General features: G+C 41.4%; 44 protein-coding genes and 1 pseudogene (1 of these 45 running past the window's edge). 26 read left to right on the top strand and 19 right to left on the bottom strand.

The genetic code is table 11. The features are described from left to right. Nucleotides 1-258: 258 nt before the first annotated feature. Entirely contained in the window at nt 259-2,238 is a 1,980-nt protein-coding gene (locus A4S05_RS14255; RefSeq protein WP_069070492.1) for a serine/threonine-protein kinase, read from the bottom strand. 623 nt (nt 2,239-2,861) lie between these two features. Here A4S05_RS14255 and A4S05_RS14260 point away from each other — a divergent pair. The 4 genes and pseudogenes from A4S05_RS14260 to A4S05_RS14275 all read left to right on the top strand — a co-directional run bounded on the left by A4S05_RS14260 (nt 2,862) and on the right by A4S05_RS14275 (nt 8,331). Further along, nucleotides 2,862-3,293 (top strand): EamA family transporter, encoded by a 432-nt coding sequence (locus A4S05_RS14260; RefSeq protein ID WP_069070493.1) that lies wholly within the window; start codon nt 2,862-2,864, stop codon nt 3,291-3,293. 429 nt (nt 3,294-3,722) lie between these two features. Further along, nucleotides 3,723-4,994, top strand: a complete 1,272-nt coding sequence (locus A4S05_RS14265; RefSeq protein ID WP_069070494.1) for a Pvc16 family protein — start codon at nt 3,723-3,725, stop codon at nt 4,992-4,994. Continuing rightward, entirely contained in the window at nt 4,991-6,985 is a 1,995-nt protein-coding gene (locus A4S05_RS14270) for an ATP-binding protein (protein WP_069070495.1), read from the top strand. The genes A4S05_RS14265 and A4S05_RS14270 overlap by 4 nt, the downstream gene beginning before the upstream one ends. Nucleotides 6,986-7,207: 222 nt before the next feature. Next, nucleotides 7,208-8,331 (top strand): annotated as a pseudogene (locus A4S05_RS14275) (RNA-guided endonuclease InsQ/TnpB family protein). 36 nt (nt 8,332-8,367) lie between these two features. Here the strand turns inward: A4S05_RS14275 and A4S05_RS14280 are convergent. Beyond that, nucleotides 8,368-9,078: a Uma2 family endonuclease gene (locus A4S05_RS14280; RefSeq protein ID WP_069070496.1), complete on the bottom strand. Its 711-nt coding sequence runs from the start codon at nt 9,076-9,078 to the stop codon at nt 8,368-8,370. A gap of 181 nt (nt 9,079-9,259) precedes the next feature. Between A4S05_RS14280 and A4S05_RS14285 the strand changes: the two genes are divergently transcribed. The 5 genes from A4S05_RS14285 (at nt 9,260) to A4S05_RS14305 (ending at nt 17,144) form a co-directional block, all read left to right on the top strand. Continuing rightward, complete coding sequence (locus tag A4S05_RS14285) at nt 9,260-10,426, top strand: hypothetical protein (RefSeq protein ID WP_069070497.1); 1,167 nt, start codon at nt 9,260-9,262, stop codon at nt 10,424-10,426. A 311-nt stretch (nt 10,427-10,737) separates the two neighbouring features. Continuing rightward, nucleotides 10,738-12,489, top strand: coding sequence for an eCIS core domain-containing protein (locus A4S05_RS41605; RefSeq protein WP_069070498.1), 1,752 nt, complete (start codon nt 10,738-10,740; stop codon nt 12,487-12,489). A gap of 147 nt (nt 12,490-12,636) precedes the next feature. Next, nucleotides 12,637-14,565, top strand: coding sequence for an eCIS core domain-containing protein (locus A4S05_RS14295; RefSeq protein ID WP_069070499.1), 1,929 nt, complete (start codon nt 12,637-12,639; stop codon nt 14,563-14,565). A 62-nt stretch (nt 14,566-14,627) separates the two neighbouring features. After that, a complete protein-coding gene (locus A4S05_RS14300) occupies nt 14,628-15,248 on the top strand; it encodes a HEAT repeat domain-containing protein (RefSeq protein WP_069070500.1) in 621 nt (206 codons plus the stop codon). Nucleotides 15,249-15,788: 540 nt separating this feature from the next. Beyond that, on the top strand, nt 15,789-17,144 hold the full coding sequence (locus A4S05_RS14305) for an aromatic ring-hydroxylating dioxygenase subunit alpha (RefSeq protein WP_069070501.1): 1,356 nt from the start codon (nt 15,789-15,791) through the stop codon (nt 17,142-17,144). Nucleotides 17,145-17,189: 45 nt separating this feature from the next. Here A4S05_RS14305 and A4S05_RS14310 read toward each other — a convergent pair whose 3' ends face one another. Both A4S05_RS14310 and A4S05_RS14315 read right to left on the bottom strand, forming a co-directional pair. Further along, entirely contained in the window at nt 17,190-19,565 is a 2,376-nt protein-coding gene (locus A4S05_RS14310) for a helix-turn-helix domain-containing protein (RefSeq protein ID WP_069070502.1), read from the bottom strand. Between the two features lie 354 nt (nt 19,566-19,919). Then, nucleotides 19,920-20,318: a hypothetical protein gene (locus tag A4S05_RS14315; protein ID WP_069070503.1), complete on the bottom strand. Its 399-nt coding sequence runs from the start codon at nt 20,316-20,318 to the stop codon at nt 19,920-19,922. A 239-nt stretch (nt 20,319-20,557) separates the two neighbouring features. Between A4S05_RS14315 and A4S05_RS14320 the strand changes: the two genes are divergently transcribed. Further along, nucleotides 20,558-21,814, top strand: coding sequence for an alkaline phosphatase PhoX (locus A4S05_RS14320; RefSeq protein WP_069070504.1), 1,257 nt, complete (start codon nt 20,558-20,560; stop codon nt 21,812-21,814). A 133-nt stretch (nt 21,815-21,947) separates the two neighbouring features. Here A4S05_RS14320 and A4S05_RS14325 read toward each other — a convergent pair whose 3' ends face one another. Then, the gene (locus A4S05_RS14325; RefSeq protein WP_069070505.1) at nt 21,948-23,087 is read right to left on the bottom strand and encodes a glycosyltransferase; all 1,140 of its coding nucleotides are present in this window, start codon (nt 23,085-23,087) and stop codon (nt 21,948-21,950) included. 65 nt (nt 23,088-23,152) lie between these two features. Continuing rightward, the gene (locus A4S05_RS14330; protein ID WP_069070506.1) at nt 23,153-24,322 is read right to left on the bottom strand and encodes a glycosyltransferase family 4 protein; all 1,170 of its coding nucleotides are present in this window, start codon (nt 24,320-24,322) and stop codon (nt 23,153-23,155) included. Between the two features lie 528 nt (nt 24,323-24,850). Here A4S05_RS14330 and A4S05_RS14335 point away from each other — a divergent pair. Next, entirely contained in the window at nt 24,851-27,067 is a 2,217-nt protein-coding gene (locus A4S05_RS14335) for an NHL repeat-containing protein (RefSeq protein WP_069070507.1), read from the top strand. A 137-nt stretch (nt 27,068-27,204) separates the two neighbouring features. Next, entirely contained in the window at nt 27,205-28,068 is an 864-nt protein-coding gene (locus A4S05_RS14340; RefSeq protein WP_069070508.1) for an Rpn family recombination-promoting nuclease/putative transposase, read from the top strand. Here A4S05_RS14340 and A4S05_RS14345 read toward each other — a convergent pair. Continuing rightward, nucleotides 28,065-28,964: an aspartoacylase gene (locus tag A4S05_RS14345; RefSeq protein WP_069070509.1), complete on the bottom strand. Its 900-nt coding sequence runs from the start codon at nt 28,962-28,964 to the stop codon at nt 28,065-28,067. The two genes, A4S05_RS14340 and A4S05_RS14345, sit on opposite strands and share 4 nt — an antisense overlap. Nucleotides 28,965-29,179: 215 nt before the next feature. On the opposite strand from A4S05_RS14345, the gene A4S05_RS14350 reads away from it, so the two are divergent. The 3 genes from A4S05_RS14350 to A4S05_RS14360 all read left to right on the top strand — a co-directional run bounded on the left by A4S05_RS14350 (nt 29,180) and on the right by A4S05_RS14360 (nt 32,756). Further along, nucleotides 29,180-30,382 carry a n-acyl-d-glucosamine 2-epimerase gene (locus A4S05_RS14350; RefSeq protein WP_069070510.1) on the top strand — a complete coding sequence of 401 codons (1,203 nt, stop codon included), beginning with the start codon at nt 29,180-29,182 and terminating at the stop codon, nt 30,380-30,382. Nucleotides 30,383-30,558: 176 nt separating this feature from the next. Next, nucleotides 30,559-31,041: a cupin domain-containing protein gene (locus tag A4S05_RS14355; RefSeq protein WP_069070511.1), complete on the top strand. Its 483-nt coding sequence runs from the start codon at nt 30,559-30,561 to the stop codon at nt 31,039-31,041. Between the two features lie 317 nt (nt 31,042-31,358). Next, entirely contained in the window at nt 31,359-32,756 is a 1,398-nt protein-coding gene (locus A4S05_RS14360) for a serine/threonine protein kinase (protein ID WP_069070512.1), read from the top strand. Between the two features lies 1 nt (nt 32,757). Here A4S05_RS14360 and A4S05_RS14365 read toward each other — a convergent pair whose 3' ends face one another. The 3 genes from A4S05_RS14365 to A4S05_RS14375 all read right to left on the bottom strand — a co-directional run bounded on the left by A4S05_RS14365 (nt 32,758) and on the right by A4S05_RS14375 (nt 37,157). Next, a complete protein-coding gene (locus A4S05_RS14365; RefSeq protein WP_069070513.1) occupies nt 32,758-34,086 on the bottom strand; it encodes an ATP-binding protein in 1,329 nt (442 codons plus the stop codon). A 94-nt stretch (nt 34,087-34,180) separates the two neighbouring features. Then, nucleotides 34,181-35,470, bottom strand: a complete 1,290-nt coding sequence (locus A4S05_RS14370; protein WP_069070532.1) for a tellurite resistance TerB C-terminal domain-containing protein — start codon at nt 35,468-35,470, stop codon at nt 34,181-34,183. 337 nt (nt 35,471-35,807) lie between these two features. Beyond that, the gene (locus A4S05_RS14375) at nt 35,808-37,157 is read right to left on the bottom strand and encodes an ATP-binding protein (protein ID WP_069070514.1); all 1,350 of its coding nucleotides are present in this window, start codon (nt 37,155-37,157) and stop codon (nt 35,808-35,810) included. 87 nt (nt 37,158-37,244) lie between these two features. Here A4S05_RS14375 and A4S05_RS14380 point away from each other — a divergent pair, with 87 nt between their 5' ends. Continuing rightward, entirely contained in the window at nt 37,245-37,565 is a 321-nt protein-coding gene (locus A4S05_RS14380; RefSeq protein WP_069070533.1) for a TMEM14 family protein, read from the top strand. A gap of 288 nt (nt 37,566-37,853) precedes the next feature. On the opposite strand, the gene A4S05_RS14385 is transcribed toward A4S05_RS14380, so the two are convergent. Beyond that, nucleotides 37,854-38,039 (bottom strand): hypothetical protein, encoded by a 186-nt coding sequence (locus A4S05_RS14385; protein ID WP_069070515.1) that lies wholly within the window; start codon nt 38,037-38,039, stop codon nt 37,854-37,856. Nucleotides 38,040-38,084: 45 nt separating this feature from the next. Between A4S05_RS14385 and A4S05_RS41610 the strand changes: the two genes are divergently transcribed. From A4S05_RS41610 to A4S05_RS14395, 3 genes are all read left to right on the top strand, one after another. Next, complete coding sequence (locus A4S05_RS41610) at nt 38,085-38,234, top strand: hypothetical protein (RefSeq protein WP_176727009.1); 150 nt, start codon at nt 38,085-38,087, stop codon at nt 38,232-38,234. A 302-nt stretch (nt 38,235-38,536) separates the two neighbouring features. After that, a complete protein-coding gene (locus A4S05_RS14390; protein ID WP_069070516.1) occupies nt 38,537-39,778 on the top strand; it encodes a phosphotransferase family protein in 1,242 nt (413 codons plus the stop codon). 75 nt (nt 39,779-39,853) lie between these two features. Further along, nucleotides 39,854-40,942 carry a T3SS effector HopA1 family protein gene (locus tag A4S05_RS14395; protein WP_069070517.1) on the top strand — a complete coding sequence of 363 codons (1,089 nt, stop codon included), beginning with the start codon at nt 39,854-39,856 and terminating at the stop codon, nt 40,940-40,942. 131 nt (nt 40,943-41,073) lie between these two features. Here the strand turns inward: A4S05_RS14395 and xth are convergent, their stop codons facing one another. Beyond that, nucleotides 41,074-41,856, bottom strand: a complete 783-nt coding sequence (xth, locus tag A4S05_RS14405; protein WP_069070519.1) for an exodeoxyribonuclease III — start codon at nt 41,854-41,856, stop codon at nt 41,074-41,076. A 456-nt stretch (nt 41,857-42,312) separates the two neighbouring features. Here xth and A4S05_RS14410 point away from each other — a divergent pair, with 456 nt between their 5' ends. Together A4S05_RS14410 and A4S05_RS38875 are read left to right on the top strand one after the other, a co-directional pair. Next, a complete protein-coding gene (locus A4S05_RS14410) occupies nt 42,313-43,383 on the top strand; it encodes a glycosyltransferase family 4 protein (RefSeq protein WP_069070520.1) in 1,071 nt (356 codons plus the stop codon). Between the two features lie 56 nt (nt 43,384-43,439). Beyond that, the gene (locus tag A4S05_RS38875) at nt 43,440-43,625 is read left to right on the top strand and encodes a hypothetical protein (protein ID WP_084227110.1); all 186 of its coding nucleotides are present in this window, start codon (nt 43,440-43,442) and stop codon (nt 43,623-43,625) included. A 336-nt stretch (nt 43,626-43,961) separates the two neighbouring features. On the opposite strand, the gene A4S05_RS14415 is transcribed toward A4S05_RS38875, so the two are convergent. The 3 genes from A4S05_RS14415 to A4S05_RS14425 all read right to left on the bottom strand — a co-directional run bounded on the left by A4S05_RS14415 (nt 43,962) and on the right by A4S05_RS14425 (nt 45,821). After that, on the bottom strand, nt 43,962-44,513 hold the full coding sequence (locus tag A4S05_RS14415; protein ID WP_069070521.1) for a hypothetical protein: 552 nt from the start codon (nt 44,511-44,513) through the stop codon (nt 43,962-43,964). 150 nt (nt 44,514-44,663) lie between these two features. After that, the gene (locus A4S05_RS14420) at nt 44,664-45,272 is read right to left on the bottom strand and encodes a hypothetical protein (RefSeq protein WP_069070522.1); all 609 of its coding nucleotides are present in this window, start codon (nt 45,270-45,272) and stop codon (nt 44,664-44,666) included. Nucleotides 45,273-45,395: 123 nt separating this feature from the next. Next, on the bottom strand, nt 45,396-45,821 hold the full coding sequence (locus A4S05_RS14425) for a hypothetical protein (protein ID WP_069070523.1): 426 nt from the start codon (nt 45,819-45,821) through the stop codon (nt 45,396-45,398). Nucleotides 45,822-45,988: 167 nt separating this feature from the next. Between A4S05_RS14425 and A4S05_RS14430 the strand changes: the two genes are divergently transcribed. Further along, nucleotides 45,989-47,011: a zinc-dependent alcohol dehydrogenase gene (locus A4S05_RS14430; RefSeq protein ID WP_069070534.1), complete on the top strand. Its 1,023-nt coding sequence runs from the start codon at nt 45,989-45,991 to the stop codon at nt 47,009-47,011. 7 nt (nt 47,012-47,018) lie between these two features. Here the strand turns inward: A4S05_RS14430 and A4S05_RS14435 are convergent, their stop codons facing one another. Continuing rightward, a complete protein-coding gene (locus A4S05_RS14435) occupies nt 47,019-48,044 on the bottom strand; it encodes a dihydroorotate dehydrogenase-like protein (RefSeq protein ID WP_069070524.1) in 1,026 nt (341 codons plus the stop codon). Between the two features lie 99 nt (nt 48,045-48,143). Then, nucleotides 48,144-51,746 (bottom strand): pyruvate:ferredoxin (flavodoxin) oxidoreductase, encoded by a 3,603-nt coding sequence (gene nifJ / locus A4S05_RS14440; protein ID WP_069070525.1) that lies wholly within the window; start codon nt 51,744-51,746, stop codon nt 48,144-48,146. Nucleotides 51,747-52,006: 260 nt separating this feature from the next. Between nifJ and A4S05_RS14445 the strand changes: the two genes are divergently transcribed. Further along, nucleotides 52,007-52,618, top strand: a complete 612-nt coding sequence (locus tag A4S05_RS14445) for a hypothetical protein (RefSeq protein ID WP_069070535.1) — start codon at nt 52,007-52,009, stop codon at nt 52,616-52,618. 83 nt (nt 52,619-52,701) lie between these two features. On the opposite strand, the gene A4S05_RS14450 is transcribed toward A4S05_RS14445, so the two are convergent. After that, nucleotides 52,702-53,070, bottom strand: a complete 369-nt coding sequence (locus A4S05_RS14450; RefSeq protein ID WP_069070526.1) for a Dethiobiotin synthetase — start codon at nt 53,068-53,070, stop codon at nt 52,702-52,704. 209 nt (nt 53,071-53,279) lie between these two features. Between A4S05_RS14450 and A4S05_RS14455 the strand changes: the two genes are divergently transcribed. The 3 genes from A4S05_RS14455 (at nt 53,280) to glmS (ending at nt 56,673) form a co-directional block, all read left to right on the top strand. Next, nucleotides 53,280-53,516, top strand: a complete 237-nt coding sequence (locus A4S05_RS14455; protein WP_069070527.1) for a hypothetical protein — start codon at nt 53,280-53,282, stop codon at nt 53,514-53,516. A gap of 623 nt (nt 53,517-54,139) precedes the next feature. Continuing rightward, a complete protein-coding gene (gene psaC, locus A4S05_RS14460) occupies nt 54,140-54,385 on the top strand; it encodes a photosystem I iron-sulfur center protein PsaC (RefSeq protein WP_012411495.1) in 246 nt (81 codons plus the stop codon). Between the two features lie 398 nt (nt 54,386-54,783). Continuing rightward, the gene (gene glmS, locus A4S05_RS14465) at nt 54,784-56,673 is read left to right on the top strand and encodes a glutamine--fructose-6-phosphate transaminase (isomerizing) (protein WP_069070528.1); all 1,890 of its coding nucleotides are present in this window, start codon (nt 54,784-54,786) and stop codon (nt 56,671-56,673) included. Between the two features lie 253 nt (nt 56,674-56,926). Here glmS and A4S05_RS14470 read toward each other — a convergent pair whose 3' ends face one another. After that, nucleotides 56,927-57,671 carry the 3' portion of a hypothetical protein gene (locus A4S05_RS14470; protein WP_069070529.1) on the bottom strand. The gene runs 581 nt beyond the window's last position, so only the last 745 of its 1,326 coding nucleotides appear in the window; the start codon falls outside the window, past its right edge — the gene reads right to left on this strand; its stop codon occupies nt 56,927-56,929.

The raw sequence follows: 57,671 nt of genomic DNA on the forward strand, positions 1-57,671 counted from the left end.
CCCTGCCCTACCCATTAAACTGTTGTACGAATCGATATGTATTCGCTTATTGTGTTTTAAATCTCTTACCCCTCACGGGGATGGAAACTTGAGAGAAAGCGCTTTTAACAGCGTTTCACCACCAATAGTTTTAAATCTCTTACCCCTCACGGGGATGGAAATGCAGGTTTAACTGTGGCTGAAAAAGTTAGAGCCGCAGGGTTTTAAATCTCTTTTAACGAAACAGGGTAAGGAGTGTTGATATAACTGATTAGCTGATTAGTTCTGAATGCGCTGATCGCTATTAGGTAAACCTTGCTGGTTATTTGGCTCTTTACCAGATTGCGATTGAGTATATATAAAGGTTACTAATGCCAGAGTCAGCCCAATGGCAAAGACCACTCCCAGGATTCGCAAAAAATTGGGAGTGATTCTTGTAGCTAGCTGCCCACTTAGCCTTGGTTGGTAAATAGTGTCATCCGTTGGCACTGGTTGTCTACCTTGACTAGATGCTGGTCGCGGTTGATATAAAGTCACATCTCGCGGCACTTGTTGCCCACTTTGATTAGCCCCAGGTCGCGGTTGAAACAATGTCTTATCTGGTGGTACTCGTTGTCCGCTTTGATTAGCCCCAGGTCGCGGTTGAAACAATGTCTTATCTGGTGGTACTCGTTGTCCGCTTTGATTAGCCCCAGGTCGCGGTTGGAACAATGTCTTATCTGGTGGCACTTGTTGCCCGCCTTGATTAGCGCCAGGTCGTGGTTGAAATAATGTCTTATCTGGTGGCACTTGTTGCCCGCCTTGATTAGAAGCAGGTCGTGGTTGATACAGCGTCACATCCGGTTTGTTAGCGTTCGGATTATTCACAGGACTCTGTTGATTTTGCTCAACGGGGTTAAATGGTCTGGGAACGGTTTCGTGATTTGAACCTTGGTTGTATCCAGGTTGAAGGGGAGGAATGGTTTCCTCGGATTGGTTTTGCTCAATCGGGTTAAATTGTCTTGGAATGGTTTCGTGATTTGAACCCTGATTATATGCAGATGGCGGACGCAGAATAGTGTCGTCGCTCGATTGTCTTGGAACGGTTTCGTGATTTGAATCCTGATTATATGCAGATGGCGGACGCAGAATAGTGTCGTCGCTCGATTGTCTCGGAACGGTTTCGTGATTTGAACCCTGATTATATGCAGATGGCGGACGCAGAATAGTGTCGTCGCTCGATTGTCTCGGAATGGTTTCGTTATTTGAACCTTGATTATAGGAAGATTGCGATCGCCCACTAATCTGGTCGGGTACACTAGTAGTCCCTGTGGCAAATTTGGCAGCAGCTTGCAAAGCCTGATTCAGTTCTGCTACAGTTGCAAATCGGTTTGCTGGGTTTTTGTGGAGACATTTCATCACCACCGCTTCCAATTGTATGGGTAAATGCTCACACCCTGGTTGCGATCGCAGTGGTTTCGGTGGCTCATAAGCATGAGCTAATACCCAAGAAGCCTCACTGATATGACTACCCTTAATGCTGATTCCAAATGGGTCGGCTGCACTCAGCATTTCATAAAGGATAATCCCTAAACTGTAAATATCACCTCTAGCATCCAAGTTTTGATCGCTTTGGATCTGTTCAGGAGGTGCGTAACGAAATGTACCGATAAATGTACTAGTTATATTTGTAATATTGGAATTTTCTGAAGATTCACTCCGAATTTTGGCAACACCAAAATCCAAAACCTTGACCCACTCTCCCAAATCTGTAGGTACTAAAAATATATTATCTGGCTTCAGGTCGCGGTGAATTACCTGAATATGTTCAGTAGTTTTGCCACCATCCCGTTGCAGAGTCACTCCCTGATGGGCAAGCTGTAAACCCTTGCAAACTTGCGCCATAATCTTCACCGTCCGCTCAACAGATAGCCGCTTTTCGCGCAGCAATAATTGTCTGAGCGTTTGTCCCCGCAAATATTCCATCACATAAAATGGAAAACCTTCTGGGGTAACTCCACAGTCACTAATCTTAACAATGTGGTCACTTTGCAAAGCAGCACAAACTGCCACTTCACGCTCAAAACGCTTTCTCATTTCTAGTGATGCCACCAGCGTATCTTTGAGCAACTTCAACGCTACCTGTTGACCAACACGGGTATCCGTTGCTAGGAAGACTTCTCCCATGCCACCCCCGCCTAACCGTCTGTCTAAACGGTATCGCTGGTTATCACCTACAAAGCGACCATTCCAAGAATTTGAAGAAGGTGGGGATTTCATCTGGGGGAACCCATCCTAGTTACTTTAAAGTGTTAGCTTTAGTCCGAGATAATACTAGTATTACAAATATGATTGCTTGCTTCGTAATCTAGATAAATATTAGTAATATATGCTACCAGCATTTTTCTAACTATACCCAGCTTAACATAAAAGTAATGCTAGCAATTTGATAAAATGTTTAAAATTAAGACCTATGACAGTTGAAATTTGTTCCTAATGTTAAGTTAATGCAAAGTTGCCGAAGGTAATAGCTTCAGTAGTGCTGAGTCTTGAGTGCTGAGTAACCAAGAGAGGGAAACGGCAAAGCGCAAACTACGAACCTAGCAAGTCAAACTTGACAGATGATTCAGGAGGCAGGAGGTCGAAGGCAGGAGGCAGGAGGAACCCAGGTTTAAAAACGTGGGATTGAAGTAAGGACGCTTTATACCGCACTTCGTGCCGCTACGCGCTTTGGCACTGTGCGTCTCGGTATCATTCTTTTTATGAACTGGGCTTTAGAAGAGTGAAACTTTAGTTTCAATTGATACTCCTAACCTCCAGCATAGCTGCCTTTTTTGTAATTTATGCTAGCAAGATGAGCTTAAATTACACTGCTAATTTTGACCAGTGAATCAGGAGGCAAGATGGAAAGCAACACCAGCGCATGGTGGATATATGCATTATTTTCGGCTGGCTTTGCAGCATTGACAACTATCTTTGCCAAAATTGGCATAGAAAATGTGAATGCTAATTTAGCAACAGCAATCCGAACTGTTGTCATCTTAGTAGTTGCTTGGGGGATTGTACTTTTTCAGGGAAATGTAGTTAATATCTTAGCTATACCCCAAAAAACCATGATTTTCTTATTATTATCTGGACTATCTACAGGGTTATCATGGATTTTTTACTTCCAAGCCTTACAAGTAGGAAAAGCCTCCCTTGTTGCACCAATTGATAAATCAAGCTTGGTATTAGTTTTATTATTTTCAGTCATTTTTTTGGGAGAATCCTTAAGCTGGAAGATTATTTTAGGAACTGGGTTAATATTCATAGGTACTTTAGTTTTAATCATTTAAAGTCTTAACTAAGCTCGACTTTATCCAAAATTAAAAACTTGGTTCTCTCGATACGGCAAAAACTTTTTCTATAGGAATCCGCTTTGATTTCTGAACTGATTTGCGTAGGCAGGGAATAGGCAATAGGCAATAGGCAACAGGAAAGAAGGCTTCTTAGTTGTACTGAGTTTTTTCAGAAATCAAATATGAGTCCTATAGACTGCATGAAGTTTAACGAAAAATTAAGTTAGGGGATTTTGCCCCTTGCCAAGCCTTATTAATTGAGATGCTAAGTGCATTTATGCAGTGCTGTACTAATAGCTGCTAATATGCATTTCTATACCCTGCGGATAGTCTCTGCTACAGAATATTTAAAGTTTTGCAAAATATATTCTGTCAATGTGCTCTGGCGTACATGATTAATATGTACTATTGCCATGAGGAATAAGGATGAGTAATGTGCTCTCTATAGCCGCAGTGACAGCAGTACTTAAAGTCTTGCTGGAAAATGGTTTAGTCAGCGATCCGATCGCTGCTAGTGTTGGTGATGTGATTGTAACTGCCCTACCGCCCGATCGAATTTCAGTTGAAGCTGACGAGCGTGCCCAAATCAACCTCTTTCTCTATCAAGTGACGCAGAATCGCAATGTTGATTGGGTATCTCAAGAATTTCGGAGTAGGCACTCGCATATTAATGGAAACCCGCGCTCTCCAACTCCACCACTAGCTCTTGACCTCCATTATTTGCTAACAGCCTACGGAGCCAAAGATTTTCAAGCGGAGCTATTACTGGGATACGCAATGCAATTATTACATAAAACACCAGCTATCACTTCAGATATTATTGAGAATACTTTAATAAATGCATCTACAACCAATACCTCAAGTGCTTTTTCGCAAGCTGTAGCAACTGTGTCCGTATCCGATTTAGCTGAACAAATTGGGCAGATAAAATTGACTCCAGAGTTTTTTAATATGGAAGAAACTTCTAAGTTATGGTCTGCTTTACAAACGCACTATCGACCTTCAGCTACCTATCTGGCATCAATGGTATTGATTGAAAGTAGCAATGACAAGTCTGAAGGTTTCTCCATAATGCCCTTGTCTCAACCGAGTATAGAGCAAGTTATGGCTCCGGCAAAGACTGATCAAATGATTGTTGCAGGTACTACATTAGTAATTCGTGGTAAACGTTTACGTGGTGAAATCACACGAGTTCGTTTGGGTAATACGGAGACATTACTAGTACCTCAAGAAGTTAAAGAAACACAAATCAGTTTGCTAGTCCCGCCAGATTTATACGCAAGCGTACAGGGTATCCAAATTGTCCATCTGACAATGGGCAATGCAGGGCAAACAGATCATCTCGTGGAATCAAACGTTGCGGCTTTCGTTCTCCATCCAACAATTACAGCATTTGTCGCTCAAGTGGAAAATAGCGGCGACAATTTACGCACAGCAGAAATTACCGTTAAATTCCAACCTAAAGTAGGTAAGGCACAGCGGGTAGTTTTACTACTCAATGAGGTATCAGGTAATAGTCCGGTAGCTTACTCTTTTTTGGTTTCACCACGCACTGAAGATACTGATGTAGTTATGATTCCTGTTAAAAACGTGAAGCCAGGAACTTATATTGTCCGGGTGCACGTAGATGGAGCGGAAAGTCCACTGTTCAAGAGTCAGTCTGGAGCTTATGATTCGCCACAGGTGACAATTTTATGAATCCGACGACAATTAATCGCAATTGGGATGAAGCAAACTACTGCTACTTATCAGCAGCCCTAGCCGTGGTGCGTGGTATTTTAGAAAATCACACGGCAAAAGAGCAAAATCAACCAGAGGAGGAAAAGCAAGGGAATTTACAGCAAGCGTTACAGAAAGCTGCTGCTGCTATGCCTGCACCATCGACATTGGAGAGAATATGCAAAATGTTTAGCCTCTCATCCTTTGAACGTGATTTATTGCTGTTGTGTGCAGGTATGGAGTTGAATGGAGATTTTGCGAAATTGTGTGCTACAATGCACGGGGATTTGCAACGAGCTTACCCAACCTTGAGTTTAGCTCTGGCAGCTTTACCTAACGTCCACTGGGATGCGATCGCTCCAAATGCTCCCTTACGTCATTGGCGATTGATTCAGATTGGTGATGGTCATGCCCTGACCCTCAGTCCTCTAAGAATTGACGAGCGGATTTTACATTATCTCACGGGCATTCAATATCTTGACGAACGCTTGGCTGGCATCATTGAGCCATTACAAGAGATTAGTGATTTAGTACCCTCCCACCAAGATTTAGCAGAGCGAGTAGCAGCAGTTTGGTCACAAGCTTACAAGATTAAGAGCTTGCCAGTTGTTCAGTTATGTAGTAAGGAAACTACTAGCAAACGTGCGATCGCTGCTAGAATTTGTCAACTCCAAGGTTTAAACCTGTGGGCAATGCCTGCACAAGTCATTCCATTAGTACCTAGTGAGTTGGATAATCTCATCCGCCTGTGGACTCGCGAGACGATTTTAAGTAAGTCTGCCTTACTCATAGACTGCAACGAACTGGATACCAATGATACAGCGCGGCTAAATGCGATCGCTCGTTTTATCGAACGTACAAAGGGCTTTTTAATCGTTACTAGTCGGGAACGCATAGGCTTATCACAACGCCTAGTAGTTAATTTTGACGTATATCAACCAACTAGCAAAGAACAAGGTGCTGTTTGGCAAGATGCACTAAGTACCATCGCACCGCAAATGAACGGGCAAGTTAAAACCCTAGTGGATCAGTTTAACCTAAGTGCCCCAACTATCCGCGCTGCTTGTGCAGAAGCCGCAGGACAGTTAGCACAAACACCAGACAACGATAATATCAGCGATATTTTATGGGATGCTTGCCGTGTGCAAGCACGTCCGCGCTTGGATGAACTCGCCCAACGGATTGAGCCATCGGGTGATTGGGAGGACTTGGTATTACCAGAGGCACAGAAACAAATTCTTCGGGAAATTGCGGCTCATGTCCGCCAACGTAGTACTGTATATAATAATTGGGGTTTTGGTGCCAAGAGTGCTAGGGGATTGGGAATCAGCGCTCTATTTGCAGGTGCTAGCGGCACTGGTAAAACATTGGGAGCAGAAGTACTGGCCCATAAATTGCGCCTCGACCTCTATCGCATTGACCTATCATCGGTAGTCAGCAAATATATTGGTGAGACAGAGAAGAATCTGCGCCGGGTATTTGATGCAGCAGAACAAGGCGGCGTGATTTTGTTATTTGATGAAGCTGACGCTTTATTTGGTAAACGGAGTGAAGTTAAAGATGCCCGCGATCGCTATGCCAATATTGAAGTTAGCTATCTATTGCAACGCATGGAAAGCTACCCAGGTTTAGCAGTCCTAACTACCAACCTGAAGAGTTCAATTGATACAGCCTTTCTGCGGCGGATTCGCTTTGTGGTGCAATTCCCCTTCCCAGATACAACGCAACGAGCGGAAATTTGGCGACGCGTCTTTCCAGCCGAAACCCCAACCGCAGACTTAGATACTCTGCAACTAGCACGGCTAAATGTTGCTGGGGGTAATATCCGTAACATAGCCTTAAATGCAGCTTTCCTCGCTGCCGATGCCGGGGAACCAGTGCAGATGAAACACATATTGCGGGCGGCTCAAACAGAATACAGTAAGTTAGAGAAACCCTTGACTGATGCAGAAGTTGGAGGATGGATGTGATTTGGCAATTTTGACCTTATACCAATTTGAAAAATGATTGCGACAGATGGATTCACACCAAGCCAGACGCACCAAGGCGATTCCAAATCCAAAATCTAAAATCCAAACTCTAAAATAGTATTACCAAAAACATGGGTTTAAAGCCTTGCCCTTCTAGGGCGACTTTGCTTAATTTAGGAAAAATATAAGTTTTTAACTTCAGATTTTTGGTAAAATACTAATATGAAAACACTGAAGTTTAAGCTATATCAACACAAAAAAATAGACACCTAAAGCGCATAATAAATGCTGCCGGGGTAATCTATAATCATTGCATTGCTCTACACAAACGCTACTACAGAATGTGGGGCAAGCACTTGAGTTGTACAAAACTTCAGTCGCATATTGCCAAATTGAGAAAGCGAAATCCATTCTGGCAATCGGTAGGTTCTCAAGCAGTACAAGATATTTGTCAACGTATCGAGAAAGCCTATCAGTTATTCTTTAAACATAATAACAAAGGAGTTAGACCACCAGGATTTAAGAAAGTTAAAAAATACAAATCATTCACCTTGAAACAAGCTGGCTATAAGTTTTTGGGAGGCAATAAGATAAAAATTGGTCATCGAGTATATCAATTTTGGAAGTCTAGAGACATTGAGGGAATAGTCAAAACACTAACCATAAAACGTACACCATTGGGTGAATTGTTTATGGTTGTGGTGGTTGATGATGGTAACAAACCAGAAGTTGAAGTTAAGACGGGTAAAATCGCTGGGTTCGATTTCGGATTGCGGACATTCCTCACTTGCTCAGATGGTACTAAAATTGAATCACCCCAATTTTTTAAGCAGTCGCTCAAAGCCATCAAAATAGCCAGTAAACATCATTCCAAAAAACTTAAAAGCTCATCTAATCGTGAACGAGCTAGAAAGAATTTAGTACGCAAGTATGAAGATATTTCTCATCGTCGTCGTGATTGGTTTTGGAAGTTGGCGCATCATTTGACTAATAAATTTGATGTACTTTGTTTTGAAACCCTTAACCTCAAAGGAATGCAGCGTCTTTGGGGACGAAAGATATCAGACTTGGCTTTCGGTGAGTTTATACAAATATTAGAGTGGATTGCCAAAAAGAAGAAAAAGAAGGTTGTTTTCATCGACCAATGGTATCCATCCACTAAAACTTGCTCTAGTTGCGATCATGTTATAGAAGAGTTGGATTTATCTATTAGAGAATGGCGTTGCCCATCTTGCCAATCAGTAAATGGAAGGGATGAAAACGCCAGTCGTAATATTTGTGCAGTCGGGGCATCGACTGTTGGGTTAGGTAATGTAAGTCGGTTTGAAACTGCAATTGCTGTTTGAGCCTAGAATCCCCACCATTCAATGGTGGGGATTATGTCAATCTGGTAATTCACCAAATCTTTCCCGATAGCGAGCAAGCATGGACTCCATTTGGGCAAGTTGCTGTTCGGCTTGTTGACGCTGTTGCTGTTCTTTGTGTGCTACTTCTTCTGGCGTGGGTGTCAGTTGTCCATCGGGAGTGAAAAAGCGCAACTTCGATTGATAAACTCCCAAATATAACTGCAATTGCTGACTCCATAACCAACCTGCTTCATTTGCTTGGAGTTCTTGATAACGACCATCTAATAAATGAAATCCTTTAAATTCTAAACTTACCGGGTCAAACCAAAAATAATCAGGAGTCCGCCAAATATCTTGATAGATTTCCTTTTTCAACCCTCTATCAGTAGCAGCTGTTTTGTCAGAAAGAATCTCTACAATCACATTTGGGTATTTGCCATCTTCTTCCCAAACTACCCAGCTTTTGCGTATTTTTCGTTGGGTATTTAAAACTACAAAGAAGTCGGGGCCTCTAAATTGCTCAGACTTGCGTTGACGCGGACTGTAATAAATCGTCATGTTACCGCAAGCGTAAAAATCTTGACGCTCCTGCCACAACCATTCCAAACACTGAATCAACAGCAGTATTTGCCGCAAGTGAAGTTCTGTTTCCAAAGGTGGTTCATCACTGTATAAATCACCAGGAGGAAATATAACATCTTCTGGTGTGTCTTCTAAAATTATTCCTAAATCTTGAGCAGAAGACATAATAATTTCTCTTTTGACAAGATAAATCGAACTTAACCCAATTCATTCACCGCTTTCTATGATTATAAGTCTTGCTCACACAGAGCTACTGCTGGCAAAGAATAATTTCTACTTAAGTAGATAGCGATCGCAACTCAACAAACTGTATAATTTGATCCAAAAATGTGCTTGAGGATGTGAGATGAGCGATGTCAACGACGGGCTACGCCTACGCATATTTGGGCCCAAGAAAGCAGGTACATCCACTTTTTCAAATCCATCGCTTCTCTCACCAACATCTCCAACGCTGGCAAATCCAACACGCGGTTTTGGCATCACAAATAACTTCTCAATCCAAACTGCAACTGAAGTATCAAAGGACTTTCATGAAGTGCAGTCTACTGGTGAGCAATCATTGGAACCAGAAGCTATTTCAGAAAAGCCCCTTAGTCATGACATTAGTCGAATATCGCTGTTTCATCCACAGGCAAAACGTCAACTAGGAAATACTTATCAGTCGGAAACGAATTGGGTAGCTAGTCGGGGAGGAGAAATTATCCCAGAAATTTTGCAGCGCCAAAGTCTTGCTTGTGAGGACGGAAATGTTTCGGTAATCCAACGAGACGAAAGCACCAGTTTACCACCTGTTCCCAACTACCAACTGACTCCCCCTTCATTACTGCAACCTCCCGACCCTACCTCACGTTATAAACTGGGTATGGATATGCATTTGCAACTCGATCCCCAGTTGCAAGCAATGATCATGCAGCATGTTCAACAGCAGTTGAATCCGGCAACAATTCGACCTTTCCTAAATCAGATAAATTTAGGAGTCTTACCTACTCCGGGGGCTGGTAGTCCTAGCACACCCAACCCATTTGCCGCCCCAACACTACCTGCGGCTTCTCCAACCGTGCCTGCGGGTGCGGGGCCAGACACTTCCCGAACTGCAACCGCAGGGGATTTGGTACAAGCGATTATGGCTGTTCCTGCGATTGATGGTGCTTTGACTTCGTTGCAAACACAAGCAAGCGATCGCATCCAGCAAGACTGGCGACGCTTAAGCACAGGAGGGCAAATTGGTGTTATTAGCACTACAGCCTTAATTGGAGTTGGAGCGCTAGCAGGCGTTCTTTCCGATCCAACCGCTCGACGGTTTGCACTCGATCAACTCAATGGACGGACGTTACCTGTACCTGGATTGAACTGGTTGCGCTTGGAAATTAACACAGGTAGCGACAACCTCATGTTAGGAATGCATATAGATGTTGGACGATTGTTACCTCCCAGCTTAGGTTTTGGTGCGTCTTCTCCGACTGCGATCGGTGGCCCACCTCAACCGGAACCCGGTGTTCCTGGTCAGCGATGAATCAAGGATTTTTGAGAAGTTAGATTCAGGTGTGAAATAGGATGAAGGAGGCAGGAGGCAGAAGGCAGGAGGCAGAAGGAGTAAATCAGTAGGGGATTCGACCCCTACTGATTTAGAGCCACTGAACAAGAGTTCAGTGAGGGTCTTAAACCCAAGACTCGTTTGGTTGCGGGCTGTTACAGAGTGCAGTTTTCCTCCTGCCTCCTGCCCTCTGCCTCCTGCCTTCCTCGATAATTTATACTAAAGTCCATAAGGATTTGATGCAGACAAATTGTATCCTGTGTCTTAGCGGTATATGGAGGAAAGTTGAGATGAGCAATGTCCAAAGACAAGCCGCTTTGCGTCCAGGTAACCTTGGGCGTGAGAAAGCAGATACATCCACTTTTCTAAATCCATCCCTTGCCTCACCAAGTATTCCGACACTGGCGAACCCGATACGCGGCTTTGGTCTACAAAGAGTAACAGAGGCATCACCAGACCTTCAAAAGGCGCATTCTGTTGATGGGCAACTAGTAGAACCAGAAGCTATCAAACAATCGCCCCTGAGTCATGACATTAGTCGCATGTCATTGCGTCCACAAAAAGCCTTGAACAAAGGCGTAGTGAATAGATCCGAAAATGCAGTCATCCAGGGAAGTGGTATAAAAAATGCCTCATACGGAGTCGATGTTGTGTCTCCTAGTGGTGGACAAAATCTTCCAGAGCCGGTCCTGGCAAAGATGCAAACGGCATTCAGTACAGATTTATCAGATGTAAAAGTTCATACAGACGGTCAAGCCGAAAAGTTAGGATCTCAAGCTTTTGCATCTGGTAATAATTTACATTTTGCTCAGGGCAAATACGACCCGGAAAGCCAGTCTGGTCAAGCTTTAATTGGACATGAATTAACTCATGTAGTGCAACAGCGACAAGGGCGGGTCAACATACCACAACTGTCTGGAGAAGGGAATTCTATAGTTGTGCAAGACCAGGCTTTAGAAGCAGAAGCCGATATGCTAGGTAATCAGGCGGCAGCTAGCTCTGAGGTGGACAGCAAGCAGTCAATTCAAGCCCAGAAAATAGACGGAACTGTAAGCAACGCAGTCCAGCAAAAGCCAATTGTACAAAATGCTTTACCAGTGATAGGTGCAATAACTGCTTGGGGTGGTACTCTTGCAACTGAATCAGCAGCAGCAGCAGCAACCGTAACAGCAGCAACAATTCAAGGTCTTCAAGCCGCGGCACAAGTAGGAGGTGCACTTGCTCCTGGACAAAGCGGTGTCCAAAGCGTTCAACTAGATAATGGATATATGTCACCTGTAGATAGACAAAAACTACAGTTGATTACTCAGTATCGTCTGATTAACGCCTACGTGAGTCACTGGAAACGACAGCATCCTGATGTACCCTTAGCTCCACCGACTCAGGGAACTGCCCCAACGCCAGCGCCAACCCCAGCAACTCCAACACCAACCCCAGCAACTCCAGCGCCAACCCCAGCAACTCCAGCACCAGCTGCTCCCGATTCACCTAATCAATCTGGTGGCACTTTGGATTTAGCCATTTTAGAAGCTGTAAAGGCAGAAGTTCAGTTGCAGGTTGAAACACTACTCAATACAAACCAAAAAACACTAACCAACGTAGAGTATATCTGGTCAGACAGTGGAGATCACACCGCAGATTCAATCGGTACTGTTGGAGCAGTTGAGTTTAGTAATCTGAGAGGAACTTTTATTAAGGAAACTCTGCAATTAAGTAGTGATGCGGCTCAAATCCCGAACTTAGATCCACCGAGCCGGGGACAAGAGATGGATGTGAGACAATTCCGAGGTGGAAGTATGCGCCGGGGTTCTTCAATGTCAATTGGCTATGGTGATTCACTATCGATCAATTTGACAGGTAGCGGCCCGACAATTGACCATGCAGGCAACAATGGACATGGAGAACACACTTACTCTACTGACTGGAATTGGGATGGAAATACGACACAAGGAGATTTTCCTCTGTATATTCAACCCGATGGAAAACCTACATTTGCTAGTCCAAAATGGAGAGGTGAACCAGATGATAATTCCTACTTTTAGGCTTAATTTTCCCACCAGAAAATTTCCTAATACAAATAGTGAATCGTCGATCGCGATCGCAGCACTTTACACTTAAGTCGATAGCGATCGCAACTAGACAAATTCTATAATGTCTGTTAATAAGAATATTGATGGAGGGAAGGTGAGATGAGCGATGTCGGACGACAAGCCACTGGAAGTCTACACACGCTTGGGCGCCAAAAATCAGCCACATCAACTTTTACAAATCCCGCCCTTGCCTCCTCAACTATTCCGACACTAGCTTCTCCAACGCGTGGCTTTGGTTTACAAACAAATAATCCTCCAATTCAAAGACTAACTGAGGCATCAATTGACCTTCAAGAGGCGCAGTCTGTTGATGAGCAATTATTATTGGAATCACAAGCCATCAAACAACAGCCCCTTAATCACGACATTAGTCGCATATCCTTGCATCGTCCCCAGGCAAAACTTACAGTTGGTGCGCCAGACGACTATTATGAGCAGGAAGCCGATAAAGTCGCCGATCAAATCATGCGAATGGCTAAACCTCAGCCCATAGATTTGCCGGATACAGAGACTCAAGAGGAAGTGCAAACCAAGCCTTTAGCCGCTGCTATAACTCCCCTAGTGCAAAGGGAAGCAATGCCAGAAGAGGAAGAAGAATTGCAAACAAAGCGATCGCTACAACTCGCTACAAATGGTAGCTTCCAGACTGGAGACAATTTTGAGACTCGGCTAAACAGCAGTGAAAGTGGAGGAAGTCCGCTACCAGATACAGTACGCTCCTTTATGGAACCCCGCTTTGGCGCTGATTTTAGTCAAGTGCGGGTACATACAGGCAATGAAGCGGTACAAATGAATCGGGATTTGAATGCCCAGGCGTTTACGCACAAGCAAAACATTTTTTTTGGTGCAGGTAAGTCACCAGGAAATGATGCATTAACCGCCCATGAACTGACTCATGTAGTACAGCAGACAGGTGCAGCCCAGAGAAAATTAATTCAACGGGCAATTAATCCTACATACGACCTGACTCACGGTACTTTTGAAGTAAATGCCACACCAAATGGCGCAAGTCTACCTATTACTATTCGTTTCAAACCCAAAACCACTGCTCCCTACTCTAACCAGATTGGACTGATTCAGATTGTGCGTTTGACAAATGCTACAGGCACAAATGTCGAACCTCAATCTTTACCTGCGGCTCGAGGTGCTAGCCTACGCACCACCGCTGATGCCACCACCGGAGTTGAGGGCGGATATTTCACTGATGTACTGCACAATGATGCACCTGCCCACGGTGGTACAGGAACCAATGCCCCAGCCGGAAGTGCTTTACCTGCTCAGTATCCCTTTGGCAACGACCCAGCCCAACCCAATCCTGCAACCCCTGGACTTTCGCGACCTTCATCCAGTGGTGCAAGCGGAGCCACTATCGGTTACAAACGCTCCGATGACCCCAGCGATATCAAAGCAGCAGAGCTAACCGACGCCCCTGGAGGGGCTGGTGAGTTCAACTTCGACTTTCAGACGGTGGCTAAGGGAGAAGACACCATGACAACTTACGGTGCGCTTCATTGGGGCTTCCAGATTCGTGCCGGTAAAGTTGAGAATGATCAAGCGTCAGCACAGGAAGGGCAATCTGCAACTTTTGATGCGGCTCTGGAGAAGCATCGGGATTTCTACGTACATGAACCAGTAATTTTTTACTTTGATTTCGACAGCGACCAACTCAGTTCCAGCGAAACAGGCAAAATCGATACATTCTTGGATTACCTGCGGCGGTTCCCTGATGTAAATGTTACTCCTGAAGGTTTCGCCGACAGGCGCGGTGGTGCGTCGCAGCACAACCTGGATCTGTCTTTACGCAGAGCCGAAGCAGTCGGGGCAGCCCTGCGTGCTAAGGGTGTAGCTGAAGCTCAGATTAGTGCTGTAACTATCGGCTCTGGAGCAACCGAAGACTTTACCCCTGATGCCACTACTAACCAAGATACAGAAGCGAATCGTCGGGGTAATCGCCGGGTCGTTTTGAACTTTAGGCATGTGCCAGCAGCAGCACCAGCACCAGCCGGAGGAGGAGGAGCGACACCGTGATTTGGAGAACGGCAGGAATATTCATAACAGTTTTGATACTGGTCGTTGGAGGAAATTTGTATATGAATAATCAAGACGCTACCGCGACGCCTATAGAGCAGATCAAAGCACGGCTCTACTCCACAGATCAAGACACTAGCGGTTTAGCTTTGGGTGAATTGATCCGTTTAGGCAAACAAGCTACCCCCGTTTTGTTGGAAGCCTTGACTAATTCCAACCCCCGTACCCGTCGGCTTGCTGCTGAAGGACTGAGCGAAATTGCCGACCCCGCTAGTGCTGATGCTTTGTTCCAAGCCACCCATGACACTAATGGAGAAGTGCGTGCCCGTGCTGCCACTGCCCTACACCAATTAGGGGATAAACGTTCATTGGCCGCTTTGGTTGCCACCCTTGACGATTACCCTGACATCCTGCACAATCCCTACACAGCTTCGATGTATCCTTTAATGCAGGGGGGGAAAGAAGTATTGCCTTTGGTTGTTCCTTTGCTAAAAGCACCTAATGATTTGACTCGTGAACGGGCTTTTTTGATTGTTAAAGCTGTGGTGAGTAAATTACCCCAAGGGCAAGACTGGAATCAGTTATGGCAGAGTTTAGGAAGTTATGATCCCGTAGGGCCACAGGCAGAACGCGACAAAGCTGCTCAACAATGGGAGGAATGGTTGAGCAAAGAATTACTATAGCTGTAGCCAATCATACTAAGACATAGACTGTGACAATTCTGTATGAAGATGCACATCATAATACCCCCCTGGGCAAGGGGGGACGGCGATAGCCTGGGGGTGAATTTATATGTAGCTCCACAAAGAAACGGTATTAGTAATAACAAAAGGTGACAGTTCTTGATGCCGAAGGTGGGTTGTAAATATTCCTAAAAAATTGAATGTAGAAGAAGCATTTGAGATACTCTTCAGTAAGTTACAGCAGTTTTCAAGTAAATCAAGTACAAAATGCCGGACTCAAAATAAGACACAAATAGTTTCTAGTTCCTGCTTCCTGCCTCAAAACCCATAACTTTGTACTTAATGTAAAAGAAAACTGCTGTAATTGCAGAAAATTAAGTATAAACACCTCACTACTAAATATAGTGATGGTTAATTTGTACTGTTAATCTTAGAAAAGTTTAGTAGAGAAAACTTAGATTACTAACAAATGCAGCCACCGCTACAAAATTGAGATAATTCTTTCTGAGGACATAGACTAATAGAACTCTGGAGAAAACTATGACATTAGAAACAAAGCAAATACAGGTAACACCAATAAATTCTGCTTTTGAGACTCTTGAATCTCAGTCAGAATTTAATTGGAGAAAATGTTGGTATCCTGTATGTTTTCTGCAAGACTTGCCTATAAATCGCCCTTATAGCTTTTCACTATACGATGAACCTTTTGTTTTATTTAAAAATACAGATGGAGAGATTACTTGTTTAACCGATTGTTGTCCACACCGTGCAGCTAGACTATCTGATGGACAAATTATTGACGGTAGAATAGAGTGCTTATATCATGGTTGGCAATTTGGCCAAGATGGTCAATGTTTGCATATTCCCCAATTAGCAACAGAGGCGAAAATTCCTGTTAGTGCTTGTGTCTCATCCTTTAAAGTTATAGAACGTCAAGGAATGATTTGGATTTGGGCTGGAGAAGTTGAAACAGCTGTTGATGAGTTAATACCAACTGTACCAGATTTGGATAAACCGGGATGTTTTCACTTAGATTACATGCGAGACTTACCTTATGACCAAAGCTATTTTATTGAAAACGTTATTGACCCAGCGCATATTCCTATTAGTCATGAGGGCATATTTAGCGATCGCACTGAAGCTCAACCACTAGATATGGAAGTCCTTGAGAGTTCCCATCAAGGAATTCGTGGAAGGTATCGCAAGACAAAAACCCCCAATCAGCCTTGGCATTTGTTAGATTTTGTTGCTCCCAACTTAGTTCTTTATAGAATTGGCCATGGACATGAAAGTAAGTTTTGGGGATCTGGTTTGTATTCAATTCCCCTCGGTAAAAATAGATGTCGGATTTTCGTCAGAAATTATAGTAACTTTTTTGATTTTAAGACGAAGTTGATGCCTCCTTGGGTAGATCATATAATGATCCGCAACAAAGTATTGGAAGGTGATATGCCAATAGTTGTTGAACAACAGGGACAAATTGAGCGGCTAGGAAAAAATTTACAAGAATTGTATTTACCGCTCAAAACATCAGATGTATTAGTAGTTGTATATCGCAAGTGGTTAGATAAATATGGCTCGTCTTTGCCTTTTTACCAAGGTTATTCCACTGCAAAAAATATTGATAGTAGCGAAGATAGTAAAGATTTAAAACCATTAGACCGATTTTCGCAACACACACTTATCTGTAATTCCTGTAGCCAAGCTTATAAGTTAACCAAACGATTACAACAAAGCTGCGTGGGAGTTGCGATCGCTTTCGCGGCTATAGCAATACTTACAGATGCTTCTGGAATAAAAATAGCAGCGGTGTCTGCTGCTGTAGCATTCATTATTTTGGCAGTTATGGCTCAAAGACTCAAAACCCAATTTGAGGATTCCTACAGTCACCATTAATAAATTGGCGTTGCACTACGCCACTCAATTACTGTGACACAAATTTCAGCACCGCAAGTTGAAAATTTTTTCAACTTGTTTCGGTGCTTTGATTTCAGTAAATAGCTGAATTGCTCTATTAAAATTCATTTGACTTTCATCAGGCTTGGCCATCTTTTGATTTGTTAAACCCAATTGAAAATAAGCTTCTGCTAGGTCACATTTTGCACCTATTTTATCCAAAAGTTCGATTGCTTCTGTATGATTAGCAAGAGCTAATGCAAAATCTGTTTGTTGTCGATAGATTTCTGCTAAACCATTGAGTGTTTTGGCTTTTACCTGCATATAGTGACTTTCTTCAGCAAATATCAAGGCTTGGTGAAATATTTGATTAGCCTGGGAAAAGTCTCCTAAATTGACATAGGTTTGACCCAAAATTTGCATGAAATAGACAAATCTTCCAGTCTGTTCTACCAATTTTTCGTTCGTAATATTTTCATAAGCTACATCTGCTAATTGATATGAGGCATCACGCAAACCTAAATAAGAATATACTAAAGCTAAACAGACTGAAGCTTTCTCTGCCCAGCGATGATGTTCGGTATTTTGAGCCAGGTAAATTACTTGTTGAAACAACTTTGCGGCTGCCTCTAATTCCCACAAATCTATTTGGTAAAGACCAATACTTAATAAAGAATCTACTTCTAGCATTCTCAAATAGTAAACTTTATGTTTATTTTCTGGCTGAGGTACAAGTGATTTGAGTGCTTGGGTTGCCAGAGTAATAGTCTTTTCCTGACAAGCGATCGCTTGACTAATCTTACCTGTTATCCAATATAAATCGCCCAATATATTATAAAGTTCACTAAGATTTTGGTCATTTTCTAGTTTTTTAACAACTTGATTAATTGCCGCAAGTATCGGTTGAATTAAACCCATCCGATACAAGGTACTACCAAGAGGCAAAAACTGTTGCCATTGATTATTTCGGCTTTTGAGAATGACCTTTCCTGCTAACTCAAATTCGTTAATTTCTATGTAGTGATAATATGCTTCTAAAGCTTGTAAAGCATCTTTAAAGGTTTCAATTTGCTTAACGCTAGCTGTCCAAAAATCTGCGGCTTTGTGGTTGGCAATTTCCCATTCATCGCTGGGACGTAAACGTGCGATCGCTTCTTTCCGAATCACCGGATGCAGCCAGTATTCACCTTTATCGCACTCCACTAAAGACCGATTTCTCAAGGAGACGATGATTTGGCGATGTTGATCAGGTGGGACATCCCAAAGTAAACAAAATAACCCTTGTGATGAAATGCTGGGTATATCTTGGTAACGATAACATCCCAAACGGCAAAGTAAGCGATATGCTTGAGGATCGAGGGCTTGCAGACGATTAATTTGACTAACCGCTAAATTTTTTAAGTCGGTTGCTGCTAAAGGATCGGCATGATTTTCTTGCCAATAAAGAACCATGTCACCGTCGAAATCCTCCTGAATTGAACCGCAGAGAATTCCCATTGCTTTCGCATTACCGCCGTATGTGCGATGCATGATTTGCAAGGTTGACGAGTTGATGACTAACCCACGGTTGCTAAAAAATTGTTGCCATGCGCTTTGATCTAAACCAGGAAGCCGATAGTGATTCACATTTAGCCCAGGTTCACAAAGGCGATCGCGGCTAGTAATCAAGGTGACAGATTGCACCCTAGCGTCAGCCAACACCCGCAATAGTTCTACATAGTTGCGGTGAGAAGCAATCAAGCCACCTTGTTGATCCAGTGCAGGTTCCAAATTGTCAATTAACACCCCAATTCGCCGATTGTGGAGTTGGCGCTTGAGTCTTCCTAAAGTTACGCCAAATTCTACCCCAGGTTCTTGATCAAAGTCTTGTTTGAGCCATTCCTCTACTACTCGTTCGGCGGGAGTGATATTTTGCGTTTCCTTCGCCATCAGCAGTTCTAAAACTAAATCAAACCCCTGAGTTTGCAGATATTGCTGCGCTAGGGTAGTTTTCCCTAAACCGCCTTCACCTTGGATGACAATGACTTTCGAGCCTTGATTTACCAAATTATTCAGGTGAGCGATCGCAGCTGTTCGTCCAATAAAATTGGTATCCTCTAATTTTGGGGTGAGTTGGTGCGATCGCGAGTAATCAATCAGACTGGATGATATAGCAGTAGTTTTTCTCAGAACCCGTTCCAAAGTAGCGCGACAATTACTTTTGGTTATCTTTTCTCGCAATACTTTAGAAAGCAGCTTCCATAACTGAGAACCAGCATCCTTGGCGTGTCCTTCCGTACAACCGTAAGCATGAGCGATATCCAAGTATTTTCTACCCAACCAAACTTGCACAAGAATCACTTTTTGCAAATCGCTCAACCGTTCCCCAGTCTGAGGGGGAATTGTGGCGTCTAACCATGCTAATGCTGCTTCAGCGTCCATTGTGTAACGACAAGGGGAGTTCAGATTTTAGGGACAACTATAAATCACTTTACAGTTATACTGCTGGAGTTTTCGGATAAGATTCTGTGAACCCGACTTTTTTCCCGACTTTTACAGCGCTTCCGGCTATTATGCAATACAATTTTCTTCTTACCTCTCTCCTATCATAGCTTTCAGCTATGAGGCTGTACCTCATAGCCGCCGGAAGTGCTGTATCGAACAGAATTCAGGAGTCAGGAGTCAAAATGGGCTAAACCTTAGCTATCCGCTAACAGAATGAGTTCTGTACGACTAGCGGATAGCGCAGCGTCTCCGGCTCCACTCCTAAATTCTGGCTTCTGAATTCTTCTTCAATTAGCTTAATCTTGTAATAGTCAAAATTAAAGTTCCATGATTGTTAAAATACATTATTGGAACATCATTGGCATAACAAAACAACTCCCCACTTGAAGAAGCTTTATATTTATCCAATTTCTTCCCAATTAAGAAATCTTGTTCACTAGACTGACCAATATTCCCAATTAGGGAAAACCAGTTTTCGTTTGGTTTTCTGCGGAACATCTCAGCCCAACGTAGCCACGGTTTTGTATACCCATCTGCATCACTTCTAATCTTGGCATCATACCAAAACTGTTCTCCTTGTACTTCAAAAGTATAACTTGCTCCTATTTCTAGAAAAATACCAGTGGCGTTCCAGTATTTGTGAGCGTCTATTATTGTTTCTGATGGAGAGCCAATTTGTAACTTGGTCATTTTTGTATTAATTTTACACAATTGTAACGATATAAGTGAGACTTCACTTATTACACACCAATAATCATTTTCCGAAGAAAAAACATTAAAGAGATAAGTTTATAAAATTGTATTACTTTAATGCCTTGAATAATCTTTTTTTAACCTCTTATTAATTAAAAAAATCTACTCTTCCTAGATAATTGAGGCTAGCTATTTGCAACAAATTAAGCCTCATCCAAAACATCAGGGAGCATACATTGAATTTATCGAGACGTCAGTTTTTTACCCTGGCAGGGGCATCTGCTACAGGTGCCGTCCTACTATCTCCTTTGCAAGCATTCTATGCTAAACCTGCGATCGCTGCTGGCCCCTACGGCAATTTAGTGACCGACCCCAACGGAGTATTAGATTTGCCAGCTGGATTCACTTACCGCAGACTGTCCGAAACAGGCCAAACGATGAATGATGGTTACTTAGTACCGGGTGGTCACGATGGGATGGGTGCTTTTGCTGGGTCTAATGGCAATACGATTCTAATTCGCAATCATGAACTCGGTACTTCTGGCAATGGTGTGGGCGCTCCCAATGGCAGCAAGTACAACACAAATGGGAGGGGCGGTTGTACTAAATTGGTTGTTAATTCTTCCCGTAACCTGGTAGAACATCGGGGTGTCCTAGCTGGAACTATTCGCAACTGTGCTGGTGGTCCTACGCCTTCAGGGTCATGGTTAACCTGCGAGGAAACTTTTGAAACCAATAACGGCAAGAAGCATGGTTATGTGTTTGAAGTTCCCAGTAGTGCAAATACTTTTGTCACCCCCGTCCCACTAACCGCTATGGGGCGTTTTAATCACGAGGCTGCTGCTGTAGACCCGAACACAGGGTATATCTACATGACAGAAGACCGGAGTAATGGGCTTTTCTACCGCTTCATTCCCAACCAAACTAACAACCTGAGTGCTGGCGGCACGCTATACGCTTTAAGGATTATAGGGTCGTCTGGAATCAACACAGCTACGGGTTTCCCAAAAAATACGCCTAGGGCGGTGAACTGGGTACAGATTAGCAATCCTGATCCCACATCTGATACTGTCAGAACAGCAGGGTATAACAGCGGTGCCGCTAGGTTTTCAGGTGGGGAAGGCATCTTTTATGGTGGTGGTTATGTCTACTTCACTTGCAAGAGTGGCAGTAGTTCTGGAAATGGGCAGATTTGGCGTTATTCGCCCGCTAATAATACCGTTGAACTCTATATTGAACCCAACAATTCTAGTGTGCTAGACAATCCAGACAATCTTGTGGTTTTCCCCAACCGGGACATTTTCCTCTGTGAAGATGGGGATGGAACGGATTACATTCTGGGCATTACTCCCAGTGGCAGTCTTTATAAGTTTGCTAAGAATGCCCTCAACACATCAGAGTTTGCCGGTGTCTGTTTCTCCCCCGATGGTCAGACGATGTTTGTCAACACCCAGAGTCCAGGAATAACCTTTGCTATCTGGGGGCCCTGGTAAAGCTACGTCCTGTTTCAACCTACTGGTCTGTCCCATTAGTTCTGAAGGGTTATAAAAGTTTGTAGTAAGGACTTTAGTCCTGGATTTTTAAGCACTTAAGTGCTTACTACAAACTTTTATAAGGGACAGACTACTAGAATCTGTGGGATAGCAGTTGGGCAATTTGCTGATTAATAGTTGCCACATCAAAACGCCGACTAGCCATAGTGTGAGCATTATTGGCTATAGTTGCAGTTATTTCTGTCTCCTGAAGACAGGTGATAATTACTTGTGCAAGTTCCTGGGGTTCTCCTGGTGTCACTAGAAAACCATTAAGTCCATGTTCTACCAATTCCATTGCACCCCCAGCTTTGGCTGCAACTACAGGTTTTCTACATAGCATCGCCTCAACAATCACTCTACCAAAGGGTTCTGGCGAAGTAGAGGTATGTGCCACCAAGTCACAAGCTGTCATTAACTGGGGAATATCAGAACGAAATCCTAAAAATTTGACGCGGTTTTCTAGTCCCAATTGGGCAACTTGTTGGTGTAACTTTTGGACGTAATCTTGTTCACCAAACAGTGCATCACCCACTAAAATCGCTGTCACTTCTGACGGACATTTAGCAAGAGCATCAATTAAAATATGCTGCCCTTTCCAAGGTGCAAGACGGCTAAAGTGTCCGACTACAAATTTTCCTTGTAATCCTAATTTTTGCTGTAATTGCTTAATTTCAGACTCATCAGTTTGATAACTTTTTGGATCAAAGCCGTTATAGACAACTTCGATGATATCTTTACGTCCTCTTGCTTGCACAAAGGCTATCTTACTAGCTTGGGAATTAGCAATTACTAATGATGCAAAACGATTAGCTAAGTTAACAGCAATGCGAAGATTAGTTTGGCTAAAATGTTCTTTGGAAAGAATGTCATGTAAATGATATACCAGAGGACGACGACTGAAAAAACTTGCTAATGCTCCTACAACTAATGCTTTTTGAGTGTTGGCATAGATTAAATCGTATTCACGGGCTTTTTTAACTACCTTAGTAATTAGAGGTGTAAGTTGTCCCAAACTTTTTAATCCTTGTACCAAACTGCTTTCTTTGCGAACTTGGATTGCTTGAGTAGCGAGAACTGCTACTGGAATATGATTTTGCTGTAGTAAATGTTTAAATGGGCCATCTGCAAATAAACCTACCAAAGCGCGATCGCCATAAGGTTTAGCAATATCTATTAAACATAATTCGGCACCGCCTGGTTTACCACTTTGGTCTAAAAAAAGAATTCTCATAAAACCTCTATTTTATCTATTTTGCCCCACACAGCGCCCTTGTAATCTATTACAATCAATTTTCTTTAAGCTAATAAAATATTGCGTACTTGTTGGGCAATTTGATTCCAATCGTAGTGTGTAGTTGCATACTGGCGACAGGCTGATCGTGAAGGTATGGGGATATTTCCCAATAGTGCTTGCTCTAATTTTTCAGCAATAGCTGAGGCTTCTGTTGAAGTAGTAATTAAATCGGGTGAAAATTCTGATAAAATTTCTGGCATTCCTCCAACTGGGGTACATAAAACAGGAGTACCACAGGCTAGAGATTCAACTATTACTAATCCAAATCCTTCAAAAGATTGACTAGGCATAATAGTCAATTCAGCAGCTTGGTAAGCTATAGGTAATTGCTCATCAGGTAGAAAACCTAAAAATTTAACGTTGTCGTCTAGACCTAATTCTGTAGCCTGTTGTTGTAGTGCGGCTTGAATGTGACCACGACCAGCGATCGCTAGCCACACATCTGGTATTCTGGGCTTAATTATAGCCAGTGCTTGTAATAATTTGTCAACTCCGGTTCTATGTACTAAGCGGCGTGATGTAAATATTATCCGGCGATTACTAGGCCAGCCTAGCTTTGCACAAGCCTCCTGGGGTGATAAATTTGGCTGAAACCAGTTAATATCAACTCCACCAGGAATAATATTAATTTTGCTCCACGGTACTTGATATTTATCATGTAGAATTTTACCAAATGCTTTGCTCAAAACTATGAAGCGATCGCAGCGATTATAAGTCTTTTGTTCTATTAGCCAGTGTTTGATCAAAAGACTAAGATTTTTATTAACTACCTCTTGCTGACTCTCAGAAGCCCAAGGGCCATGAAAGTTAAAAGTAACTGGTACTCCCTTTGGTAAAATATCTAAAATAGGAAAGCTATATAATGCAAAGTGCAGATTAATAGCATCTGGTTTGCTTGTTCTTGTTTTCTTAAAGTTATTGCGAATTGACCATAATCTTTGCCAAATCGGACTATCAACATAAGCTAAGTTAGTCAGCTTAATACTTGAATTTATTTCATCCTCTGGTAAACCGACTCCACATAATTCAACCTGGTCTTTATTTGCTGCTAATTTATGGGTTAGTTCATAAATATACCTTTCTAATCCTCCAGGACTTTTGGGAAACCAGCCTAATCCTAGAGTGAGAATAGATGCAGAGGATGAATCCAAATTATTTTTTTTACTTTCCATTTAATGTGTGTCCTATAATTTTTTGAGTATTTTTGAATAATATAAAAATCTCATGCTTCCGATGCAGATAAAAAAATATCTATTTTTTTATCAAGCGTGTTTTATCAAAACCTAAATCACAATAACTTACGAATACACATTAGCAATCATATTTTTTATAGAACACCAATTTATAAACTATTTATCTGCCAACGTCAACAAGGAATTAAAGTCTGTGTTTTTCTTAACTAGAGAGTACCGACCACGAGATATATGATACCTGCAAGTCAAGGAAGATGAAAGGTATATAGGGAAAGGAAAAAAGTACCAACAATAAATTAACATCAAATAATTTTGTATTAATATTTACCATTTTTATTGACAAAGAAGTAAAAAATAATACGAGGAGTAAATATTAATGATTAATCAAAAGTTTTAGATGCAACGTCCTTACACAATCTACATATTGTCAAGTTAAAAATAGTTATATTTTTGTACGGTTTTTATGATCAATGATTGTATATAAATAATTAAAAGCTGAAAAATTATATGATAAATAAATTACTGGCGAAGTTAGAAAAACTCCGTCGCAAGCTCAATCAGCACATCAAAAAATTATCTCAACCTAGATATTTACAAAGAAGTAAAACTTTTAATTTTTTACTCAGTCTGACTGTTGGAGTCATTGTTACTACCATTGGCATTACAACAGACTGGGCGACAACTGGAACACCCACGCTTACCTATAAAACATCGTGGATAGGTAATACTATTGGCAGTGGAAATCTACGGATACAAAATAATATTGAGGCCATGTATGTTACCCCTGATGGCACAGTTTATACCAACAGCCATTGGGATGAAGCGGGAACAGAAGCAGGAATCTATAAAGATGGTAAGATTATTGGTGCTCTTGGGGATACTCACGGCTGGAGTCGTGGTGGTGGCAAAGCTGTAACAGCAAATAGTAAATATATTTACATTGCCATGACTCAAGGTTCGAGGGGCAATACAAAAGAAGATTACCCACCAGAAGGAACAACTTGGTATTCTGTTAGACGCTATGATTTGACAGGAAAACCTGCACCGTTTCCTGAAGGGCGTGGCTGGGATAAAAGTATGTTGATTACCAGTACTAAAAGTGAAGTTACTGGATTAGCAACTTTGGGAAGCGAGTTGTATGTGAGTGATTCTGCTGCTAACCGGATTCGTGTTTATGATACTGATACGATGAAAGAACTCCGCAGCTTTACCGTTGCGAATCCGGGAGGAATAACTATTGATTCACAAAAAAATCTGTGGATTATTCAAAGTAAAAATGGTAGTAAACCTGCGAAAATTTTACATTATTCCCAGAGTGGAAAGCAATTATCCCAAGAGATTGCAGATATCGTTGAACCAAGTGCGATCGCAATTAATCATCAAGGTAAGCTGTTAGTGGCAGAAAATGGGCCGCGTCAGCAGATGTTGATTTATGACATCAAAGATCAGCCATTGCAGACGGGTAGTTTTGGCTGTAAGGGCGGTATCTATGCAGGAGTTCCGGGTGAAGTTCGAGATTTAAAACTTTACGGACTTACCGGAGTTGGTACAGATGCTTCTGGCAATATCTACATAAATAGTAATGGTTTCAACAAGTCGGGAACAGATTTGCGGAAATTTTCGCCATCGGGAAAACTAATGTGGCGATCGCTGGGATTGATATTCGTCGATAATGCAGATGCCGATCCTAAAACTGATGGTGTAGATGTATTCACCAAACAAGAACACTATCTGATGGATTACAGTAAGGCTGCTGGTAAGCAATGGACTTACAAAGCCTACACTTTAAATGCTTTCAAATATCCTCAAGATCCACGTCTGCATACATCGCCAGATGGAACCTTTGTTCGCCGCATCCAAGGAAAGCCGTTTTTGTTCCTCACAGATATGTATAACAGCTTTCTACAAATATATCGTTTTAATCCAGACACAGATGGCAAAGTAGCCATCCCAGCCGGAATGTTTGTCGGAACTAATAGCGCAGACAAACCATTTATTAGCGGAAATTGGCCACCGCATCAACCAAAACAAGGAGAATGGATCTGGCGCGATCGCAACGGAAATGGCAAATTTGAAAAGGACGAATATGATACCAGCAAAGATTATCCCTATATCGGCGGCTGGTGGGTAGACAGCAAAGGAGATGTTTGGAAAGCTTTGCGAACAGAAGATGGTATTCGCCACTATCCTTTACAGGGAATAGATCCTAAAGGCAACCCCATCTACAGCTATAGTTCGATAGAAAAGCAGACTACTCCCAACATATTTAACGACTTGCGGCGAATCGAATATTTCCCCGAAACAGATACTATGTATTTGTCAGGCTTTACAGTAGATCACCCTGCATTCGGTGACGATGCTGGTGTTGCTGGATCTGAGATTGCCCGTTTTGACAACTGGAGTAAAGGAAATCGTACTCCCAAGTGGCGAATTGTGATTCCCTACGACACCATCGGCAAACGCGAAGTGTCTACGGCGGCTATGAGTGTGGCGGGAGATTATGTATTTGCCGTGACAGTTAAAACCGCAGAAGTGTATGTCTACAATGCCAAGACGGGAGTGCAAGTACAACTGCTAAAACCAGGCCCAGAAGTTGGTAGTGAAAGTGGCTGGATTGATATCCCCTACGGCATCCGCGCTTTTCGTCGTTCCAATGGTGAGCATCTGGTATTTGTAGAAGAAAATTGGAAAGGGAAAGTGATTATTTATCGGCTAGCGAGTTAAGTCTTTACAGCAATTACCTCTACACAGATCCCCGACTTCTTTGAGAAGTGAGGGATCTTGTGTATTCAGGATTGCTTGCTATATGTACAATAATATGTGATTAAATGTATCGCAGATTTAATCAGATAAAATGCTCCATGCGTCGAGACTCAATTTTTTACAAACTGTTTCAACAATCCCCTACTCTTTTATTTGAACTATTGACAAATCCACCAACAAATGCAAATGCTTATCGATTTGATTCGGTAGCTGTCAAAGAACCCAAATTTGAAATTGACGGGGTATTTCTCCTACCAGAAAGCGAGACTCCTGGAGTTGTATATTTTTGTGAGGTACAGTTTCAAAAGGATGAACAGCTTTATGAAAGAGTATTTGCTGAATCTTCACTATATTTCTACCGCAACCGCACCAGATTTAATGACTGGCAAGCAGTTGTAATTTATCCATCTCGCAATACCGAACAAAGTAACATTTACCCTCATCGGGGATTGCTCAATAGTAACCAAGTACATCGGGTGTATTTGGATGAATTGGGGAATATTCGCCAATTACCTTTATGGGTGGCACTGATGGTACTAACTACGATAGAGGAAGTAGAAGCACCTGAAGAGGCAAGATATTTGTTAACAAGAACTAATCAAGAAGTACCATTAGCAGAGGGTCGCGTCATAATAGAAATAGTGACGACGATAATGATGTACAGATTTGAACAATTGAGCCAAGCGGAGGTAGAGTCTATGCTAGGAATAACACTACAGCAAACGAGAGTTTATCGAGAAATCAAGGAAGAAGGACGAGAAGAAGGACGAGAAGAAGGACGAGAAGCGATGGCTAATGCTATTTCCCGACAATTAACTAAGCGCCTTGGAAAACTGTCTGAGGAAATGCGATCTTCCATTTCTGGTTTATCTTTGCCTGTTCTCGCAGATTTGAGTGAAGCACTGTTAGATTTCACCAGTTTGACTGATTTACAAGCTTGGTTAGAAGGAAGAATAGATTAAACTACCTCTTGGTGCTTTTGGCTTAGATACATCGCAATTCCTTTCTCGTAGTAAGCTGCTTCATTAATAAAAACAGGATAAACAGTAGACGCTCCCTCATAGAAAATATCTTTTCCTGCAAAAGTCAGAAACATTGGATCGCCTGGATTCAGAGGTTCATAATCCCGAAACTGAAGCTGGGGATGAATCATAGCTTGAATTTTGCCGCGTGGGCGCAACCCCCCGTAGGCATCGCTTCTAGGATAATCGATCGTCTCAATGTATTGATAGAATGTAAGCGTACTATTTGACTGCGGAATATTACCTTGGTTGCAACCTTCAAAATAGTCTAAAATTGCATACATAAGCTGCTCTGTTTGCTGAAATAATTCCGCGTTTAAGATATTTTGAGCTACAGCACCAACTTCTATCACAAAACCCAATTCGCACAAAGAACGGAGAAAACCACCTTCTCTAGATTGTTGATTAACAAAAATCTTTACCATCGGATTTATCGAAGTCAAATAAGCGCCTAACCGAAGTAAGAAAGGGTGCATATCACAAAAAATCAGACTTAAACCCATGTTGGCAGTTGTGCTGTGCAAATCAATAATTACATCTACAAAAGGCTGATTTTGCGGTTGCAATATCTGTTGAATTTCTTTTGCCCGCGTATCTTCGTAACTTGAAAGTTGGGTATTTTGTAAGCTTTGATTAGTGAAGCAGCGATTTAAATCCTTCTCAATGTATCGTTTGCCTTCTTCAATAGCTTTGAGATTGCCAAGTAATGCCAGAGTTTCAAAACTTCCTCTGTTGATTAAATTAGGATACTGCTGAAACTTTTTGACTAGATATACTCCTGTTAACTCATTACCGTGGTTTCCTCCAACGATCGCAACTCGTTCAATCTGACTCATAACAACCTCATATCTAAAAAACTTGTAGAGCTGATACTATAATGCTTACCCTACGGTTATTGAGAATGGCGCAAGATAGAAGTATAGCTTCTGCTGGCTAAATCTTGTAAGAGACTGACGCGATATCTACGACGGGCTACGCCTACGCTTCATGTTTGAGCCAAAATGTGATAACTGTTAAGCTGTTGGTTTTGGCACAAAAGAGGAGGAAATTTATGGAGAAGGACTTTCAAGCGATGCCTCCGGCGGGCTACGCCTACGCTGAACTTTACAAAAACGCTCTCCTCAACGACGTACTCCCATTTTGGGAAAAATATTCTCTCGATTGGCAGCAAGGCGGCTATTTCACCTGCCTCGATCGCGAAGGCAAAATTTATGATACAGACAAATTCATCTGGCTGCAAAACCGCCAGGTGTGGACTTTTTCTATGCTTTGCAACCAGCTAGAAAAACGCGAAAACTGGCTAAAAATTGCCAGCAACGGTGCTAATTTTCTCGCCCAACATGGCAGAGATAGTGATGGTAACTGGTACTTTGCCCTCACCCGTGAAGGAAAACCACTGGTTCAACCCTATAATATCTTTTCTGACTGCTTTGCAGCGATGGCATTTAGTCAATATGCACTTGCTGGTGGCGAAGAATGGGCAAAGGATGTGGCGATGCAAGCTTACAACAACGTATTACGCCGCAAAGATAACCCTAAAGGCAAATATAATAAAACCTATCCTGACACACGCCCCATGAAATCATTGGCTGTACCGATGATTTTAGCCAACCTGACTCTAGAAATGGAATGGTTACTGCCAAAGGAAACATTAGAGAATGTCCTAGCTGAAACTGTCCGCGAAGTGATGACCGATTTCCTCGACTCAAAACGGGGGCTAATGTACGAAAACGTTGCCCCTGATGGTTCCCACATAGATTGTTTTGAGGGAAGGCTGATTAATCCAGGTCACGGTATCGAAGCTATGTGGTTTATCATGGATATCGCGCGTCGGAAAAACGATACCAAAACTATTAACCAAGCCATTGATGTGGTGCTAAATATTCTGAATTTTGCTTGGGATAGCGAGTACGGCGGATTGTATTACTTTATGGATGCAGACGGTCATCCTCCACAACAATTGGAATGGGATCAAAAGCTGTGGTGGGTTCACCTAGAGTCTTTGGTTGCATTAGCGATGGGCTATCGCCTAACCGGGCGTGAGGTTTGCTGGGAATGGTATCAAAAAATGCATGATTATACCTGGTCACACTTTGCTGATGCAGAATACGGTGAGTGGTTTGGCTATCTCAATCGGCGTGGGGAAGTATTGTTGAACCTCAAAGGCGGCAAATGGAAAGGATGTTTTCACGTACCGCGTGCATTGTACCTTTGTTGGCAGCAATTTGAAGCGATCGCAACTGGTTTGCAATAAATTTCTTACAAAAATTCATAGCTTTAACGTTACTTATGAATATTTAAGTTGTTGCGATGCCTGCGTCGGTAAACAACGCAGTCAGTTTAATCTCAACCAGAGTACCATTTGCACGGTTTAACTCATCCCAAATTATGATTTGATTAAAGGTATTATCCAAATAAAAAACTTTTAATATGAGAAAACTGTCGCTGATTCTCCCCTTAGCCATTCTAGCTTTTGGCAGTGTAGTTGTTAATAGCCAAGAAACGTCCTCACCCAATACTTACACTCAATCTGTTACCCGTGAAGTTTTAGCGAGTGGTTATCCTACTCAAGATAAAAAGCAGATTCTTGAGCTTGTACGCTATACCATTGCACCAAGAGCAAAACTCCCTACTCATACTCATCCGGGAATGCAGATTGAACGAGTAGAGGCGGGAACCTTAACTTATACTGTTGTGGAAGGAGAAGCTAAAGTAACGAAAGCTAACGGCACAGAATTCATTCTTCAAAAAGGGAAAACTATACAGCTTACAGTGGGAGATGCTTTAGTTGAATCTGCCGGAATGGTGCATTATGGAGAAAACCAAACAAACAAACCGATTATTCTGTTGTCTGCTTCTTTATTTAATACTAATCAACCAAAAGCTATTTTAACCAATCCTGAAAACAGATGAATGTGATGAGAATTGCAGGTCTTATTGAGTTTGATTTTTATACATTTTTATTTTTAGGCAAAATCTAGGCAGTATTGAGTAGATAAGCTAATCATCATTCATTTTTCCAGACTTATTCGCTTGTAGTAAGGGCTACCCTACGGGAACGCTTTGCGAACAGCCCTGGTTTTATACAACATAAATGCTCATTAGCTTAGTAAGTCAAATTTTAGAAAAATACTCTCTTTAATGCTTGTTGCTAACTTAAGTAATCTTACAGTGGGGCAGTAATAAACAGGAAAGCTATAAAAGCAACAAAGTTTTGGAGTCACGAGCAAATGACAAGTCAAGAATCACCAGATTCTAACCAAGAAATCCTGTTGGAAAGATATCAAGTGCAACAGGAACTAGGCAAAAAAGCCGGACGGCGGACGCTGCTAGCTCGTGACTTACAAACTCAAGAATTAGTAGTGGTCAAAATACTGTCTTTTGGTAATGAGTTTGAATGGAACGACCTCAAATTATTTGAGCGGGAAGCTGAAACTCTCAAAGCACTCTCGCACCCAGCCATTCCCCGCTACCTTGACTACTTCGAGCTAGATTCACCCAACAGCAAAGGATTTGCACTCGTACAAAGTTATATTCCAGCCCAATCTCTAGAAGCACAACTCAAAGCTGGGCGTAGTTTCAGTGAAGAAGAAGTTAAGGAACTAGCAAAAGCGATTCTAGAAATTCTCAAATATCTGCATGGTCGTCAACCGCCCGTGATTCATCGTGATATCAAGCCAAGCAATATTCTTTTAACAAATCGCTCTGGTAATAGTGTGGGTGAAGTGTACTTGGTAGATTTTGGTTCAGTGCAAACCATCGCCAGAAGAAGCAGCACAATTATAGTAATGGGAACTTACGGCTATGTACCACCAGAACAATTTAATGGTAGAGCTATTCCTGCTTCTGACCTTTACAGTTTGGGAGCCACTTTAATTTATCTGGTAACAGGTCAGCATCCAGCCGATTTACCACTAACTGACTTGCGGCTTGAATTTGAACAGGTAGCCAATATTAATCTTACTTTCAGCAGTTGGTTGAGGAGAATGACAGAACCAATTGCGAGTAAACGTTTGATTTCTGCTGAAGACGCTTTGCAAGCCTTAAACAACCTAGGAAATCCAGATCAAGTTCAGAATATACAAAGTAATTTACTCCCTATAAAACCTTCTGACAGTAAAGTTTTATTAAATAAGAATACTAACTATTTAGAAATTATTATTCCCCCAGACGGTTTATTTAAAAGAAGGACTCTAATAAATTTGATATTATCTATACCAATTATGTTATTTATCCCTAATTTATCAATTTTATTTGCAAGTATAAATGTTTTTTCATTAGTAGTTATTCTAATAATTTTATCCTTTGTAATTATGTTATTTATTTCTCTCTTCATAGGTATCATGGGTAAAAAGAAGCTTTATATTAATAATGAGAAAATTTTCCTGATTTATGAATTGTTTGGAATTAAACGTCTTCACCCATCTGCAACTTTGAGAAAAGATATTCTACGTTTAGAACGAAGTAAGGATACATATAATCAACCTTCCTTAACAATCTGGGCAGGAACTAAAAAATATGACATTTTAACTGGTGAATTTTATTTTTTTCCTGTCACTCCTCCAGAACTTGACTGGCTAGCTCATGAACTTAGCGATTGGCTAGGTTTACCAATTACTAGAGAGTAAACTACAAACTAAATTCTGCTGCACCATCCTCATCCACTTCTGCATCCTTACCCATAGCAGTAGGTTTAAATTTAGAGCCATGAATTAATTCACCAAATGCAATTCCTGGATTTTGGTGAAGAATATTCAACACACTCATAAAATCTCGCACAATTTCCCCTGGTGTCAGTAATGCTTCTGCACCCAAGCGATTAATAATTTCTTGCACAAACTCCTTCAACTCACGATTTGTCAAAGTCTGTTCATAGCCAAAATTGAGTGCATGAATCTCAGCTAAACGTTGCAAAAGCGTTAATATTTCTCCTTCACTCAACGGGTTCAACCGAATCACCGGCCCCAAATGTTCCTGAACATTAGCCTGTGCAGCAAAACGGCTTTCTTTTGTGCGTCTTTGCCAAGCTTGGTCTGCAAAAAGTCCCCGTTTCGGGTCTTCTAAAAATTTAGTTGTTCCACCAACGACAATTCCCAGATGTTCAGCTTTACATTGCATGGTATCGTTAAACATTGCGAGGAGTCGATTATAATTCTTTTCCCGTGTGACTGTAGTAGATATTTGATATATGTGTACAGCTTCATCAACTAAAATTAACAGCCCTTTATAGCCAATCTCAGCGACAAATTTCGCAAACAGTTTTATATAGTCATACCAACTATCATCATCAATAATTACCCGCACTCCTAAAGCTGCTTTCGCCTCAACTTTAGTAGTAAATTCTCCCCGCAACCAACGCATTGCCGCATTTTTTAAATTATCATCATCCATTCGGTAGCCACGCCAATAAGCGATAATCACGCTACCAAAATCAAAACCGTGAACTAAGTCTTCAATATACTGAACTACTTCTCTAATTTTTGATTCAACTTGGTCATCAAAACCATCGTCATTGGGACGCATTTCAGTTTCTTTAACCACTTCTTGTTGAATTTTATTAATCCATCCTTCTAGAATTGAGACTAAAGCACCACCATCAGGACGAGTTTTTGTGGCTAGGTGGCTCATTAATTCTCGATAGGTAGCTAAACCTTCATTGTTGCTTCCAGCTAATCGGCGTTCAGGAGATAAATCAGCATCAGCTACTACAAAACCTTGTTCCATCGCCCGGTTGCGAAGTAGTTGCAATAAAAAACTTTTACCAGAACCGTAGTTACCAATTATGAAGCGAAATGCTGCGACACCTTCTGCAATGTCATCCAGATTTTGTAATAGGCTTTTTAGTTCTTTTTCTCGACCTACTGCTATATATTCAACTCCAACTCTGGGTACTACCCCCGCACCAAGGGAATTGATTAAAGCAGTGGAGATTTTCTTCGAGATTTTGAGCTTTGCCATGTCTTAAATTTCACTTTATTCTAAACGCAGAAGCACGCAGTAGATAGATAAGGTACATATTTACCTTATACTAATCAATGACGGCAATAATAATTTAATTTGACGAACCATGTCTAGCCATGAGATTTTCATGCATTGCAATCATTTTTTTGACATGGTTAATATTCTCAGGATAAACTTCTAGACTTTCCGAATCTGTGTTAATTATTAATTCACCAATAGTATCATTTGCCCGTTCATTTATAGAATCGATTAAGAGATTTGGCATAGTGATGTTTGCTTCGGCAATTTTTTTAATAGCAGCATTGGGATTATCTTGATCGACTATAGCTTTTAATACTTGTAGTTCGTATCCTGGGAGATTTTCTAAAAAAATAGCCCATTCTTCAGGTATATTCTCTGATGTATTAACATCCGAATTTTCTATGATTGCTGAAGTTTCCATGATTTCAGAAAAAGGAAACAATTCAGGATCTTCTTCTTGGGAATTATCAGCCAAAGGCTCTGGATTGAAGGTTTCTAGTTGTTGTAGTAATTCCCATACTTGATTTTGCAATGAGTCTCGTTCTTCTTGCAATAATGAAACTTGCCCTTGCAACTGCTCTAATTCAACCTTTTGTTCTGCTATTTGGGTTTGTGAAGAGTTCAAAATAACTTGGATATTTTCTCTTTCGGTTTTTGTCGCTATCAACAATTGATTTTTTTGAGTTGTCTCAACTTCTAGCTCTTGAATTGTAATTCGTAGTTCGTATAGTTTTTCTTCTAATTGGGGTTTTAGTCTTCCTAAAAGAGTTAAATTGCTTTCAAGTTCTTGTTTCTCCTGTTGGAGTTGGGAAATTTGACTTTGTAACTGGGCGATTTCAGCACGAGATACATTAGAATTTGACTCTAGACGGCGCTTCTCTGCTGTGAGTACAGAAAAAGCATTGTTCAATTCTGTTTGATTATTATGCAAGTTATTAATTTCAGTTTGCAAGCTACTAATTTCGGTTTCTAACTGTTTTTTTTGCCCTGCAAATGTTCTTAATTCTCGCTGTAGACTATCCCTTTGGTTACGGCTTTCTGCTACTTGATTTTGCAGTTGTTGTGATTCAGCATACAATAAATTATGATGTTCTTGGATTTGATTAACTTCCCTGACAACACGAGCCTTTAATCCCTCCATATCTTTAATTCGTTTGCGGAGAGAACCTAAAACAAACATTTCATAATTTCTGCGTCGTTTGTCTATGAATAATGCTGTGGTATAGATAGTAGCGGCAGTAATTACACCTGTGAGAAAGGCTTTATTAAAATCCCAGCTTGGGACAAGGCTAAGACCAAAACTCACACTAAAGGCAACTATCACTAGTATAAATCGATTGCTGATCATTACTGATTGCATATTGCTGTTTTTTAACGTAGTTAAATTATCAGAATAAGTAGCTCTCATACTAATTCGTAATTCGTAATTCGTAATGACGCGACGCTCCTGCGTCGCTAACGCTTCGCTATCGCGGACTCGCTACCGCTACGCTAACGTAATTCGTAATTAAAAAATGCATCCAGATTAAAGACTTAATAAAAGTGATTTTTAATCTGTTTTTCTGTTTTGTGAAATAGGAAATACTTTCAAAGTCTGGTAACATAGTCGTTCTGGAATCTGTTGTCTTAGTTACTATTGCATAACATTGTTGTGTAAATATTAAAAAATTGCAATCATCAATAAATTAATTTTAATACTAGGTGTTAGATGTATTGTTATTTGCATTAAAAAGTGTTAAATCTGCTTTTAAAAAATCAACAAATTGCCGTGCTGTCCGTCCAGAACGACCGTTGTGGCGAGTTGCCCATTGTAATGCTTGAAATTCCAAATCTTCTTGGGTAATCTTAATTTCAGCTTGTGCAGCTAGATGTTGTACAATTTTTAAATAAGTTTTCTGATTGGCTGGTTCAAAAGTCAAGGTTAAACCAAAGCGATCGCTAAACGAAAGCTTCTCCTGCATCGTATCCCAAGCATGGATTTCCTCGTTATCCTTGGGCGCAGGTCTATCCACAAAAAACTCCCGAATCAAGTGACGGCGATTGGAAGTAGCGTATACAACTACATTTTGAGGCCGCGCGGTTAAATTACCTTCTAAAACGACTTTGAGTGCTTTAAAAGCATCATCATCTTCTTCAAATGAAAGGTCATCGACAAAGATAATAAATTTTTGTGACACACCCCGTAAATGTTCCACAATTTCTGGTAATTCTTTTAAATCAGATTTTGCTACTTCCAACAAGCGGAGACTGCGATTGCTATATTCATTCAACAAAGATTTCACCAAAGAAGATTTGCCAGAACCGCGACTACCGTAAAGTAATACGTGCAGTGCCATCTCTCCTGATAATAAAAACTCTGTATTTTTCAGCAAAGCATCTTTTTGAGACTCGTAACCAACAAGCGCACTCAGTTTAACCGGGTCAGAATACCGAATACCAATAAACTGGCCAGCTTGCCAGCGTAAAGCGCGATATTCTGCAAATAAGCCAGAGCCACATTGCCGATAATAAGCTGCTAACTCTTCTACAGCATCAGCCCAATTATCTAACTCTTGTAGATATTTAGCGAACTTTGTCTCTACTCCTACAAATTCTTGCTCTTTATACCACACTACTGGTGAAATCGGCATCTGAGTAACGCTTTGTACCCACTCACTCAGAGAAGCGCTACTACATTCGTAAAGACTTTGCAATATTTGTAAATCATGCTGAACTGCTGCTACTAAAGCTGGGGGTAAATCTTCAAATTCTCGCACTCCAGCCAGCTTTGCAAAAGGATTCTCAGAGAAGAGAAGTTGAGTAATTAAATAATCTTCCCAGTTTTGATTTCTAGCGGCTAAAGCGTGAAAGTAAGTTCCGTAAGCTTGGAGACAACCCCGTGCATCGACATTAGTGTAACGTATAGATTGCAATAGTTCCAGAAATGCCACCCCCACTTCGCCTTGCAGAACAGATTGGTACAGTAAAAGTGAGGCTGCTTGGCGCTGGAGATATTGAACCTTTGTATATGAGGAAGTACTTGCCATTGGCATCGCTTGATTATCCATCAATCAACTGTGTGGTATAGCTAAATAGCTATGGTAAATTGTCTGCTGACCCTGGTAGTAAAGTCAAAGTCTATAGATGTTTTAACAATGAATTTAAGTATAGTTGCTGCTTTTGCCTACGGCATATTATCGATTACTGGTGGCATTATTGGCTACATTCAAGCTACCAGTAGAGTTTCACTCCTAAGTGGCAGCATTAGTGGTTTATTACTAATATTTGCCGCTTACTTTCAACTCCAAGGGCAAGCTTGGGGTTCAATTTTAGCAGTATTAGTTACTGCCGTTTTAGTAGTCTTCTTTGTATTTAGACTAGCAAAAACACGTAAATTTATGCCTGCGGGATTAATGACAATTTTGGGTATGGTGTCATTGGCGGTGATGGTGCATCAAATTGTGGCTTTAAGGTAGCATCAGTCTCTAAGTAATAACCACCCTCCTCTTTTTTTGACATGGCATGACTTTCTTTACCTTGAATTATACTAGTACATTTATATTACTATGACTTGTTACCCTTGCCTGATAACTTCCAGCATTCTCGAAGGAAATCAACGGAAATCCCATCCCAACAAAAAGAGTGGCCGAGAATAGCCGTCTGCCGATTTATCGAAACAGAATTATTCTGACTCCTGAATTCTGAATTCTGAATTCTTCTTCAATCATTAGTCATTGACAAAAGTGCAGTTCCATAAGATGCACTCATGTCACCTTTATTTGCGATCGCTCATAGTCATCTACAATTTGTAGGTAACACAAATAACGTGATAACAAGGCTTTCAGGCACAAATTCTCAAATTTAAATAAAAAAATAATTGTTAACCGCCTAAAAAGTCCGGTTTTTTTGGCTTGGTGATGATAAATAAAAGTAATAGCGTTGAATGCCATGTTTTGTCCTGCGAAGGATTACTGAAATTCTTCGCTGCTTTCAGAATGGCTACTGAACATCAAACAACATCTGTTGCCAATCAGTTTTTTGCTGGGGATGCTTCTCCGCCACAAAAAGGGGATGGAGCTACATCAAACGGCTCTACCACAAAACTTACTCTAGAGTGTCTAAGTAACTATGCTGATAAAGTGTAAAGATGTCACTGGATCTGGGAGCAAATTTTAAAGCAATTATAAAGGAGTTGGTGCCATTTTGGCAGGTTTTTATCCAAAAGATGGGATATTAGTAGATTGTACAAATCTTTATTGTTATTCACACATTAGTGCAGCTTGGCGTAAATAACTATCCAGTTAAAAAAGGCTAAAAATAGGTGAAATCACCAGTATTCCTTCTGCTCCCTGCCTTCTTGCACTAGTTCCTATCTACGGAAAGCTGCTAAAACCAAGCAAATTTGACAGAGATAAGTTAAGTAATTTAATGAAGTAGGAAATAATACATGGTATTATCACTGTCTTCTCATAATGTTATCCAGTATCTGCAAGACGCGGGTCTGTGTAGCTCAGAAGATGGCGCATCAGAAAAATCTGAGTTGCCAGGAAATAGTAAGAGCAATTTCAATTTAGTAGTGACTTTAGCAGATAATCGTAAGTTGCTAATTAAACAAGAACGTAACGTTAACAACAATGACGCCGCGCCTCATGAATTGTTTCAGGAGTGGCTATTTCATCAACTCCTCCAACAGTTTCCAGTTCTAGGTAATACTTCAGCGATCGCACCATTGGTAGTGCATTTTGACGAAGAAAATTCTATTCTCGTCTGCAATTACCTGAGTGAGTATCTAGAACTTGCGACATTGTACCACAACAATGAGATTTTTCCACAAGAAATTGCTTCAGCTATCGGCACGACTTTGGCGGGACTGCATCGCGCCACCTACAACCGCCGAGAATATAAGGATTTTATGGCAACTGCTCCCCAAGGAGAGTTTCGCTATGGCTTTTACAATCCAGCCCAAGGTATAGGGTCAATTGGGCCGGAGATTTTTGGGGCTGTTCCCACAGATGCACTAAAATTCTATGTTCTCTATCAACAGTACGAGAGTTTGGAATCTGCGATCGCAGATTTGGCTTATGACTGGAATCCTTGCTGCTTGACTCACAACGACCTGAAATTGAGCAACATTTTGGTTCATTCCAGATGGGAACAACTAGACAATTGTCTAGTACGACTAATTGACTGGGAAGCTTGTTCTTGGGGAGACCCAGCCTTTGATTTAGGAACTTTACTGGCAAGCTACTTAGGAATCTGGCTCAACAGCCTCGTAGTAGACCCCACCATTGAGTTAGAAGAATCTCTACATTTGGCGTTAACACCGTTAGAGATTTTACAACCTTCACTTATTGCCCTCATTAGGGCTTACGTGAATGCTTTTCCCATGATTTTGGAATACCGCAGTGACTTTATTTTGCGCGTTATCCAGTTTGCGGGACTGGCACTAATTCATCAAATTCAAGATATGATTACGTGCCGGAAATCCTTTAATAATACTGATATTTGTATGCTCCAAGTAGCTAAAAGTCTACTCACGATGCCGGAGCAAGGTGTACTGACAATTTTCGGGATATCAGAGTCGGAAATCCTGAATCCTGTCGCAAAGATTCATAAATTTCCTCAGCCTGTAAAAGAACAGCAGTTACTTCGCATTTATTACGAAAAAACTCGGCTGCGTGGTTGTTAATGGCAGAGAGTAGAACAATTCTGAATTCTGACTCCTGAATTCTGTGTTTTTAAAGTTTCAGTTCTGAATGGATTAATGCTAAATTCCTCTATCAATCAACCGCTAAATTCTCTATTTGATATTGCTAAGAATATCCAGATTGAGCCAAATTTTTGTATTTACCATCCCAATTATCAACCCTTTGCTCTACCGACTAAAATAGCCGATAGATTTCAGCAAAATTCCGTAGATTTACAACAGAAGTATCTGACTTTACTACTACGAAATTTTCTCTATGGAATCTATTACAATGGCTCTCTGCAAACTACTTTAGCAGTCAATACTGATAGCACTAATCACCCAGCAAAGGATAATTTAGCAGATAATTCCATTTTGGAAATTGATTGGGACTTTTACGAGCAGTTGCACGCCAGTAATCACGGCATAGGTTATTTTGACCCTAGATGGCAGGTGTTGCGGAAAGAGCCTGATGGGACTATGGCGGTGACTAAAGGCGGTTTAACACTTTATGTTGAGCCAGATTGCCATCTAGAATCCAGTAAGAAATCTACCAAAGTGGGTGATATGGTAGCAATCTGGATGCCCAAAAATCGACTGCAAAACGGTTCTTACTTAGCAGTGAGCAATGTCGGACAGGAACAGCAGAGTAACCCCGATGCTGATTTAGGAGCAGGGCGAATCTACTTTAACTTTACGCCATCAGGTGCGATCGCTCTGATGCAAAGCTTGACACTGCAATTGAATGCAGCCTCGATTCCCTTTAGCTTTCAAGTTCTTCACAATCCCTGTGCATACGGACGTTATGATTCGGGGCTACTCTACTTTGAACTCCCCGACTATCCAGCAATTCGCACAATTCTTCAGGCTGTTTATCAAGAAAATCAATCCCATTTCCAGCCTGAAATTCCTTTGTTTACTAAATTTTTAGCCCCAGGCTTAGGTTTAGCTGAAGAACCAACCCAAAAATTTGCCGCACAGGAAAGTTTTGGGATGAACCGTTGTCAAATCGTCGCTAATGCTTTGTTAGAAGCTTGGCAAAAAGGTAAGAATGCGATGGAAGAACGAATGAGGACGATTGACCAACACTTTGCGCGGCATCTAATAGATTTACAACGTCCTTATCTCAATCCCAGTTCTGAAGATATATATAAGCCATTAAATTGATGGGATTGGGGATATGAAGCGGATAAGGGGGATGAGAGAAAATTTTTCCCCAATGCCCAATGCCCAATGCCCAATGCCCAATCCCCAATTCCCAATTCCCAATGCCCAATGCCCCATGCCCAATAATCAATTCAAAATTCCACAATTACCGGCGTATGGTCGCTGGGTTGGGTTAATTTTCTGGGTGCGACATCAATGATGCAACTTTTAGCACGCTCATACAAGATAGGTGTGAGATAGTGATGGTCAATCCGCCAACCTAAGTTGCGACGGAAGGCGGCGGCGCGATAATCCCACCAGCTATAATTTCCGCCTTCTGTGGTGAATTTGCGAAAAGCATCGGCAAATCCCAGTTTCAGAATATCCCGTAAGGCTTGGCGCTCTGCTTCTGTTGCCATAATGTGATTTTCTGTACTCACTTGCTCGTGAATATCCTTGTCTTCTAAGGCAATGTTGAAGTCTCCGCACACACAAATTGCGGGGTGTGACAGCACGAGCAATCGCAAATACTCATGTAGCGCTGTCAACCAGCGCATTTTATACTCGTATTTCTCAGTTCCTACTGCTGCACCATTGGGAACATATAAGTTCACAATCCGAACACCATCAATTACACCTGTAATCACCCGCTTTTGCTCGTCCCATTCGTGGTGTAAATCTGGCAAAATCGCCCGAAATCCGGTACTTACATTTAAAAGTGGCTGGCGGCTAATTATGGCTACGCCATTATAGGATTTTTGTCCTGATATATAAAGGTTATAGCCTAATTCCTCAAAAGGCGATCGCGGAAATTCAGCATCCATAACCTTGGTTTCTTGCAAGCAGAGAACATCAACAGGATTCAGGGTTAACCAATCGATAACCTGTTCAAGGCGAGTGCGAATTGAGTTGACGTTCCAAGTAGCGATTTTCATTAGTTAGTTATCAGAATTTTTGTAAATTACTAATTACAAATTATGTAATTATTGTACAGTTGCTTAATATTTATAGTTTCTAGTTCATTTCTTAATTGCCTTTAAACACAGCTTTAATTATTTGATCCCATTGAACATTTTAGTATTGTCAGCTACAAAATATTCAATTTTGTAAGTTCTGCTACAAAATATTTTACTGCATTATGATCCCCAAGACAGATGCAACAAGTAATAGATTAGCTATAGGTTAGAAGTGTAGCTCAGGACTGACTTTCATTAGTAGTCCGTTAGATTTGTCGGTAGAAAGTTTGCGGTACGGTTAACTATTGTTGCGCTTTTAGTAGCCTGTTAGGTTAATTTAAATGTCAAAATAGTAAGTACAAATGCTCTTTCCTCATAAAATAATGATGTAGCTCATTATTGAGGATAATTTCATAGACTGAAGCAAAAAAACGTATGAAAATCGCTCAAGTTGCCCCCTTATGGGAAAGGGTTCCACCTCCTAATTATGGAGGAATAGAACTGGTAGTGAGTCGCTTAACTGATGAACTTGTTCGTCGCGGTCACGAGGTAACTTTATTTGCCTCTGGCGATTCTCAAACTTTGGCTAATTTACAAGCAGTTTATCCGCGTGCATTGCGCTTAGACCCAAATGTGAAAGAGTATGCAGTGTACGAAATGCTAGAACTGAGCCAAGTTTACCAACGTGCTGCCCAATTCGATATTATCCATTCTCATGTAGGGATTTCGGCACTACCTTTAGCGAACTTGATAACAGTAACTTCTACAGTTCATACGCTGCATAATGATTTTACAGCTGACAACCGTTACGCATTTAGCTACCACCAAAAGCAACCATACATCAGTATTAGTAACTCGCAGCGTCAAATCGATCTTAATTATGTTGGCACGGTTTATAACGGAATTGAGCTAGCAGATTACCCATTCGTAGCCCAACCGTCAGAACCATCATATTTGGCATTTTTAGGTCGTTTTTCACCAGAGAAAGGGCCGCAACATGCGATCGCCATTGCTAAACAGAGTGGTTGGCGCTTGAAGATGGCAGGAAAGGTTGATATCAAAGACTCTGAGTTTTTTGAACAAGAGATTGCCCCCTACATAGATGGTCAGCAAATCGAATATTTAGGCGAAATTACCCACGCCGAAAAAACTGAACTTCTGGGCAATGCTGCCATAACTCTTTTCCCCATTAATTGGCAAGAACCTTTTGGCTTAGTAATGATTGAATCAATGGCAACTGGGACACCAGTCATTGCCATGAATTTTGGCTCCGTACCTGAAGTTATTGCTCACGGCAAAACAGGTTTTATCTGCAACAGTTATGCAGAAATGGCAGCAATGATTCCACCAGCTTTGGAACTCAATCGTCAAACCTGTCGAAAATATGTGGAAAATAACTTTAGCGTTAGCCAAATGGTTAACGGTTATGAAGCTGTTTACAGACAAATTATTAAAGACCGCATAGAATCGAATGGCCGCATTCATGCAGCTAACATCCAGTTTTAATAACTGCTTTTTTTTCTGAGTTTAAAACAACAACTTTTTTTTAGGAGGACATTGGTATGAGTACGAGAGCCAACACCTGCCCATGCTGCGGTGGTTCCCTCCTGCGTCATGCCCGTCATGGTGAACTATATTGGTTTTGCCTGTCGTGCCGACAAGAAGTACCGCTGTTAACTGGTATTCGCTTGCCTAATGTGGAAACCCGGAACACTGGAGTGGTTCCCCAGCCAGCGGTGAATACCTAGTTTTTTGTGAACTACCCATACTAACTGCTAAGAATGTGGATTATATTAATCTACAATTTTTCATTTAGGGTGTATTAGGGATAGATTAACCCAATATTTGCAAAGCATTATTGCGTTATTAAAAATTTAATGCACCCTATGATATCAATTTTTGAATTTTATCTGCCACATTTATACTTAGAATGATTTGGGCTTTTTGTTTGGTGGGTAATTGCAACCCTAGCGTTTCCACTGCTTTTAGAATATGGTTCAAACAAAATATTTCACGTCATTTGGTCGAAGCACACTCAAAGATTTCTTAAAAATTAAATAGCTCTCCAACAAATAGTAAAAAACTCATTGTGGAATTGACGACACTGGCATAGCATTTACTTCTGCATTAAACTCAATAAGAAAATCACCAGTCTGTATTTCAAATAATTTTATTTTATTTGCTATGTTTCCGCGAAATATAGCGTTACCATTTATAGGAGCCTTGCTTGGAACTTGATTAATCGCCATCCATACAAAATTACCATTTAGGCGTCCAACAGAATCATCTTTTTTACCTCCTAGACTAACTTGTAAGGCTGGATGAACATTACCGGCAGTATCTACTATCCTTGTCTCCTCACGAACAATTCCAAGCCGTCTTCTTCGCTGCTTATTGTTTACTACAAAATTACACTTTACCAAATCTGAAGAGAGTCTTTCGCATCCCGTATACTGAAATACGAATCCGTCCTTTTCAAAAGTAGGTAATTTTCGCTGGGCAATGATTGTCTCTAAGCTCTTAAAAGAATTACTGTTATTTGTAATAGGATAAATAAAATATCGACTAAGTGAAAAAGCTGAAAAAGGTTGTAATAGAGGAACTAGGGAAAATATTAATGGTAAATTCTTCAACATTATCTAATCATCCTCAGATACTAATAGAATTTTATTTAGTGACCTAAATAATAATTGATATTAACAGAGTCCGCGCTACAAAGTACTGTTTGATTTCGATTTTAAATATAGATGATTGTGCCAAATTAGTATAATTAGTAGCCTTGGTTGTCAATGCTCTAGTGAGGTAAGCGGTTGTTGCAACGTCACTGATGGTTCTTTTGATAACTCTTTCGATGTGAGTGGTGCTTGCAACGTCACTGATGGTTCTTTTGATGACTCTTTCGATGTAAGTGGTGCTTGTAACGTTATTGATTGTGGTGGCTGCACAGGTTGTTCAGCTACCGAGAATGGGTCAGACTGATTTGGTTCTATCGGATGTACTGGATTAGGAGAAGGTATTACCCGACTAGGGGGAGTTACAGAAGTAGACTTTGGAGTTGAACTCGCTGAAAGCTGAGGCACTGACTGTTCAGTAGAGGAAGATATGGAATTAAGCTTCTTTGGAGTATCCTTTGATGGCCAAGTTACTGATTTTGCAGTAGAAGAACGTTTCACGCGAGTAGAGGAAGTGGAAGAAACCTTCTTCTCAGTTAAAATTTGCAATGCTTGAGTTGCTGACCGCAGAGGAAGAGGAGATTGCACCGGATTAGAAGAGGGTTGAGAAGTAAGCTTGGGAAGTGGAGTCAGTGAAAGTTGAGGTACTGACGATGGAGTAGCGGAAGGTTCTGCTACTGGAATAGAAGTAGATTCTTTACGTAAATTAACTGGTTTTCCCATAATATTTTTGTCTCTGTAGTCTGGGATAACTACGTATCCTATGAATAAAATGAGGATAATAATCGTGTACTTAATAAATTCTAGGGGATTTAACTTTACCCGTTCCCGTTCGGGCGGCTGTAGTCAATGGATGTTAATTGTATTACCACTACCACCTTGAATTACTGGGGCTTTGGTGTCGATGGCATTATTCTGTTGAGCTTCGCCACCATATACATTTTGTACATTCTGCCCTTGAAGCTTGCCAATAATAATTTCTTGGTGAATTTCATAGGCTAGCGACTGCACTTCTTGAGCAAACTGGTCATCCGTATCCATTGCTACCTGTAAATAAGCAGCAATCTTTTCTAAATCTTCTTTAGAACCTTTTTCTGCTGAGGCGATCGCTCTCTCTACTTTCTGATTTCCCGGAAATTTCTCCCAGATTTTTTTCCGTAAATCGTTTATCTTGGCAAGGGTTGCTTCAGTGAGCGTCTCAATAGTCTTCTCAAAGGCTTTTGTGAAAGCGAGGGTAGCGATCGCTGTTGCTGTTAATGTTGCTGCTTCCATAAAGTAAAAAAACAGTGATTTTACAGTTCTAATTTCGGCATTAGAAACACTATATCTGAAAAGATTGAGATTTTTGCCAAAATATCGCTGTCAAATGCTCACTAGCCTTAATCAGTTCTAACTTCGCCTGGTAAAATCAGATGAAGCTAATTGATAGGTTTAAAGTTTTGTTAGCAGCCTTACTTTATGGGCAAGAAGATTTACGCCTAGAGCAAGTTCCTGAACCCACTCCGGCGGCTGGCGAAGTTGTAATCCAAGTGGGGGCAGCAACAACTTGTGGTACAGATTTGAAAGTCTGGCGGCGTGGTGGTCATGCCAAGATGCTAAAACTACCGACGCTGTTTGGTCACGAAGCTGCTGGGCAAATTGTTGCCTTGGGTACAGGGGTGACAAATTGGCAAGTAGGCGATCGCATTGTCGCTAATAATTCTGCCCCATGCATGAAGTGCTTTTTTTGTCAACGTCAAGAATATTCGTTATGTCCAAATTTGACCTGGAATAATGGTACCTTTGCCCAATACCTGAAAATTCCTGCACCGATAGTAGAGCATAATTTGTTGCAGATTCCCGATGAGTTGCCGTGGGAATTGGCAGCCATGACGGAACCTTTAGCTTGTGTATTGCATGGTGTAGCGCGTTCTCATATTAAGCCCAAAGATAAAGTAGTCGTCTTAGGAGATGGGGCGATCGGACTGATGTTTGTGGCGGCGTTGAGTGAGAAAGCTGAGGTTTTCCTGTGGGGAGGTAATAACCACAGGTTAGAAATTGGTCAGAAATTGGGTGCAGCCCAGACTTTTAATTATCATAAAATCTCGGATATTCCCAGTGTAGTGAAAGAACTTACCCAAGGATGGGGCGCAGATGTGGTGATTGAAGCCACTGGTGTACCAAGTGTGTGGGAAACTGCGATCGCCTGCGCTCGTCCTGGTGCAACAGTCAACTTATTCGGTGGATGTCCACGGGATACCAGCATTACTGTGAATACAGAACAGCTACACTATAGCGAACTTACCATCAAAGGCGTGTTTCATAATACACCAGAGTATGTGCGATCGGCGTTATCATTGATAGCTAGTCGCAAAATTCCCTTTGAGTTACTTATTAGTGAACAGCGACCATTAAAAGATTTAGAACAGGTGTTTTGTGAGATGAAAGCGCGAAAGGTGATTAAGGTAGCGATCCTCCCATAGATATTGACTAATTCTCCATTTTTGCAATAGTGGCTCTCCATTCAGGTTTATAGGTGGTCAGCGATCGCATATACTGGACACGTTCAAAAGCACTAGGGTCTGGACAATGCTTTTGACTCATACTCCCTTGCATTTGTTGTACTGATTCGTATTCGTGTTTTTGCATCCATTCGCATATTTCCTCCTCAATGACTCGAATGTGGTTAATCCCATGTCGTAACAGTACTGAGCAAAGCATCGTAATCTTTGCCCCAGCCATGAGCATCTTTAACACATCCTCTCCCCTGTGAATACCACTAGTTGCAGCCAAATCCGCACGAATGCGACCATAGAGAATTGCAATCCAGCGCAACGGTAATCGCATTGATTGCGGTGTACTTAATAGCACATTGGGTTCAACTTCCAGGAGATTAAGATTAATATCCGGCTGGTAAAAGCGGTTAAATAATACCAAAGCATCAGCACCCGCTTCATCCAAACGTTTTGCTATATTTGCTGTATTAGTGAAGTATGGACTGAGTTTGACTGCTACAGGGATAGTTATTACTGCTTTGACTGCACGAAGAATATCAATATCAGTCTGCTCAATTTCATGACTCGTAAGTTCCATATCGGTAGGAACGTAGTAAATATTTAACTCTAGTGCGTCTGCTCCTGCTTGCTGAATTTGTTTGGCATAGTTTGTCCATCCACCAACAGATGAGCCATTGAGACTGGCAATAATTGGAATGCTCACCTTCTGCTTGGCTTTGTGGATATGCTCTAAATAAGCTTCTGGCCCTACTCGAAAGTTGATTAAATCAGGGAAGTAAGTTAAGGCTTCAGAAAAACTTTCAGTACCTTGGGTGAGGTGATGATGGAGTTCATAACGTTCCAGAAGCAACTGTTCCTCAAACAGCGAATGCATCACCACTGCTGCTGCACCTGTGTCTTCCATGCGCTGAATGTTGTCAATGTCCTCAGATAGAGGGGATGCAGAGGGAACAAGAGGCGATCGCAATTTCATCCCCATATAAGTTGTAGTAAGATCCATAATAACCTCATATCATTTAGGGTTTTATATTTTGGATTTCTTGATCAAATCCAAGTCAAGTTTTTATAAAAAAGCAAACAATTACGAATTACGAATTATTTAACGTGCCGCCAAATATTGATATATTTGCCAACGGGTTTTTACATCTGCTTGAGCTTCTTTAAGTAAATGCTGTGCTGTTTCTTGATTACTCTTAGTTAACATTTTGAAGCGGTTTTCTAGATACATATATTGCTCTAGTGGTAACTTTGGTGTGCGTGAATCAAGTTGTAGTGGGTTTTCTCCCTGCTTAATACGCTCTGGATTAAATCGATATAGTAACCATTGACCTGAATCGACGGCAGCTTTTTGATTTTGCATTGCCGTACTCATGTTGATTCCGTGGGCAATGCAATGACTGTAGGCAATAATTAATGATGGGCCTTGATAAGCTTCAGCTTCTAAGAATGCCTTAAGAGTATGTTCATCCCGTGCGCCCATTGCTACACTAGCAATATAAACATTGCCGTAAGTCATTGCCATTAAACCCAAGTCTTTTTTAGGTGCAACTTTCCCCCCAGATGCAAATTTAGCTACAGCTGCTTTGGGGGTGGCTTTGGACATTTGTCCACCTGTATTGGAATAAACTTCAGTATCAAGAATCAGAATATTAACGTTGTATCCACTGGCTAGGACATGATCTAGTCCTCCAAAACCGATATCATAACCCCAGCCATCACCACCGATAATCCAGACGCTCTTTTTTACTAAATAATCAGCAATCGATTTTAGATTTTGGATTTTAGATTTTAGATTAGGGTTTAATTCCGCAGTCAATATTTGATCTAACTTCTGTTTTAACAGCGCTACTTTTTCTCGCTGTTTCCAAATATCGGCTTCATCTTTTTGTTCAGCATTGAGAATACTATTTGCCAGTTCTTCACCCACATTTGTTGTCAGTTGTTTGAGTAATTCAACGGCGAATTCTGCCTGTTTATCAATGGAAATGCGAAAACCAAGTCCAAATTCGGCATTATCTTCAAATAACGAATTTGACCAAGCTGGGCCGCGTCCTTCGGTATTGTGCGTCCAAGGGGTAGTGGGTAAATTCCCGCCATAGATAGAAGAACAACCAGTGGCGTTGGCAACAATCATGCGATCGCCAAACAGCTGCGTTGCTAACTTAATATAAGGTGTCTCACCACAACCAGCACAAGCCCCAGAAAATTCAAACAACGGTTCTTGCATCTGCTGTTGATTAATATGAGTAAGTTTCAGATGGCTTCTATCTGGATTAGGAATATTCAAAAAGAAATCCCAATTTTCCCGTTCTTGTTCCCGTAATGGCAGTTGCGGTTCCATGTTAATGGCTTTGCGGCGTAGTTCTGATTTATTCTTCGCCGGACAAACATCTACGCAAATACCACAGCCAGTACAATCTTCTGCTGCCACTTGGATAGTATATTTTAAGCCTTGCCAATCGTGGTCTTTAGCACTAGCACTTTTAAATGTCGGTGGTGCATTTTCTAACTGCTGCGGCTCGTAAACTTTACTACGGATGACACTGTGAGGACACAACATAACGCACTTACCACACTGAATGCAGACATCTGTATCCCAAACAGGTATTTCTTGAGCAATGTTACGCTTTTCCCATTTCGCCGTCCCAGTGGGATAAGTGCCATCTGCTGGTAAAGCACTAACTGGTAATTCATCCCCTTGACGAGTAATTATCTTACCTATGACATCACGGACAAAAGCAGGTGCAGTGCCAGGGATTGAAGATTGGTTTTCTTTTTCATTCCCTATTTTCCTTTCCCTATTCCCCACTTCATACAGATTTTCTAATGTGGTATCTACTGCTTTGAGGTTCATCTGCACAATTTCATCGCCTTTCTTGCCGTAAGTCTTGCGGATGGACTTTTTGATTTCTGCAATGGCTTCTTCTCGTGGTAATACACCGGATAAGGCGAAGAAACAAACCTGCATTACCGTGTTAATTCTGCCAGCCATACCTGCTTGACGAGCAACTTTATAGGCATTAATTACATAAAATTTCAGACGTTTTTGAATAATTTGTTCTTGTACTGATGTCGGCAGATGATCCCAAACTTCATCTTTTTCATAAGGAGAATTAACTAAGAATGTACCGTCTGGTACAATTTCTTTCAGGATCGTAAATTTTTCGATAAATTCCCATTGGTGACAGGCGACAAAGTTAGCTTTGCTAATTAAATAGGTCGAGCGAATTAATTGTGAACCAAAACGTAGATGGGAAACTGTGACAGAACCTGATTTCTTGGAATCGTAGACAAAATAGCCTTGAGCGTAATTGTTGGTTTCTTCTCCAATGATTTTAATTGAGTTTTTATTAGCGCTTACTGTACCATCTGCACCCAAACCATAAAAAATCGCTCTTACTGTGTTATCTAGTTCAATACTAAAGTCGGGGTCATAATTCAAGCTGGTGTGGGTGACATCATCGTTGATGCCGATAGTAAAATGATTTTTTGGTTCAGCCGCAGCAAGATTATCAAAGACAGCTTTAATCATCGCTGGTGTGAATTCTTTAGAAGATAAACCGTAGCGACCACCAATAATTTTGGGTAGTGTGGTATGGGTCAGGGGAAAAGATTCTCCTCCCTGCTCCCCTACTTCTTTTCCCCATGTTTCATGAATAGCAGCGACTACATCCAAATACAATGGTTCACCAGATGCACCGGGTTCTTTGGTGCGGTCTAAAACTGCGATGCTACGGATAGTTTTTGGTAAGGCGGCTACAAATCGCGTAGCATCATAAGGGCGATATAGTCGTACTTTCAAAACGCCCACTTTCTCACCACAGGCGTTGAGGAAATCTACTGTTTCATGAACAGCCTCACAACCAGAACCCATCAGCACAATAACTCGTTCGGCTGCTGGGTCACCGTGGTATTCAAATAGTTGGTACTGTCGCCCAGTCATCGCGGCAAATTCATCCATGACTTTCTGGGTGATGTCTGGACAAGCTAAATAGTAAGGATTGACAGTTTCCCTGGCTTGGAAGTAAACATCAGGGTTTTGTGTTGTACCGCGCAAAACTGGTTTATCGGGGGTGAGGGCGCGTGACCGATGGGCGAATACTAATTCATCGGGAATAAATTCTCGCAAGTCATCTTCTACTAACAGTTCAAGTTTGTTAATTTCGTGGGAGGTGCGAAAGCCATCAAAAAAGTGCAGGAACGGTATTCGTGATTCTAAGGTTGCACGTGTTGCTATCAAAGCAAAATCTTGTGCTTCTTGCACTGATGCAGAACAGAACATAGCAAAACCAGTGCCACGCGCTGCCATCACATCGCTGTGGTCGCCAAAAATAGAGAGGGCTTGGGCGGCTAGCGATCGCGCGGCAATATGAAAAACTGTAGGTATTAATTCCCCAGCAATTTTGTACATATTGGGGATCATTAACAATAATCCCTGCGATGCTGTAAATGTGGTTGTCAGTGAACCGGTTTGCAAAGCACCATGTACAGCACCAGCCACACCTCCTTCACTCTGCATCTGTACCACCGAGGGAACAGTACCCCAAATGTTGCGTTTTCCTTCATTAGCCCAAGCATCTGACCACTCAGCCATTGGTGAAGAAGGTGTAATTGGATAGATCGTAATAACTTCATTCAGTCGATAAACGATTTGGGCAACAGTTTCATTGCCGTCTATGATTGCAAAGCTTCTCTTGTTCATCTTCAAAGCACCTGGTCTTCAAGGGCTAGCAATAACTAGGCTGAATCTACTTTTGACATTAGGATAAGAAGTTGAGAAACTTGTGAAGAACTAAAATCGAGCTTTTTTAGACTTGTGTGTACACTGTAGTTCTTGCAAAGAGAGAAGATTCGGCTTTGCTGGGTTATCGCTGTGACTAATTGAAATAATATTGCTGAAAAACGGGAAGACTATGGTTATTCCCTAATAGGGAAATTTCCATGAAAATCCCGAACAGCAAAATGCTCAAAAAATCTCTCCTTAACTATTTAATTTTGCCTTTATCTTTAATGCCTTGGCTGTGCGTGGGAACGCTTTTTGATTCCCAAGCTAATGCTTTACCGGGGCAAAGTACAGAAGAAGTAGGCACTTGGATTAAAGCACATCCCACACTCCGTCCTAGGAGTGGAGAACAATTATTTGTGCAAAAAACTGATACTGCTGCCCAAAGATTCACTTTTCAAGCGTCGGTATTGCCTCCTGGTAGGGTGGAGTTTTCCAAAGACCGAGGCAGAATTCGCTCTGAACGCATTGCTATGTATGATGCTATTAACGGCATGACATTTGAGCGCCTTCAAGAATCCTTGCGGGTGATTTATGGCTTAGAGATTTATCAAGACTACGATCGAGCCGAAGTCGTGTATCAATATCCCAACCAAAAGGTAGTTAACTCAGCGCGTCTAGCCAGAACTCCGATTCGGGAAGCCTTGAAGGGAGAATTGCGAGTAGGCGATCGCTATGTATATTGGGTGGAAATTGCCCAACCCAAGGCTGGCAAAGCTTTTACTGGTCAAATGACGGTTTTGCTTAAAACTGACCTAGACAAATTAGAAAAGGAACTGCAAATTCGTTAATGGGAATTGGGAATTGGGAATTGGGCATTGGTTATTCCCCCTCTCTCCATCCCTTCTCGTTGAAAGATTACTGAATCCGTATCCTACAACTTCCCCAACTCCATCTGAGCTAGGGTTTGCCATGTACCCGAAAAGATACTTTCAGACGCTAAGGAAATGCGTAGCAAATCTTCTTTCAGAAGTGGCGGCCAATCAACCCCGGCTTTACGCCCTGCGCCAAATAGCTGTTGCGCCTTAATACTTAACTGATAAAGGGCCAAAGCCAGTTCTCGGTCTAGGCTCTTTGCATCTTTAAGGGCTTCAAACACCACTTTCAATGCTAACAAAATCGAAGTGATCTGACCGGGTACCGGTGGTTTCCCCTGTTTCATACGCGTTAACAGCGCATCTGGGTTTTCCTCGGTTGTGATTGTCTGATCTATGAGGAGTTTCCGAGCTGTTTCGTAATTCATGTAGCCAGTTTAGCGTACATTTTACTTCAGCAGGAATACTTAATTAAAAAGTCATAGAATTGGCTTCTAGTTATTTCTAGCAATCTCTTATGATTTGTGAAAAGATAGGCGTGGGGAAAATGATCGGGAATTTGCGATGCTCTAGGTTAACCAGATAGACTGAATATAATATCTTTGAAAAATACACCTTGCTAGGAATCAACAACAAAATGATATCGTCAAATTTACTCGAAATTGAGCGTTCCATCCTTGCCTTGTCTGTGGAAGAACAGCTTTGGCTGTTAGAAAGTATTGCTAGACAAATCCGAGAAGCTGAGTATATAAAAGATAAATTGCCTGATGCGAAGAATCCAGAAGAACAACTGGAAGTGATGCCTTGTGAGCCAAAAATTCAAACAGAAATTCCCCTGATAAATGATGAATTTGCAATTTCGGAAATACTCTGAACTGTAGGAGTAAAATTTATGAGATTGCCAGACTTGAACAGTCAAATATACAAGTTATCTGTGAGCGTTCCCTTACAATTACTGACTGCGATCGCTCAAAAACATAGCTGCGATCGCAGTCTCTAAATTGATCGTTTACATAGAAAAAGCAGTGTTAAGCAGTAATAGTCATAACCTTCTATGTCACCTAGATAGCCAAGTTTTTTCTTTTTACACGGAGAATTAGCGATCGCAAAATCAGATTATTACCCATAAAATTAATTTGGCACTTTCGATTAACAGTTAACATTTCGTTATAGATTGGCTCTATTTGACGGTACATAGTTACCAATCAATAAGTAGCATAGATAACTTTCTCATCTAGTTTTGTAAATTGACTTTTGTTTCATCTGTCTTTACTATTCAACCCTATCATGGTATATCACTGGGATAAATACGCTCCTGTGATGTTGCTGATTAATAAGTCAATGGGACAATCGCGCAAAAACAAATATCTTGGGTGCTTATTACATTGTTTGAAGTTATGTAGCCTTTTGATTACGGCCTATCAACCACTGCGGTAGACTATGCGTTGATTATGATTCTTTCGCAGAGAAGAACACTCGAAAGGAGCCGTTTTTTCAATGTCTCATACCGTAAAAATCTACGATACCTGCATTGGCTGCACCCAATGCGTCCGCGCTTGCCCTACTGATGTACTTGAGATGGTTCCTTGGGATGGCTGTAAAGCTGCTCAAATTGCCTCTTCACCCCGTACAGAAGACTGCGTGGGCTGTAAGCGCTGCGAAACCGCTTGTCCCACCGACTTTTTGAGCATCCGGGTTTACCTGGGCGCTGAAACAACTCGCAGTATGGGTCTAGCTTACTAAAAAGCTGAGTGCTGAGTGCTGAGTGCCGAGTGTTGAAACAGAAAGAAGTAAATCAAAAAAACAATTTCTTGATTCTTCACTCGGAACTCGGAACTCGGAACTCAAGACTTTGAAGCTTCTCAATAGCAAGCAACTTTAGCATCGTAGAGTGGACACTGCCCGCTTTACGAAATTGTAATTTTAGATTGGGGATAAAATCTCTGGGTATCTAAATCCTAAAAGCCGTATTTGTACCGTTAGGTCAAACGCTGACGGTGCATTCACTGTCAAAGCCCGAAATCCATAACAATACTTAGTGGTAGAGGGAGTAAATTACTCCCTTTTTTCTTTGCAAAACGTCGAGTTTGTGGTAAACACTATACTGGATTTAATCATCCTGAAAAAAAGTGGTGTGAACAATGTGCGGAATTGTTGGATATATAGGCACTCAAGCGGCGACAGACATTTTACTGGCTGGGCTGGAAAAACTAGAGTACAGGGGCTACGATTCTGCTGGAATCGCCACTATTTGGGAAGGTGAGGTAAATTGTGTACGGGCAAAAGGCAAACTCCATAATCTGCGTTCTAAACTGGAACAAATAGAAACTCCTGCCCAAATTGGTATTGGTCATACACGCTGGGCAACTCATGGTAAACCAGAAGAGTACAACGCCCATCCCCATTTAGATACGGCAAAGCGAGTGGCGGTGGTGCAAAATGGCATTATCGAAAACTATCGCGAGTTACGCGAGGAACTCAAAGCAAAAGGACACGAATTTCGGTCTGAAACCGATACCGAAGTTATTCCCCATCTCATCGCCGAATTTTTAAAGAATCTTCCCCCCTCATCTCCCTCATCTGCCTCATCTCCCTTCCTAGAAGCAATTCGTCAAGCCGTTAACCACTTGCGTGGGGCGTTTGCACTTGCAGTTATTTCTGCTGACTTCCCCGATGAATTGATTGTTGTTCGTCAACAAGCACCTTTGGTTATTGGTTTTGGCCAAGGGGAATTCTTTTGTGCATCTGACACGCCAGCGATCGTTGCCTACACCCGTGCAGTGCTACCTTTGGAAAATGGCGAAATTGCCCGTCTCACACCTTTGGGCGTTGAGATTTACAATTTTGCTGGCGACAGGCTGAAAAAACAACCCCGGCTGCTCAACTTCAATCCTGCAATGGTTGAAAAGCAGGGCTTCAAACACTTCATGCTCAAAGAAATTCATGAGCAACCAGGGGTAGTAAGAGCTAGTTTAGAAGCATACTTTAATCCAGGCGAATCTATCGAATCCCCAATTAATCTTGGTTTACCGGCGCATTTATATACCGATTTAGAACAAATTCAGATCCTCGCCTGTGGTACTAGTTGGCACGCAGCATTAATCGGAAAATATTTAATCGAACAATTAGCAGGAATTTCAACTCAGGTACATTACGCTTCTGAATATCGCTATGCACCATCACCATTGACGGCGAACACACTGATTATTGGTGTTACACAATCAGGTGAAACCGCTGATACTTTAGCAGCTTTGGCAATGGAAAAAGAACGTCGCCAGGGGAAAGAACCCAAATATCAAGCGCGACTACTAGGCATTACTAATCGTCCCGAAAGCAGTCTTGGTGATATGGTACCGCATGTCATTAGTACCCTAGCGGGAATTGAAATTGGGGTAGCGGCGACAAAAACTTTTACTGCTCAACTGATGGCGTTTTATGCTTTAGCATTGGATTTAGCAGCTCGTCGTCAGACAGTTTCCAAAGACACATTAGAGAAAATTATTAACGGGTTGCGGCAGCTTCCTAAAGAAATTGAAGCAACTTTGGAAAGTCAAGAACGTTTAACCGAACAGCTAGCCCACGAATTCGCCGAAACCAAAGATTTTATCTTTGTGGGAAGAGGAATCAACTTCCCCATTGCTTTAGAAGGGGCGTTGAAATTAAAAGAAATTAGTTATATTCACGCTGAAGGGTATCCAGCTGGAGAGATGAAACATGGCCCGATCGCACTTTTAGATGCGAAAGTACCAGTAGTTGCGATCGCAATCCCTGGTAGTGTGTACGAAAAAGTTATTTCTAATGCCCAAGAAGCCAAAGCTAGAGATTCTCGATTAATTGGCGTGACTCCTGTCAACGATGGCGAAGCTGCGGAAATCTTTAACGATCTTCTTCCCGTATCTCATGTGGAAGAATTACTTTCTCCGATTCTCACAGTAGTACCTTTGCAATTATTGGCTTATCATATTGCCGCCCGTCGCGGTTTGGATGTCGATCAGCCAAGAAATTTGGCCAAGTCGGTAACAGTAGAATAGTCTATTTATAGAGGTAGTAGCTGTTGTACAACAATAATAAAGTCGTATAACACATAAAATAATTATACAACTTATCCTGTAGGTGAATATGTAAGCATCTACAGGAATTTTTATGAGAGCAATACAACAGGAATCTAATACCGATAATATTACATCTTCTCACGATACCGATTTGCGCTAGCGTTTCCAAGGGAGAAGGCTTAAGCTTCTCTTCTCAACGAGAGGCTGCGCCAGCAAGACGCTACGCGAACGCTTATCGGAATCGTTTTCTCAGCCACCAAACCATAAAACCAACAATGATTCCAAGTAATAGACTGGCACTTAAAGGATAGTTGCAAAAGAAGCGAACTTGACTAAAAATATCTTTACAATCTTTTGCTGTCTCTCTTACCAGGGATACAGTTGCTATACCAGCACCAGCAACAGCTACAAGCTCTTGGAAATTACGCTCTCGTTCTGCTTTCTCGACTTCTACGCGACTGCGAGTAGCGTTAATTGTATCTTCTAAAAGTTGCAAGCCAAGCTGCATATTCTCGATATCTTTAGTAATTTGTGGTAAATATTTTTTGTTGGCTATATCGCTAAACTTTTCTAAAAAATCTAACTGATTATTTTGACCTGCTTTTTCTTTAATCAAACCCAAGCGAAGTTGATAATTAGATAAATTAATTTCAATAATTTGTTTTTGAAAAGAAAGGTTTAGTAAGTCGATTGTGTATTGCTGGAGAATATTATCAACGTTATTTAAAACTTGACGAGAAGTGGTAAAACTTTGCTTTGACTGCCAATGGTTAATTTGGTTAGTAATTTTTCTATTTTCTTCAATTTTTTTATAATGATTGAGCAAAGATTCTTTGACTAAACGACTTTGCCAATAAGCCCACGCAATCTTACTTCGATAACAAAACAAACCCATCCAATCTTTATAAAATTCCGCAGCTTGTTCTGCACTCTCTCGATGAGGATAAATAGCGATAACCACATGATGTTGATTACTC

The organism is Nostoc sp. KVJ20 (genome assembly GCF_001712795.1).
In the GTDB taxonomy this organism is placed as follows: Bacteria; Cyanobacteriota; Cyanobacteriia; order Cyanobacteriales; family Nostocaceae; genus Nostoc.

Coding starts and splice junctions, on each gene's coding strand:
- A4S05_RS14255 (WP_069070492.1), bottom strand. CDS start 2,238: ATGAAATCCCCACCTTCTTCAAATTCTTGGAATGGTCGCTTTGTAGGT.
- A4S05_RS14260 (WP_069070493.1), top strand. CDS start 2,862: ATGGAAAGCAACACCAGCGCATGGTGGATATATGCATTATTTTCGGCT.
- A4S05_RS14265 (WP_069070494.1), top strand. CDS start 3,723: ATGAGTAATGTGCTCTCTATAGCCGCAGTGACAGCAGTACTTAAAGTC.
- A4S05_RS14270 (WP_069070495.1), top strand. CDS start 4,991: ATGAATCCGACGACAATTAATCGCAATTGGGATGAAGCAAACTACTGC.
- A4S05_RS14280 (WP_069070496.1), bottom strand. CDS start 9,078: ATGTCTTCTGCTCAAGATTTAGGAATAATTTTAGAAGACACACCAGAA.
- A4S05_RS14285 (WP_069070497.1), top strand. CDS start 9,260: ATGAGCGATGTCAACGACGGGCTACGCCTACGCATATTTGGGCCCAAG.
- A4S05_RS41605 (WP_069070498.1), top strand. CDS start 10,738: ATGAGCAATGTCCAAAGACAAGCCGCTTTGCGTCCAGGTAACCTTGGG.
- A4S05_RS14295 (WP_069070499.1), top strand. CDS start 12,637: ATGAGCGATGTCGGACGACAAGCCACTGGAAGTCTACACACGCTTGGG.
- A4S05_RS14300 (WP_069070500.1), top strand. CDS start 14,628: ATGAATAATCAAGACGCTACCGCGACGCCTATAGAGCAGATCAAAGCA.
- A4S05_RS14305 (WP_069070501.1), top strand. CDS start 15,789: ATGACATTAGAAACAAAGCAAATACAGGTAACACCAATAAATTCTGCT.
- A4S05_RS14310 (WP_069070502.1), bottom strand. CDS start 19,565: ATGGACGCTGAAGCAGCATTAGCATGGTTAGACGCCACAATTCCCCCT.
- A4S05_RS14315 (WP_069070503.1), bottom strand. CDS start 20,318: ATGACCAAGTTACAAATTGGCTCTCCATCAGAAACAATAATAGACGCT.
- A4S05_RS14325 (WP_069070505.1), bottom strand. CDS start 23,087: ATGAGAATTCTTTTTTTAGACCAAAGTGGTAAACCAGGCGGTGCCGAA.
- A4S05_RS14330 (WP_069070506.1), bottom strand. CDS start 24,322: ATGGAAAGTAAAAAAAATAATTTGGATTCATCCTCTGCATCTATTCTC.
- A4S05_RS14335 (WP_069070507.1), top strand. CDS start 24,851: ATGATAAATAAATTACTGGCGAAGTTAGAAAAACTCCGTCGCAAGCTC.
- A4S05_RS14340 (WP_069070508.1), top strand. CDS start 27,205: ATGCGTCGAGACTCAATTTTTTACAAACTGTTTCAACAATCCCCTACT.
- A4S05_RS14345 (WP_069070509.1), bottom strand. CDS start 28,964: ATGAGTCAGATTGAACGAGTTGCGATCGTTGGAGGAAACCACGGTAAT.
- A4S05_RS14350 (WP_069070510.1), top strand. CDS start 29,180: ATGGAGAAGGACTTTCAAGCGATGCCTCCGGCGGGCTACGCCTACGCT.
- A4S05_RS14355 (WP_069070511.1), top strand. CDS start 30,559: ATGAGAAAACTGTCGCTGATTCTCCCCTTAGCCATTCTAGCTTTTGGC.
- A4S05_RS14360 (WP_069070512.1), top strand. CDS start 31,359: ATGACAAGTCAAGAATCACCAGATTCTAACCAAGAAATCCTGTTGGAA.
- A4S05_RS14365 (WP_069070513.1), bottom strand. CDS start 34,086: ATGGCAAAGCTCAAAATCTCGAAGAAAATCTCCACTGCTTTAATCAAT.
- A4S05_RS14370 (WP_069070532.1), bottom strand. CDS start 35,470: ATGCAATCAGTAATGATCAGCAATCGATTTATACTAGTGATAGTTGCC.
- A4S05_RS14375 (WP_069070514.1), bottom strand. CDS start 37,157: ATGGATAATCAAGCGATGCCAATGGCAAGTACTTCCTCATATACAAAG.
- A4S05_RS14380 (WP_069070533.1), top strand. CDS start 37,245: ATGAATTTAAGTATAGTTGCTGCTTTTGCCTACGGCATATTATCGATT.
- A4S05_RS14385 (WP_069070515.1), bottom strand. CDS start 38,039: ATGGCATTCAACGCTATTACTTTTATTTATCATCACCAAGCCAAAAAA.
- A4S05_RS41610 (WP_176727009.1), top strand. CDS start 38,085: ATGGCTACTGAACATCAAACAACATCTGTTGCCAATCAGTTTTTTGCT.
- A4S05_RS14390 (WP_069070516.1), top strand. CDS start 38,537: ATGGTATTATCACTGTCTTCTCATAATGTTATCCAGTATCTGCAAGAC.
- A4S05_RS14395 (WP_069070517.1), top strand. CDS start 39,854: ATGCTAAATTCCTCTATCAATCAACCGCTAAATTCTCTATTTGATATT.
- xth (WP_069070519.1), bottom strand. CDS start 41,856: ATGAAAATCGCTACTTGGAACGTCAACTCAATTCGCACTCGCCTTGAA.
- A4S05_RS14410 (WP_069070520.1), top strand. CDS start 42,313: ATGAAAATCGCTCAAGTTGCCCCCTTATGGGAAAGGGTTCCACCTCCT.
- A4S05_RS38875 (WP_084227110.1), top strand. CDS start 43,440: ATGAGTACGAGAGCCAACACCTGCCCATGCTGCGGTGGTTCCCTCCTG.
- A4S05_RS14415 (WP_069070521.1), bottom strand. CDS start 44,513: ATGTTGAAGAATTTACCATTAATATTTTCCCTAGTTCCTCTATTACAA.
- A4S05_RS14420 (WP_069070522.1), bottom strand. CDS start 45,272: ATGGGAAAACCAGTTAATTTACGTAAAGAATCTACTTCTATTCCAGTA.
- A4S05_RS14425 (WP_069070523.1), bottom strand. CDS start 45,821: ATGGAAGCAGCAACATTAACAGCAACAGCGATCGCTACCCTCGCTTTC.
- A4S05_RS14435 (WP_069070524.1), bottom strand. CDS start 48,044: ATGGATCTTACTACAACTTATATGGGGATGAAATTGCGATCGCCTCTT.
- nifJ (WP_069070525.1), bottom strand. CDS start 51,746: ATGAACAAGAGAAGCTTTGCAATCATAGACGGCAATGAAACTGTTGCC.
- A4S05_RS14445 (WP_069070535.1), top strand. CDS start 52,007: ATGCTCAAAAAATCTCTCCTTAACTATTTAATTTTGCCTTTATCTTTA.
- A4S05_RS14450 (WP_069070526.1), bottom strand. CDS start 53,070: ATGAATTACGAAACAGCTCGGAAACTCCTCATAGATCAGACAATCACA.
- A4S05_RS14455 (WP_069070527.1), top strand. CDS start 53,280: ATGATATCGTCAAATTTACTCGAAATTGAGCGTTCCATCCTTGCCTTG.
- psaC (WP_012411495.1), top strand. CDS start 54,140: ATGTCTCATACCGTAAAAATCTACGATACCTGCATTGGCTGCACCCAA.
- glmS (WP_069070528.1), top strand. CDS start 54,784: ATGTGCGGAATTGTTGGATATATAGGCACTCAAGCGGCGACAGACATT.